A 57,671-nucleotide genomic window follows, 5' to 3' on the forward strand; every position below is an offset into this window, starting at 1 on the left:
CCTCCTAAGGCAATGCGCTGTTCTTGGAAAAATGAATCCAGTGCCATTTCTGCGGCTTGGCTTTGAGTCCAAAAATTGAGAGGGGCGTTAGAAATCGCTTTTCGGACTTGGACTGCACCAATTTGATCGCTGTCAAACAGAGGAACGACTTGCTGCAATAAATTGGGGGACACTTGAGCATCGGCATCAAATACCCCAATAAATTCACCTTGAGTTAAGGGTAAAACTTGATTGAGCGCCCCCGATTTTCCACCGACTCCATTTTGACGATGTAAAACATTGAGTTGCTCAAACTTTTCCGCCAGTTGATCTAATAAAAGGGGTGTGTTATCAGTGCTGTGATCGTCAATGATCCAAACTTCATAGGAGTCAGATGGATAATCGAGGTTGCACAAGTTTTCGACTAAATTGTGAATCACAGATTCTTCATTTTTGGCAGCCACGAGCAAAGAGACAAAGGGCCAATAGTCGCGATCACCTGTTGCCGTCTGATCAGACGATGGGTGACGATATCGGGTGAACAGGATACGCAACGAATGAATCGAAATTAACCCTGTTAAGCCGAAAATGAACCACGAACCCCAAGAAACGAGATGTAGGGTGATTGTTCCTCCCCAAATCATACTGAGGACTACAGCCGCTTTTCGGCGGCGTCCTTGATAAATTGAGGGTGAATTGGTCATCGGTTCGACTTGATGTTGAAAAGGGGAGTGAGGATCAATCGGATCGGTTTCTACCGTTTGATTTTCGGGGCTTGAGTCCCGGTGATGATGATAATCTGGGTTAGGGTTAGATGAATTTTTTCGTGTAGATGTCAATCGTCTCATATCTGATTTAACTGATGACTTGATCATTTTTTTGGCCAAGACTTCTTGGGCCTGGGATAATCTAATTTAACTCTTAATACTTACCTAAAATCATATTGGAAGCTGGCAAAACAACAACATTGAGATTTTACACCGTTGTTTTCTGGGGTACGGATCAAGGGTCAACTCAGGAAGGAAGAAAATTTTTGTCTCTAGAGTCATAACAGGGGGTTAAATGTCGGCTAAATTGGAAAGAATCGGTCTTTGCAGGAAATCTGAGAATGTCAAACTCCGCCACAGTCATCGCTCAACTCAAACCCGCCGAAAAGCGAGAGGTGATCGTCTATCAACCGTACTACGATGATAAAAGTCGTAGATATTTACCCCTATCGATTAGCCTGTATAAAGAGAAAAGTTTGGAAGGCGCTCGTAAAATTGACAGTGCTGAGGATATTCCTTTCGTCGCCACCTGGAATGTTTCTTCTCTACCTGCTGATCTCACCCGTTGTCGAGTCCAGTTTGATGGTAACGCTGATCTCAGCTATGAAGTCACTATGGCCAACTATGAGTTTATTCGCTATCTCATCGATGTCCTACAAAACTTTGGTCGCACTCGTACTATTGATTTTTCTCAAGAGTTTTACAAGCGTTTACTCCATTATGTTGAGTGAAAGACTCTCGGTATAGCGCTGAAGATCTCAGTGATTTCCAGACCCTGAAGATTTTCAATCTCTTGTAGATAGTATAGAATACCAGCATTCGCCTAAGCGTCCAATACTGGAAGTTCTAAAAAATTTCCCCAGGTTTTACACTCGGGGAGTAGTCAAAATGAGCATGGAGGAGTCAGTGACGTGGCTAAACCCGCCAAGTATCTATTAATCGGGTCAACTCAGCCTTTTAGTGGTAAGTCGGCAATTGCACTGGGGCTAGCCCCAAGGTTGCGATCACATAATATTCAAGTTGCCTATGGTAAACCGCTGGGAACCGAAATTGGTAATGCCGCAGAACCCTTCGATGCTGATGTTCAGTTTATCGCGACTACGTTAGGACTGTCTGCCGATCAGATTGGTTCACCTGTGGTGATGCTCACCGACAACGCAATACACAGCAGATTACAGGGAGAAGATACAACTAACTTTTGTCAGGCTCTCGCTTCCTCTGTACAAAGGTTAAAAGGGGATTTAATTTTGTTAGAAGGGCCGGGAACGCTACAACAAGGCAGTTTGTTTGATCTGTCTTTGTCGCAAATCGCCCATGAACTTGATGCTTCGGTGATGCTCGTTGAACGTTTGGAGTCTTCGGCCGCTATTGATGGTTTTCTTGTGGCGAAAGCTCAATTAGGCGATCGTCTCATGGGTATTTTAGTCAATGATTTGCCGGCCGAACGTCAGGAAATAATGACAAATTTTATTCAGCCTTTTCTCGAACGTGAAGGTATTCCTCTACTGGGGGTTTTGCCTCGAAATGCTCTGTTGCGAAGTGTGACGGTTGAAGATCTCGTTAAACAACTTCAGGCTCAAGTGCTTTGCGGTGGCGATCATTTGAATATGATGGTTGAAAGTCTCAGTGTTGGGGCGATGAATGTCAGTGCAGCCATGAAATATTTTGATCGCACTCGCAATATGGCGGTGGTGACTGGAGGCGATCGCACTGATATTCAGCTTGCAGCCCTGGAAAAATCAACCCATTGCTTGATCTTAACTGGACAAATCACTCCCGATCCGATGGTGTTAACTCGTGCTGAAGATCTAGAGGTTCCTGTGTTGTGTGTCGATCTCGATACTCTGACGACAGTGGAAACGATTGATCGGGCTTTTGGTCAAGTGCGAGTCCATGAACCCAGTAAGGTTGAGTGTATTACCCAACTGATGGCCGAGCATTTCGATTTTGATAGCTTGATGAAACACTTGGGTTTAGAAGCCCCTGTCCCTTCTAATCTCTAAGTCCAACGGTAAAAATTCAAATTCAATCTGCCCCCTGATAACTTGGCAGCGCCGTTTCCTGATCCCCCTAAAACTTGATTTGTGGGGAGGTAGGGAGGTAGTGAGTCCACCCCCGTGCGCGGGAACAAGCGCGTTGAGGGGAGTGGCGAACCCGTGCGCGGGAGGTAGGGAGGTAGGGAGGTAGGGAGGTAGGGAGGTAGGGAGGTAGGGAGGATTTTTATTCATAAAAAGTTATTTTTCATCGGAAAAAAGTCCTCTCCCGACCCCCCCATCACCCCATCACCCCATCCCCCCCGGCAATTTTTAACTCGGGAATCGAGTCAACTGCAAGCCCCGGCTTTTCAAGCAGGGGAACGGTTTACTGAGAATGAAACAGCCCCCTGACAACTTGGGGGCTTTTTTTATAACAAACTATATCTAAAAGCTGTATCTTAAGTTACAAAGTTTGAAGTTTTTGATCGACAGTCCTCCCATCATTCAGAAGAAAGGCTATACTAAAAGTAATGAATTACCACAACAAAAAAAGAAAAACTGTCCACCATGAACAAAAACTCCAACAAAAACTCCAACTCACTGGCTCAAACTCACCGAGCCAATATTCAGAAGCGTTTAGAACACCGTCTCGAAGTTGCCAGAGCCAAAGGCGATCAGAACTTAGTCCAGCTTTTAGAAGCCGAGAAACAACAGCTTCTTTGATAAAAATAGGCGGGTTCACTCACGCACCCGCTTCAAACTGCTGTTTGAAATGACGATTATCGACCACCAACCACAACATCTTTCATCCGAACGTGCGGCCCTCCTACACTGACCGGGAGAGGCATTTGACCGCTTTTTCCACAACCGCCATTAGAATAGCTTAAATCATTACCGATCGCTTCAATATCCTTAAGCGTTTGAAACACATTCCCTGTCAAGGTCACATCGCTTACAGGTTCAGCTAACTGACCATTACGAATCATATAGCCTTCAGCCGCAGCAAAGGTAAACATTTCGCCGTTCGTTTGGCCGCCTAACATTCGCACGGCATAAACCCCTTCATCGATATCAGCGATCATCTCCTCAAATGAGCGATCACCTGCTTCAATTGCAGTATTAGTCATTCTGACAATCGGCGGATAAGTCGCATTCAAAGCGCGAGCATTTCCCGTCGGAGATTCTTTTAGTTTACCTGCGGTTTCACGGTTATGTAACCGTTGAGTTAAAACCCCATTTTGAATCAAATATTTACGTTGGGCCCGAACTCCTTCGTCATCATAAAGAATCGAACCGGGTAAGTCAGGAATTGTGGCATCATCAATCACATTAAGCTGTTCAATTGCCATCGGTTTACCCAATTGCAGTAACTCCTGCATTCGAGGATTTTCATAAACAAAATCTGCTTCTGACAGATGACCAAAAGCTTCGTGAATAAAGACACCCGCCAAATAAGGATCAAGAACAACTGTATATTGACCGCCTTTTACAGACTGGGCTTCTAACTGACGAATAGCGCGTTCAGCAGCACTTTTAACTTGATCTTCGATGCCAATTAAAGCGTTATAATCAGAGCGAGAATTAATCGATTCAAAGCCTTGTCTGACCGTACCATTATTTGTGGCGATCGCACCAAATCGACCTGTGACATCCAGCCGTTCTTGGGTGATGCAACTGCCTTGAGAATTGACAAAATAGGTAATGCTAAAACGGTCACTATAACTAACCGCAGTGGTTTGAATGCGAGAGTCAAAATCTAAAAGAAGTTTATTATAATTTTCGATCAGTTGACGTTTTTCTTGTAGAGAAATTCCTCTAGGATCACGTCCCAATTTGACAGAAACTTGATCCTCAATCGGTTCAATCTCCGCAAGTTGAGTTGTTTCTTGACCGACTAAATAGGCTTGAGAAATCGCTTCAGTAATGCGAGTATCAAGTTCAGATAAACCATTAAAAGTGACAAAACTCCAACCCCCTTTGTGACAAGCGCGAACTCCACCCGCCAGGGAAAAGCTACGATTGACTGAATCTAGCTGAGAACCCCGAAAGGAAATTGATGTGGTTTCGCTTTGTTGGAGTCGAATTTCGAGATAATCTACGCGATCGCGATGGGTTTTGATCTGATCTCGCAATTGTTCTTCGATAGCCGTATTCACCTGTTCCAGTCCTTACGCGAAAGTGTTACATCCTTTACGATAACGTGTTGGGTTCACCGAAAGCTAGGGAAACAGAAACAGGCGATCGCATCGGGTTCAATGATTACAAAATTAGAACGGAGAGGGGGGGATTCGAACCCCCGGAGACTTTCGCCTCACTCGATTTCAAGTCGAGCGCATTCGACCACTCTGCCACCTCTCCAATTGATATTTTGTTTTGAGCTAGAGATCAGGAATTTGAGATTTCGTTTTCAATTTCAAAAGATTTCAAAAACGTTCTCAACCCTTGTCTCTAATTTCAAAGCTAATTTAAGATTATACCATAGGTGCAGCTTCGACAACAGGCTGAGGTTGACGATACAAAATTTCGGCTTCGGCGATCTGGGAATCGGGGTCAACCCATACTAATTTCGCTTCAGACACCTGACCTTTTTCCAATGTAACTAGAGAAAAGTTGCGTTGCTTCTGGTTATCTCTGTCTTTAATCCGGTTGACTCTGGCGGCATTTAGATATACAGTCCCCTCGGAACTCACATCAACACTTTTCCGCAGACGAGTTTTAGTATGGCGCAGATTATGGTGCATATGACCAAAGGTAACTAACGGAATTTGTTTTCCTAAAGCCCGTGTTTGAGCGATCGCGGAGGCAAAATCCGGATCACCGTAGTCTCCTCCAATGGGCTTCCAATCTCGGCCACAGGGGTCTTCTGGTGCGTCTCCGAGTCCGGTTGGGCCTGTATGACCTAAGAAAATCACGGTATTCTGAGTTGAACTTTGGGCGGCTTCGACTATGCGACGGGTTGAGTCTGCAAAACTATCGACTCCAAACCATTCTTGATAAAATTTTGCATATCTCCACTCTGGCCCTCCCCAAGTAAAGGGACGACTGCCGACGACTGTTAATTCAAGTTCGGGAAAATCTCGCTTTCCATAACCGACATGGGCTTCTCCAAACAGATCCATTTGCTGCTGTACCCAATTTTCTTGTTCGGGGTCATAGGGACAATGTTTGCGTCCCCAGTCGGTCATCGTATACCAAGCGTCATGGTTGCCAAAAACGGCTGCTTTCGGTAGGTCTAAGTCCGCGATCGCTCGGACGACTTCGACGGCCTCGTTACCATAATCCCCCACAAACAGCACTAAATCAACGCCTAATTGTTGGAGGGCGATTCCGTCTTCTTCCTCCCATTGGTTGTGTACATCACCAACGACAGCAATCTTAATCGCTTTTTTACAATTTTGATTCATCTCTTACTCTCTTGCCTCTCTTGATCTAGGATAGGCAATTCCAGACCTTTTTTGAACTGTATTTTTGAATTGTGGTGTCGATCGCAACAGACAAGTCACCTCGATCTACGGCATATTTTGGTGAAATCAACTATAATTAGTAGTTACGTTTTGTTAACTCATTGAACAAAGAGGACGCATTCATGTTTACAACCACAGTCTATCGGCAAGCAAAACCCCAAACAACCCCGGATGACTTGTTTACCGCCATCAATGATCTCAAGCGAAAGTTAAATGCGGTTGTCCTAGCCCACTACTACCAAGATCCAGATATTCAGGATGCGGCTGATTATATCGGAGATTCTCTGGGTTTGTCTCGCCAAGCGGCTGAAACAAGCGCTGATGTGATTGTATTTGCGGGGGTTCATTTTATGGCAGAAACGGCTAAAATTATTAACCCCGAAAAATTAGTATTATTACCGGATTTAGAAGCAGGATGTTCACTGGCCGATACTTGTCCACCGGAAGAATTTGCCCAGTTTAAAGCGGCACACCCTGATCACATTGTTGTGTCTTATATCAACTGTAGTGCAGCCATTAAAGCGATGAGTGATATTATCTGCACCAGTTCAAATGCGGTTGATATTGTGCGACAAATTCCTAAAGATCAACCGATTATTTTTGCCCCAGATCGCAATTTAGGTCGTTATGTAATGACTGAAACAGGTCGAGATTTAGTGTTGTGGCAAGGGGCTTGTATGGTGCATGAAAACTTCTCAGAAAAGAAAATTGTTCAGCTAAAAATCGAATACCCGCAAGCGGAAGTGATTGCCCATCCTGAATGTGAAGAACCTGTTCTGCGTCATGCGGATTATATTGGTTCAACGACAGCATTATTGAAATATGCCAAGCAAAGCGATAGTTCAGAATTTATTGTGGCAACTGAACCGGGAATTATTCACCAAATGCAAAAAGAAGCCCGTGATAAACAGTTTATTCCTGCCCCACCGATGAACAGTTGTGCTTGCAATGAATGTCCGCATATGCGTTTGAATACCCTAGAAAAACTTTATCTAGCGATGGAAAATAGAACGCCAGAGATTACCCTTCCTGAAAATATAAGGGTTGCTGCTTTAAAGCCGATTCAGCGAATGTTAGCAATGAGTCATTAAAGTAATCGAAAAGTGATCGAAAAGTTATAGGGTGGGCAATGCCCACTCTAAATCTAATCTAAATGTAAAATTCACTTCAGTAATTGCTTCTCATTGAAGACTAAGATGAGAACAGTGATAGCCAAGAGTTTGTCACTGAAACAGTTACAGGAATTTTAAATGACTTATCAGCAGTCGAACCCCAACTCAAAAGGCACCCGTTGCTTTTTTCAGTGGACAGTTATCCGCCCATTTTTTCAACAGCAAACAAAAGGCGAGGAAACTGAAAATTCTGTAGCTGTTCAAATCTTCCCGACTCTAGAAAATACAACGGGTATACCTGATGATCTTAAAGCAGGTATTGAACATCTCTGCGGCTTTTCGATTGATGATGTCAAAGTTCATTATAATTCTGCTAAACCTGCGGAATTGCAAGCATTAGCCTATACTCAAGATCAAGATATCTACATCGGGCCTGGTCAAGAAGAACATTTACCCCATGAAGTTTGGCACGTTGTTCAACAAATGCAGGGTCGAGTTCAGTCTACTTTGGAAGTTGAAAATATATCTGTAAATGATAATGAACTTCTGGAAAAAGAAGCAGATATCATGGGGAAAAAAGCAGATCAATTTATTGTTGATCTAGAGAATAGCTTAAGTTTTCCGAAGCCTGTTCAAGAATTCGGAAATATTGTTCAAAGAAAGATCGGTCTAGAAATAGAAGTTCCGATGGATTTGCAGAAGGGAAATCTCAAAACAGAACAGGAAAGAAAAGAAGTCTCTCCCTTTAAAACAAAAAGTCGAGAATTACCTTTTATTCCAGCTAATGATCGGCGTATTCACAAGGGTGAATCTGCTATTATGAATGGTAACTCTTGGAAACTAACGTCGGATGGTTACGAGGATAGTTGGTATTGTGAATATATTACTGATGCGGTTAATGAGACGCAAAACCCACAAGAATTAACTCATATTGTTAAAGATCTAGAAAACTGGGTCAGCGAGAATTTAGTGAATTTGGAAACCGGAGAATATATTCAACTCCCTGAAGATTATGTTGTCGGATGGCATCCTTTTCAAAAGGGTAATGAGATCTTAGGATCATTTCATGTAACGGCAGGTTTGAGGATTGATCGTATTTTTGAGATGTTACAAAAACTTGCCGAAATGATTGAAATTACGGATGTAAAAAATGAGGAAGATTATCAGGGATTAGCCATTGGAAAGGCTGATCAAATTGTGATTAGTCAGGCTGTTCATCAAACTCAAACTCTGAATGAATCTTTAGAATATAAAGGTCTTGTTGCTTTGATGGGATGTTATGTTGGGGGTCAATATCGATTTATCAATCACCAGCATCCAGAAATGAGTTTACACCCTAAAATTAGAACAGGTAAAATGTTAGTACCTGTGTTAAGTCGAACAAATTTGGGAAAGATTCGACAAGAGGTGAATATTGACAAGCAAGAAGATTTTTTAAATCATATTTTAATCGCAGCAGGAATGACTGCAAAACAAGCCAATATACCTCTTTTTCCTCATAGTTTGACGGCTGGAAAAGAAACAGGTCGAAGTATAGATGCTAATCCAGAAATCAGTATTTCTGAGTGGGTGAATGGAGTGTTTAATGGTGAAGATCAACAATGGTCTGATCAAGATTTTGCGATGGAATCTGTTGGCCCCGAATGGGAAACGACTTCTCCTGAAAGGGTTTCTGTCACTCACCGCAAGCAAGGTGCCGTTTTAGAAATCCGTAGTTTTGACTCTAATAGCCTTCCTATTGATCAATGGGGAGACTTTACAACTGAGGTCGTTTTGTTGTTTACTAAGTTGAATGAATTTCGTCAATAGGTGATTTTGATTTGACCTGGAATTAATGCAACATCTGATTATTTTTACTCGCTATCCGGAACCGGGAACAACAAAAACCCGATTAATTCCGGCTTTGGGGGCAGAAGGTGCGGCTAAATTTCATCGCCAAATGACTGAAAAAACAGTTAAAATGGTGAGAGAATTTGCTGCATCTTATCCGGTTTCTACTGAAATTCGTTATACAGGCGGAAATCTGGCATTGATGCAAGCGTGGTTAGGTGTAGATTTACGGTACAGTTTGCAGGGAAGTGGAGATTTAGGTGATCGCCTACGAGAGTCATTTCGAGAAGCTTTTGAGTTAAAAAAAACGGCGGTAATGGCGATTGGAACTGACTGTCTGGATTTGAGTCTTGAGATTTTGTCTGAGGCATTTGATCAGCTAAAACAACAAGATATTATTTTAGGGCCTGCGGATGATGGCGGTTATTATTTAATTGGATTGAGTCGGTTATTTCCAGAAGTATTTTCCGGGATTAGTTGGGGAAGTTCTGAGGTTTTTCAGCAAACTTTAACGGTTTGTCAACAGTTAGATTTATTAGTTGGATTTCTACCGCAGTTAGCGGATATTGATCGTCCTGAAGATTTAAAATAATCTCTTATCTATCTCTCATCTAAGTTGAGGGTATTTCTCAGTCAAAACAATTAAAACAACAAACATAAGCGTTATGGGTGTTACACTTTGAACCCTCAAAAGACCTAATGAATGAAGCAAAAATTTCTATCATTATTCCTGTTTTAAATGAGGAAAAAACCATCACATCTGTGCTAGCAAAATTGATAAATTCTCCTCATATTCAAATCATTATTGTAGATGGCGGCAGTGTAGATAATACAATAAAAGTCGCCGAGATATTCAGGCAAAATACAGATGTCGAAGTGCAAATTTTAGAAACAGTTCGAGGACGCGCCCATCAGATGAATATGGGGGCAAAATCAGCAACAGGGGAAATTTTACTATTTTTACACGCCGACACACAATTGCCCGATAGGTTTGAGAAGTGGGTGCGTCAGGTACTTGATGAACCGAATGTGATTGCGGGGGCGTTTGAACTGAAAATAACGGCATCTGTGAGGGGGTTGCGTTGGGTAGAACAAGGTGTAAAATGGCGATCGCACTTTCTCCAAATGCCTTACGGAGATCAGGCGATTTTTTTGAAAGCTAGCACTTTTTGGGACGTGGGTGGCTTTCGGGAACTCCCTCTGATGGAAGATTTTGAACTGGTTAATCAGTTACGGCGACGGGGAAAAATTGCCCTTGTCCCTGTGGCGGTGACGACTTCGGGGCGACGTTGGCAAAAGTTAGGGGTCTTGCGGACAACGTTAATCAATCAAATAATCATTATCGCCTATTTGTTGGGCGTTTCTCCGAGCAGACTCGCAAATTGGTACCGAAGTAAACATTAATGAACAAAGATGTGAACTTTTTTAACGCTCCTGTTGATTTGTGCGACTAGATGACTCATGGATGCGTAAAATATGAGCTTAAGTTTACTACAAATTGTCAAGCATACAGGAGAAAATCAATATGAGTGCGGCTAGTGACGCCAGAGATTCTGGATTTGCTCAACCCTATAAAGGTGATCCCTTCACTGGACACCTGTCTACACCTATCAGTGATTCTGATTTTACACGGGCATTTATCGGTAATTTACCTGCCTATCGCAAAGGCCTTTCTCCCCTACTTCGGGGCTTAGAAATTGGCATGGCTCATGGCTATTTTCTGATTGGCCCCTGGGTCAAACTTGGGCCATTACGCGATAGTGCGACTGCCAACTTAGGTGGATTAATTTCCGGAATTGCTCTGATTTTAATTGCAACCGCTTGTTTATCGGCTTATGGGTTAGTTTCCTTCCAGAAAAAATCTGAAGGTGCTGATTTCTTGCAGACTTCTGAAGGCTGGAGTCAATTTGCAGGTGGCTTCTTTATTGGTGGAATGGGTAGTGCTTTTGTTGCCTTTTTCCTCTTGGAAAATTTCTCGGTTGTTGATGATATTTTCCGAGGAATTGTTAACAACTAATTCCCCCTCTGAGTTGAATTTTTGAACTTGACTAACCTTTAACACGGGTTAAAGCAACTTAGTCTAGTTTCGGTTACAATCTTGCTACTGTGAAATAGGAGAATTTAAGATGACAGGTTCATACGCTGCTGCATATTTGCCCTGGATTTTGATTCCAGTTGTTACCTGGTTACTGCCCGTTGTAATTATGGGTTTGCTGTTCATTCACATTGAAAGCGAAGCCTAAAACTATCGCTTAAGTAAACAAAAATCCTCCACTAAACAAACAGTTGGGGGATTTTTTTATGTATACCATCAAGAGAAACAATCAAAACCACTATAAAAAGAGACTAAGATTAACTCTGACTTATAGAAAAGATAGCAGTAGGGACATCAAAGACTAGATATCTTTACTTTTTGTTTAATAAAGAATAACCGTTTGATGCGCCCTATTTTTAACTCAACAATTTAATGGGAGAACGTGTTATGACGCCATTTTCCTAGATGAGATTCTGCAATACTGGCTAGACGTCTTAAGTCGATGATTTCTTGTCGTAAATTGTTGATTGTTTTTTCTTGTTCTTCTACTTTTTGTTTTAATGCTCCATAACTTTCTCCTGAGTCATTGAACCCTATGTTTGTTTTTAAGTGATGAGAAATAGTCTGAGGTTGGTGATTGTTTTGAGTCTGACTTGAAGAATGTTCTACAGAAACGACCGCATGAGATTTTGTCGTTGCTGAAGCGAGACTCTGAGCGAGTTGGGTTTCAAGTTCAGGGATGCGAGTGAGTTGATGTTCTAAGTGAGTGATTGAAACATTTTGATGTTCTAATTGATGTCTCAACTCCAAAACTTTAGATTGCTGTTGTTTTAATTGTTGTTCGAGTTGTTGTTGTAACTGTTGATAATCTTGAGTCGGAACAGTTTCAGCCAATTGCAGTTCTAACTGTTGAACAGTTTCGAGTTGGGTTTCTAACTGTTGTTGTAACTGTTGATAATCTTGAGTCGGAACAGTTTCAGCCAATTGCAGTTCTAACTGTTGAACAGTTTCGAGTTGGGTTTCTAACTGTTGTTGTAACTGTTGATAATCTTGAGTCGGAACAGTTTCAGCCAATTGCAGTTCTAACTGTTGAACAGTTTCGAGTTGGGTTTCTAACTGTTGTTGTAACTGTTGATAATCTTGAGTCGGAACAGTTTCAGCCAATTGCAGTTCTAACTGTTGAACAGTTTCGAGTTGGGTTTCTAACTGTTGTTGTAACTGTTGATAATCTTTAGTGGGAACAGTTTCAGCCAGTTGTGTTTCTAACTGTTGCTCTAAATTTTGAACAGTTTCGAGTTGTTGTTCTAACTGTTGTTGTAACTGTTGATAATCTTGAGTCGGAACAGTTTCAGCCAGTTGTGTTTCTAACTGTTGCTCTAAATTTTGAACAGTTTCGAGTTGGGTTTCTAACTGTTGTTGTAACTGTTGATAATCTTGAGTCGGAACAGTTTCAGCCAGTTGTGTTTCTAACTGAGACAGTTTAGTGAGTTGTTGTTCTAAATGGTTAATGGTGTTTGCTTGTTCCTCTGATTGATGTTGAAGCGTTTGATAGCGTTCTTGGAGTTTAACCAAATCATTATTATCTTGATTGGGAGAGGGTTGACTTGCTTCACTTTCGACTTGGGGATCAACAGATTCTTGCTCTGAATTGGTGACTGAGTTGATGACTTTTGCGTCTGCTTTTGTCGCTAGTGTAATAGTTGTTTCGCTACCACTTTCCGAAACATCAAACTGACCTCTAGCAATGCGTTCAACGAACTCAGATCTTGATAAACCAAGCTGTTTAGCAATGTCACCCAACCGCTTCGCCCCAGTAGGAGTCAAAGATACCCCGACTTTTACCTTGCTTTCTGAATACAAGGTTGGAACCCCACGTTTTTTCTTTCTTGACATTGCTTTCTCCTCAGCATTTTAACGTTAATACTGTATTAAAAGTATAGTTGCTGAGTGGGAGCAAAGATTTCTAAGATTTGTAACGTTATCCTCCTTGTCGATGAAGAACTGATTTTGATGCGATTTTCACCTCTTGACGCGAACAAAAGGTTTCCAATTAGATTGAGTTGACTTTGACTTCGCAGGAAACACTTGCACCGCATCGTTGGCAACAGAGACATTAACTCGCATTCCAATCGATAAAGCTGCGCCTGATCTCGTTCTAGCGACTAATTCTTGTCCAGAGGGAACTTGTAAACTATAATGAAGTTCTCGCCCTAAAAATTGACGATCACGAATGATTACAGGTGCATCTTCATCGGGTTTAAGAATAAAATCTTCCTGACGCACCATCAGTTCCACTTGCTCTAAATTTTTGCTATTGCCGTTCAATGCCTGTTCAATTATATTACCATCAATGGCAAAACATCCGACTTCTGTTTCCCAAACATCCCCCCGACGTTGAGCCGGAATAAAGTTAGCCTGCGTCACAAATTCAGCCACAAACCGAGAAGCAGGTTGTTGATAAATTTCTTCAGGGGTGCCACATTGTTCGAGACATCCAGAACGCATGACCGCCACCCAGTCGGAAATAGACAGCGCTTCTTCTTGGTCGTGAGTCACAAATATTGCAGAAGTTCCTGCTGCTTTGATAATATCTCGTAACTCTTGGCGAAGTCGGTGACGAACCTGAACATCAAGGTTACTCAAGGGTTCATCGAGAAGGACTAAAGCGGGACGAGGCGCCAAGGCGCGAGCTAATGCGACCCGTTGCTGTTGACCCCCAGAGAGTTCGTGAGGGTAACGGTTTCCCAACCCCGACAACCCGACCAACCCTAAAGCGTCACTGACTCGCTGTTTAACGTCTTCTTTTGACCGCAGCACGCGGTCATCGGCAAGCCCCGCCTTTTGAAGGCGGGGAACCGATGACTTTTTCTTGATATTTTGCAAGCCAAACGCCACATTTTTCTCAACACTCAAATGCGGAAACAGGGCGTAGTCCTGAAATACCATTCCCACATCCCGTTGCTCTGGAGGAAGCCAACAGTCTGGACTCGCAACGACCTGTTCGGCTATTGTAATAATTCCAGATTGAGGTTGCTCAAATCCAGCAATCATTCTCAATAGTGTTGTTTTCCCACAACCCGAGGGTCCTAATAACCCTAAGATGTCCCCTTGAGCTAAGTTCAGCGAGACTTTTTGAACCGCAGGGATCTCTTGACGCGAGAACTGCTTGCTAACTTGCTCTAAATGTAAAATCACAGACTGGCCCATGTTCAACTTGACTAACCCAACTCCTATATTTAGACTAGCTTATTGCAATTTTAAATCAAAAAGCTGCGATTAATACTACTCTGTTCTTAAGATACCTTCGCATTAATATTCTGTAAAATTTTGTAGAGTGTGCTACAACGGGTCATCATTGTTAACCCCATTGAGGAAAAGAATGTTTCGGGTTTTTCGCTTTAACGCTTGGACAGCTTTTGTGACGGTTATCGCCCTGCTGATTGCCAGTCCGGTTTTATTTGTTCTCAGTAGTATTTTCACCAACTCTAGCCAAATTTGGGGTCATCTGGCGGCGACTGTCCTACCCGGTTATCTCAAAAACTCATTCATTCTCATGTTGGGTGTGGGTTTTGGCGTTTTTATCGTGGGGGTGGGAACCGCTTGGCTGGTGACAATGTGTCGTTTTCCGGGGAGTCGTTGGTTTGAATTTCTGTTGTTGCTACCTCTGGCGGCGCCGGCATATATATTAGCCTACGTCTACACCGAATGGTTAGAATTTTATGGCCCGGTTCAAAGCAGTTTAAGAGCGATTTTTGGTTGGACAGCGGTAGGAGATTATTGGTTTCCCAGTATTCGTTCTATGGTCGGAGCGATCGCCCTACTCATTTTAACCCTTTATCCTTACGTTTATCTATTAGTACGAGTCTCATTTTTAGAACAAGCAACCTGTATGTTAGAGGCGAGTCGATGTCTCGGTTGTAACCCGTGGCGAAGTTTTCTCACCATTGCTTTACCTCTCGCTAGACCTGCGATTATGGCGGGTTTGGCTTTGGCTTTAATGGAAACGTTAAATGACTTTGGTACTGTTCAATATTTCGGAGTTAATACATTTACAACTGGAATTTATCGCACCTGGTTCGGCATGGGAGAACGGGTCGCAGCGGCTCAACTTGCGGCTGTTTTAATGTTGTTTATTTTAGGTTTAATTTTACTTGAACTTTGGTCACGCCGTCAAGCTAAATATTATCAAAGTAACAGCCGATTTAAACAGTTAAATCCGTTTAAACTTCAGGGAATCAGAGCGGGACTTGCTTTTTTAACTTGTTTTATTCCGGTATTTTTAGGATTGTTGCTTCCGGGAATATTGCTGTTTAAAATGACCCTGGAAAATCTAGAAACTGTTTTTGATAGACGCTTTTTTGAGTTTGCCGGAAATAGCTTACTGGTTGCGACCCTAACCGGATGTTTGGCGATAGTAATTGCTCTAATTATGGCTTATGGTGTCCGGCTACAACCCAGTTTAGGAATGCGGTTCTCGGTACAAATTGCGGCGATGGGTTATGCGATACCGGGTTCTGTAATTGCGGTGGGCATTTTAATTCCTTTGGGTCGATTTGATAATGCGATTGATAGCTTTATGCGGGCAACATTTGGCATTTCTACGGGGTTATTATTCAGTGGAACTATTACCGCTTTAATCTTTGCTTATTTAGTACGATTTTTAGCCGTTTCTTTTGGGGCGGTGAACTCTAGTTTGAGTAAAATTAAACCGAGTTTAGATGATGCTGCCCGCAGTTTAGGTCATAACCCAAGCAGTACCTTAATTAAGGTTCATGCACCGATTATGGGGAGCGGTTTATTAACTGCTGGAATGCTAACCTTTGTTGATGTAATGAAAGAGTTACCTGCAACTTTAGTCGTGCGACCTTTTAATTTTGATACCTTAGCCGTGCGAGTTTATAATTTAGCCGCAGATGAACGCCTCGCAGAAGCCGCAGGGCCAGCATTAGCCTTAGTTGCTGTCGGAATGATTCCGGTTCTTTTTATGAGTTTGAAAATTGCTCAATCTCGTCAGAATTCGGTTGATTTGTAACCGGAAAATGATATAATTTTTCTAAATTAAGTTGCAGGAATTTGAGTGATGCTCTCTCCTTTTCCTGGAATAAACCCTTATTTAGAGCAATTTTTGTCTGGTGTTCATCATCGACTGATTACTGCGATCGCTAATTCTGTTGCACCTCAAATTCGACCTAAATATATTGTTGCAGTCGAAGAACGAATCTATAAAACTGTTGCAGATAGTTCAGTATTAGTGGGAATCAGTTATGTTTCTGTAGCCCGTTTAACACCAGAAGATGCAGCCTGGGTTGATCGTCAACTTCGCGATCGCCAATTGAGGTAAACTTATATATTGGTGTTCGGTGTGGGAATATGCTACTGATTTTTACAGATTTGGATGGAACGTTACTCAACTCCGACGATTATCGCTATGACGCGGCTTTACCTGTGCTTAAACAACTCCAAGATCTGAAAATCCCGGTGATTCCTGTTACCAGTAAAACCCGATCTGAAGTTGAAGTTATCCGCGAACAAATTGGATTAACGGATGCGTTTATTGTAGAAAATGGGAGTGCAGTTTTTATCCCGATTTCCGAACAAAATTTAGCTTTTCCCCAAACTCAAAACTGGGGTGATTATGATTTAATGCAGTTTGGTTTTAACTATACAGAAGCCCGTCAGGGACTTCAAAAATTAGCAGAGGCTTTAAATCAACCGTTAAAAGGGTTTGCAGACTTGAGTGAAGCCGACGTTCATCAGTTAACAGGTTTACCGCCAGAAGATGTAAAACGGGCGAAAAGTCGGGAGTTTAGCGAACCTTTTGTTACCCCGAAAAACTTCACCAGTCTAGAAATCGAACAAACGGTAAATAAGTTAGGATTTCAAGTGGTTGTGGGCGATCGCTTTTCTCATTTAATTGGTCAAGAAGCAGGAAAAGGAAAAGCAGTGCAATGGTTAATTCAACACTATCAAAATCATCAACCTCATGCTAAAATAATTACAGTGGGTTTGGGAAATAGCCCCAACGATTTGGCAATGTTAGAAGTTGTCGAAATTCCTATTATTATCCCCGGTCACAAAGGCCCTCATCCTGGTTTAGAAAATCGGGGATGGAAAGTGGCGACTGCATCCGGTTGTCAAGGGTGGGCAAATGCAGTCAGAGAAATTTGCAACTCGTTCAAGATTAACCTCAGCTAGCGATTAAAACGGCTTGGCTAAACGACTCTCGACATCAAACTGAAACCGCTTAGAAGCATTGGTTTCGCCGTACAAATTAAAGGTTAAAGAGGGTTCTTCCCCAACCGCTTCGATGTGATGAATGGCGTCAGAGGTAAAACTAATAATTTCCCCCTCGGTGAGAATTTGTTCTCCGACTTTTTCAATATTACCCGGAAAATCCGCAGAGGGTTGACGTTGCCAAAAGACATTTTTTTGTTGTCCTTTTAACACCGCCACAATTCCCCAAGTGCCATGATTGTGAATAGGAGAACCTCGACCGGGTAAGACCGTTTCTGTCTGGACAGTTAGGGGAAATCCCAACTCATCATACAACATAATAATCGAAGTTCCAGTTTTGGTGCAGGGTTCAGGAACTTGGGTTCTCAACCAATAGGAATTTGTAATTAATTGACGGACTAAGCGGCGTAAATCTGGTAAAAAATCAACTTCAGTTAGACCTTTTTCAAACCCTTCATTCAGCACATCTTCTATTTCTGTGAGAAAGCGATGTAAGCGATACTCACTTTTGAGTAAATCCCATTCTCTGGCTGATTTACAACGGTTACAGTTGCCATCTTCCCCAACTAGCCAATCCCGATTATTCATAGATTTCCTTTCGATAAAGACTTCAGGTGGCTGTTAACAGCGAACAATTTTCAATAATTAGTTTAAGTTAACATTTCCTCACTCACACATCTTAATACTTCTAACTTCAAATCCCTAATTTTTTTACAATCATTTTATGAATGGTTTGCGCCGTTGCCGGGGCTAATAAAACACCGTTGCGATAATGTCCGGTTGCCAATAAAATATTTTCAAATCCTGACAAATAATCAATCACGGGTGCAGGTCTTCCATCAGGACGAGGACGTAACCCCGACCATTGACGAATAATTTTCGCTTGAGATAACGCCGGACAAAGCCGAATTGCTCCTTCCATCACTTGATTCATTAGGGTTGTATCTGCTACAATTTCATCACTATCGTCTGGAAACTCAACCGTTGCACCGACCCAATATTCAGCATTTCCGAGGGGAACAATATGCACATCATCCCCAGAAATTACAGGTTCAATATTACTCAAAGGTTGAGATAATTTTAACTGTATTGCTTGTCCGAGAACCGGACGAATTTTAACGGATTTTTGATGATTTTCTGTCGGAAGCAAAGGTGTTGTTCCGAGTCCGGCAGAGACAATAATCCAATCAACATTTAATTCTCCACCTGTTGTTAAAAGTTGTGAACAAATTGATTGAGTTTGCTGACCATTAACGGTTTTAAAAGCTTCGACTTTCACCCCAAACTGAAAGTTAACCCCATTTCGTTGGGCGGCATCTACTAATGCTAAAGTTAAAGCAGTCGGATCAACTTGTCGATCTTGAGACGAATGTATCGCCCCGATCACATTTTCACAGTTAATTTGAGGATAGTTGGATTGAATTTGAGCGACATCTAACTGTTGTAAATCCCAGCCTTGAGTTTGACGAGTGGCGATTAATTCTTGCCATTTTTGTACATTTTCTCCGGCGAAACATAACATTAAAATCCCTTGACGATTAAACAAAATCGAACGACCTGTAATGTTTTCCAGTTCAGGAATTAACGTTTCATAACGCTGTAAACTGCTTGATCGCATTTGCCACGCCCGTCCTTTTGTTTTGTGGCTAATGGCTCCCATTAATACCCCTAATGCCGCCCCTGTAGAGGCTTGAGCGGGTTGTTGTTGATCGAGAACGGTGACGGTGAATTGAGGAATTTGGCTCAGTTCATAAGCAATTGTTGCCCCAACAACTCCACATCCAATTACAACAATATGAGTCATAATTTTTTAAATTTATTTTAAATTTATTTTAAATTTAATTATTAGCTTTAATTGACTTGAGTTTTGAACTGAATTAATACAAAATTTGCCGCAGACTAATATTGATCAATACAAAAAATCAATAGAACTCGTATTCACCAATACTCATCTGCGGCTAACCGTTTAATTACACTTTAGGCTTGAGGAACTTGAGGAACTAAATCCAAGAAAGCATTCAGATCTTCTAATGCAGCTTGATAGCTAGAAGCAGCTAAAGGTTTATTTGCTTTTTCTGCGGCTTCACCCACCTGAAGCAAATCTTCAAACACTTCTCGGGCTAATTTCCGAGCGGGAGGTTGATCATTGGGTAGGAGATTTTTAGTTAAATAGTTCATCTCCTGAAGCAGAGATCCTAACGGCCCATGAACAAAATTATCGACCTCAACCCATTTACGGTTATTAATGTAGGCTGGTAATTCACTGGTCATGCGATCGCGTAACTCTAGGATATCAGATTGATAGCCCTGAATTTGTTGAAGTTGAGCATTGCTGTAAGTGGGAGGTTCTTTCACTTCTGGAGAACCACAACTGACGATAAATGCCATGACAAACGCCAATAGGCAAGCGAGAATAGAACGATAACGTTTCATAGCTCGAATTCTGATTAATGTGACATCCTCTACCCGATCTATTGTTACAGAAATTGCGATCATAGTGAACACCCGAGACTTGATCAGGCAATAGTAACCGAGAGGGAAATTCATCAACTGTCTCCACTCGTGAACTAACTATTTTGGGGTTTTAAACTGTTTCCCCACTAAACTGACCACCATCTCTCTAGGAATAAAGCGTGAGATATTGGCGATAATATGATTTCCAAAGCCGCCTGTCACGAGGGTAGACTGATTTTTCTCTAACGCCTGGAGTGCATCTTTAACCACCGACTCCGCCGGAACGAGGTCTTTTTTATTACCACTTCCCAACGTCGAAGGAAATTCAGCCGTTTCAAAAAAGTTAGATTCTGTAGGCCCCGGACAAAGTGCTAAAATATGAAGGCCTGCATCTTTATTTTCTGCCCATAATGCCTCACTAAAATGCAGAACAAAAGCTTTTGTGGCTGAGTAGATCGACATATAGGGAATGGGTTGATAGGCTGCAATTGAAGCAACATTGATGATTGATCCTGAACGTCGTTGTCTCATCGGAGTTAAAAACAAATGGCTGAGTTCAACTAACGCGGTAATATTGAGTTGGATCATTTTTACCTGTTTTTGAAGATCCCGTTCCGCAAAAGGGCCATAATCTCCAAAACCTGCATTATTGATCAACAGGTCAATTGTGATTCCTTTTTGAGTCACCTCGTCAAAAACGGCTTGGGTTGCTCCGGGTTCAGTCAGATCTTTGGCAATGACTTCGGCTTGGATTTGGTATTTTTCTTGGAGTTGTTGGGCGAGTCCGTCGAGTTTATCTTTTGAACGCGCCACTAAAACGACGTTGGTTTGACGGGAAGCCAACTCTTGAGCAAACTTTTCACCAATTCCAAAGGAAGCACCTGTAATTAATGCAGTTTTCATTTTTCTTTTATCGTTAGGAGGTTAGCTATTACAAATTTTTACACTTTAGATATTAACACTCTGAGAATTAAACGGATTTATCCAAAGAAAGAATTTAAACAAATAAGAGAAAAATACAATGACAGAAACATTCTTAAGAAACAAACAATGGTTTTTTGATCGTTGGGCACCGAGTTACGACTGTTTGCTGACAACGGTCTTTTATCAAGCCGTTCACAAGCGGTTGTTAGAATACGCCTCCCTTCCAAATCAGGCGAATATTCTCGATCTCGGTTGTGGAACAGGTCGGTTATTGGATCGCCTCGCCAAACAATTTCCAACAGTGACAGCAACCGGACTCGATCTTTCCGATGAGATGATTTTGCAAGCCCAATCCCGGAATATTTACCCCCAACGTCTGACATTTATAACCGGAAATGTGGAGTCATTACCTTTTGTAGAACATCAGTTTGATGCAGTATTCTGTACGATTAGTTTTTTACATTATCCTCATCCTCAATTGGTTTTTGAACAAATTAACCGGGTTTTGCATCCAGGTGGATACTTTTTTTTAGCAGACTATAGCGCAAATGATTCAACTCGCCAAGCCCAAGTTCCCATTTCTCCAGGAGGGTTAAGGTTTTACAGTCGATCGCAACGGGCAGAATTTGGTCAAAATGTTGGATGGTCTTGTGTCGGTCATTATCATTTGTTGGGGCCAATTTTGCTGACTAAATTTCAGAAGTGTAAGGTCGAAAATCACTAAGTATTAAGACTTTGAGAAAAACGGATAAAACTGTGGTAAAACAAAAAGAATAGTTTAAACTAGATATTCTATATTCCTTACCTTTTCACTTAAACAATAGGAGAGTCTTCAATGACCAGTCCAGCTCGTGTTGTTCAAATCGCAGCAAATGAAGTTGGATATACTGAATATCCCTCCGGTAGCAATACCACTAAGTATGGTCAATGGTACGGAATGAATCATGTTCCTTGGTGTGCAATTTTTGTCTCCTATTGCTTTGATCAAGCCGGGATTTATTTACCGATTCGGACTCCGAAAGGGTTTGCATATTGTCCCGATGGGGTGCGATGGTTTCAAAACCAAAGTCAGTGGTATTCTCAACCTCAAGTGGGGGATTTGGTGTTTTATTGTTGGCGAGGGGATGGGGTTGCCGATCATATTGGTATTGTCGAGTCGGTGAATTCTGATGGTAGTATTATTAGTATTGAAGGAAATACAGCGATCGGTAATGATTCTAATGGCGGAGAAGTGATGCGACGACGGCGTGATCCTTGGTCGTTTTTAGGGTTTGGTCGTCCTTATGCAATTGTGCAACCTGTTCCTCAACTCAAGAAGGAAAAAGAAACAACAAATTCACCCCAAAAACCCGATGAAGGAACAAAAACCGCACCTGATTATCATACTCGCTTAGTTAATCAATTGTTAGGGAAAGAAAAAGTAAATTAACGTTGAATTATTAACTCAGAATCAATGTTGAGAGAGGCAGAAATTTTAGCGTTCTGGTTTGGAAGTCCTGAACATTCAAATTATGGAAAACCTCGTAAAGTTTGGTTTCAAAAAAATCCCGAGTTTGATGCACAAATCAGAAGCCATTTTTTAGCAGATTACGAGTTAGCCGCACAAGGTAAACTTGAGCATTGGAAAGCATCACCCGAGAGTTGTTTAGCGTTGATTTTGCTTTTAGATCAATTTCCCCGGAACTTATTTCGAGGTCAGCCTGAAGCATTTGCGACAGATACTCAAGCTTTAGAAGTTGCTAAATACGCAGTAAGTCAAGGGTTTGATCTGCAACTTTTACCTGTACAACGGTGGTTTATTTATTTACCTTTTGAACATAGTGAAAATTTAGCAGATCAAGAAAAAGCGGTCGAGTTAACCCATAAATTAAGTGATGATCCTGATAGCAAATCATCGATAGATTATGCCATTCGTCACCGGGAAGTGATCAAAAAATTTGGGCGTTTTCCCCATCGCAACTCGATTTTAGGACGGGAAAGCACATCGGAAGAAAAAGAGTTTTTAGAACAGCCCGGATCTTCTTTTTGATCTCTAGAATTAATCGACTTGAGAGGGTGAGAGTTGTGAGATTTGTTGATCCATTTCTTCTGCCATCGCTAAAGTTTTGATTTCCTCTCGTTCGAGATGGGGTAACTTCAATAATACCCCCGCAAAAAACCAATAATAAACCGCAACCGGATCGGTATCAAGAGGATACCAATAGGAATTATAACTAATCAGAAAAATCAACACCCAGAAAATTACACCATAACCCCGTAAACTGTGATCTTGAACTTGATGATAAGCCCTAAACCCTTGAAAAGTTAGAGTTGTGACCACCGCAAAAAAGGCAATTACTCCCAACGGCCCAATTTCATAAAGTAACTTTGGATAGTAGGTTTCAACCAGTTTGGTATCCCCCAACGCACGCGCCGAATTTGTCGCCCGTCCTAAACCATTTCCCAAAGCGCCTTGATGTTTTCTTACCGTCCATTCAGCTTGTTCGGTGACAAATTCTGTAGGTGGAGAAGCATTCCAACGAGACACCAGACTCTCTAAGCGTTGGGCAATAATACTGGGAAAAAATAAATGAGTTCCCCCCATAAATAAAACAATTCCTAATAAAATAATCACTAAGCGTTTGAGTTGAGGAATGTGACTGGTAGCAATAACCAAGACAATAATAATAACTGGAACCCCTAATAAAGCGGTACGTTGACCACAAAGAATAGCATTGAGTACCACCAGAGATAAAGACAACCAGCCTGCTATCCGCCAGTAGAGTTTTGGATCACTAAATGCGGTGGCAAAGCAGAAAAAACTACTTGAAATTAAAAACCAAGCCCAATGCCAAGGAGCTACAAATGTACCGGGCAAACGAATAAAGTTATTTGCGGGATAATAGCCTAATGCTCCCCCAACTAAACATTTTCGTTGAAGGTTAGCTCGCAGTAGTAAATGATCTGGAAGTCCTGTATTATCAGGGCATTTACCTGTGACCACTAACCAATACTGAATGATTCCCAAAACACAGCAAATAATCGCCAAAACTACCTGCAAACGAGTTAGAAAATGAAGTTCTTCTCGATTTCTAATCAGGACATAAGCACAGAGAATCAGGGGAATATATCCCATCAAGACTTTCAAACCAAAAATCCCCATTAATAAAGGCTGTCCACCCGGATTAGAACTCAATTGTTGTCCGCCATTGACGTAGAAGAATGTCAACAAAGCAATTGCCAATAAGCTCAACAACGGTATTTTTAATGACTTGGGAATAATCAGGGGTAAATGTTGTTTTCTTGCGGTTTGAATCAGGGCAATCAAGGCGGGAAAATACAAGCCATCTTTTGCTAAGTGAAAAATCGGATGATCGTTACCAATCCAGTAAGCAATGGTTCCGGCAAAGGGGATATAAATGAGGAAAATCCACAGGGCTTGGCGAGGATATCGGTAAGAAAACGTAATACAAAAAATGGCAGCGATCGCCACAAAAATTTGACCGATAGAGTTCCCATTTCCAAACATAAAACAAGCCACGAGAAAAGAGAATCCAATTACCCAGAAAATTAAAGGAATTTTATGCAGTATTTCGGGGTTTTGATCCTCAAAATCATTCTCAAAATCATTCTCATCATGATGACTTACAGAGTCTAAAAAATTCTGTGACTGAGAGGGTGGGGGTTGGTTTTGGGGAGTTGACATGGAAGCACTCTGGTTATCAGTAAAATAACTAAAACTCAACCATTCACCGCATTTGAAATTCGGTGTGTGCGGTTGAGTCAATTCCCGACTCAAGTTCTCCTTGCCAAATTTTCTGAACTTTTATCTGCTGCTCTAGGGAAAGCCGATCATAAGCTTGCAGAATTTCTTGATGAGTATGATCAACAATTAATGCCTTTAGTTGAGCGGGGGTTTGAGCCTTTAAGAGGGCAATTTTCAGAACATCAAGCTTAGTGGTCATTTTGATTGGTTTGGGTTCGGAGCGGGTTGGGATTTTCTGTTGAGTCACAGTCTGGGGAAGCTTGATTTTCCGGTTGAGATTGTTCGAGCTTTTGTTGCCATTTTAGCAACTGTTGATACATTTTTTCGTTGACTTGAAAGAGGGGATCTTCTGTGGAATTTTGCTCAGACATTTTCATGCTTGATCTCCACTCAAAATTGACGGGTACAGTAATTGAATCTTAACTTTTGATTTTGACTACACTAAAGGTTGAACGAGAGGTAAAAGAATTCCAACTAACGAGCCTCCGAGTAAAGTAAAAAGAGTCAGACTGCCGATCGCAAAACCCAGAATTCGTTTTTCAGCCGCTTGATAGTAACCCCAAGCATAGACAATGCGCCCAACCACCCAAACTGCGCCAAGACCTGCGCCCCAAACTGGGCTAATAAACTCTGAAAATAGCCATAAGGCGGGTAAGAAAAGAACAAGTTGTTCTAAAGTATTTTGTTGAACTCGGACAACCCGCTCAAAATTGGGATCTCCACTCATTTGCGGTGGCATGATCTTATATTTAGCTCGGGATCGACCGACATTAATAGTTAAAACCAAATAGACCAGTAGAGCGATCGCAGTGACGAGACTCGGCCAAGGTGACATCAGAACCCCCTTGTTGAATTACTGTTTTCTCTCCCTATGCTAACCCCTCACAGTCGTCTTGGAGAAAGAATTTTAACAAGGAGGTTGCTGATTTTAACCGCGAGTTTGAGTCAGTTGCTTTTCGGGGAGAGTTGTATATTCAGAAACAAGGCGGCGGAATTCATCCCCTTCGATGGTTTCTCGTTCGAGAAGTAAATCAACGAGTTGATCAATTAACCCCCGATTTTCCTGGATGATTTGACAAGCTCTGTTGTAACAGTCAAAAGCAATTTCACGAACTTTTTGATCGATTTGAGTTGCCACTTTTTCAGAATATTCTGACTGAGCCGGCCATCCCCGTCCGAGAAACACTTCTCCGTTGGGACTTTCTAACGAAAGTGGCCCCAAGTCAGACATTCCATACCGAGTCACCATTTCCCGAGCTAAATTAGTCACTCGTTGGATATCGTTACTCGCCCCGACAGTAATTTCTGAATCCCCAAAGATCACGTCTTCTGAGGCTCGTCCCCCCAAAGCAATCGTGATTTGATCAATCAACCAAGCCCGGGTATACAAACCGCTATCAACCATCTCTTCATTAAACATTTGTTGGGCAAAGCCTCCGACCCCACCCGAACGAGGAATAATCGTGACTTTGTTGAGCGGATCGGAGTTTTCCAACACCGTCATCAATAGAGCGTGTCCGATTTCATGGTAAGCAATCAGCCGTTTTTTCTTACTATCGAGTAAGGGGGCTAAAGATAAACCAATGGTAATCCGATCAACTGCATCATCAATTTCCCCCAGAGAAATCGCCTCTTTCCGACGACGAGCGGTGAGAATTGCCGCTTCATTTAATAAGTTTGCCAGATCCGCCCCCGAGAAGCCCGGAGTCCGACGAGCGATCGCTTCTAAGGAAACATCTTCATCAAGTTTTTTATTGCGAGCGTGAACTTGTAAAATACCTAAACGACCGTTATAGCTAGGTAAATCAACGATCACCTGTCGGTCAAAACGACCCGGACGCAATAAAGCAGTATCTAGAACATCAGGACGGTTTGTGGCGGCAATGATAATAATCCCTGTATTGCCTTCAAAACCATCCATTTCGGTGAGTAACTGGTTGAGGGTTTGTTCGCGTTCGTCGTTGCCTCCGCCAATTCCTGCCCCTCGCTGACGGCCTACCGCATCAATTTCATCGATGAAGACAATACAAGGAGAGTTTTCTTTGGCTTTTCTAAATAGATCTCGAACTCGCGAAGCGCCCACCCCGACAAACATTTCCACAAATTCCGAACCCGAAATACTGAAGAACGGAACCCCCGCTTCTCCGGCGATCGCTTTAGCGAGCAGGGTTTTTCCGGTTCCAGGCGGGCCGACGAGCAGAACGCCTTTGGGAATTTTGGCGCCGATGGCGGTAAAGCGTTCGGGTTGTTTCAAGAAGGTGACCACTTCCTGCAATTCTTCCTTGGCTTCTTGAATTCCAGCCACATCATCAAACAAAATCCCCGTCTTGGCTTCCATTTGAAATTTTGCTCGGGATTTGCCAAAATTCATCGCCTGTCCAGAGGCTTGAGTGGAACGACGGAGAATCATCAGCAAAAATGCCAAGACGACAAAAATCACCAATAAGTTGACAATTAACCCCATTGCCGCACTATTATCAGCGGTGGGTGTCACTTCGTAACCAACGTTTTGCGTGCGGACTGCCTGCAACAGTTCGGGGTTGCGGTCAAACAACCGGACAACGTAGGGAGAATCACCGTCTTCACCCCCTTTGAGTGTAACTTTAGCAATTTGTCGAGCGGGATCTTCTTCGATACGTTCGACTTCCCCCGCCTCAATTTTTTGCAAGAGTTCACTGTATTCTAGGGATTTTGGTGTGTTATCGGCGAGGGCAGGGGTTCCCAAGAGTATCCCTTGAGCAATCATCCAACTGCCCAAAATTCGCCATAGGTGTCGGTTTGTCATGGATCGAACTGTGAAAGCACCAGTCGCAAGCTGTTCTTTCCATACTTGTCTCCAGCGGCTTTTCATATTTGGTGTGCCTTTTTTCGGTGTTGCTATTACGTCATCAATTATGGGGGTGTAAATATCAGTGTAGCGTTCTCTGGCGGTCAGGGTTTTGTAAAGTCTCAATTTCGGTTAGGATCTTTGAGTTGAGTCAATGGGCAACTTGGGATCTAAGTTAAAGTGAGAAAGCAAACAAAATCTGATGTTCATCACTCACTCGATCTTAACTTTCCGGCGATTTCTTGATTTTCCCTTAAGTCAGCCTTTGGATTAACATTATAGGCGGAGACGAAAACAGATTGGTTCTGCTCAATTGTTCTTGAAGTTAGTCGATGATCACTTATTTAAAGCTTATGTCAGATCAAACTACTATTGCCATTTGTTTTATTATTTTTCTGTTGTTATTTGCTGGAGTCGGCATTTATTCGGCTACTCAAAAACAAGATAATACTCGTGATTATCTACTCGCGGGTCGTCATGTTAACCCCTGGCTTACCGGACTTTCAGCCTTTGCAACGGCTCACAGTGGCGGGATGTTCATTAGTATGATTGGCTTTACCTATCAAGCGGGTATTTCCTCTATGTGGCTACTCATCGGATGGTTTCTCGGAGATTATCTGGCTTGGTTTATTGTTCACAAACAATTGCGAGAAGTGTCTGAAGAAAATGACTCAGAAACCATTGGTTCTTTTTTAAATAATAACCCTAAAGGAAATCAATCTATTGCGGTTATTTCTGCTGTTATTACTATCCTGTTTCTCGGTGCCTATGCAGCCGCTCAACTGATCGCGGGAGGGAAAGCCCTTCATGCTGTTTTCGGTTGGGACTATTCCCTCGGAATTATTGTCGGAGCCATTATAGTTGTTTTATACTGTTTTTCGGGCGGAATTCGAGCCTCGATTTGGACGGATGCGGTGCAGTCTGTGGTGATGATGTTTTCCATGTTAGGGTTGTTAGTTATTTCGATAGCAGCTTGTGGAGGAATGGGAGAACTTTGGTCAAAACTTGAACAGATTGATCCCTCTTTAATTAGTCTTGTTCCTCCTAATCTTCAGTTTGGATTTGGGCTATTTTTACTTAGTTGGTTATGTGCAGGTTTTGGAGTGGTGGGTCAACCCCATATTATGGTACGAGCGATGGCACTAGACTCCTCCAAGAATATGGCATTAACCCGCAATATTTATGCCGTTTTGTATTTTATTTTTTCCACCGCTACTATTGGCGTTGCACTCGCCGCTAGAATTCTAATTCCTGATTTAATGACGAATGGAGATCCAGAATTAGCCCTTCCTCAAATGGCAATTAAACTGTTACCTGCGGTTTGGGTCGGCGTGATTTTAGCGGGATTATTTTCGGCGGTTGTTTCGACTGCTGATTCTCAAATTTTATCCTGTTCGGCGGCTTTAAGTCAAGATATTTTTCCCCAAACGGCTCACTCCTATAAATTTGCAAAACTCGCAACTTTAGTTGTTACTTTCATTATCCTTACCATTGCTTTAGGAAGTAATAAAAATATGTTTGCTTTGGGTGTTTTTGCTTGGTCTGCACTGGCTGCTGGTTTAGGGCCATTACTGGTTTTAAGAGCTTGGAAACGTCCGGTGAGTTCAGGTGTAGGAGTGGCGATGATGATTACTGGAATTACCGTTGCAGCAGTTTGGAATGGAGTCTTAGGACTCTCTAATTCGATTTATGAAGTGTTACCCGGAATGGTCGCAGGTTTCTTGGTTTATGGAGGTTCTTTACTATTTATACAAAAACCAGAAAGCTCTGTCTAAACCTCCTCTAAAGTTGATTAACAATTCCCTGAAAAATGTTATCGGGGATAGCGTGTTCACTCTCATATACTCGGTTATACTTGTCTTCTAATGTTTGCCAATCAATCGTTAAATCCGACAAAACCTCCCGAACAAATACATCCATTGCTAGACCAGACAACCCTTTTTCTAGACATTTTTTCATCGCCAACCGACTCTCATTAATTTCACCAATACATTCAAAAGGGGTATGTTCTGCAAGTCCTAGCATTTGTCTAAAAATGGGAAGTAAATCAGGATCATCAAATAGATTATTCTGAAACACAGCATCAACAACATTCGGTTCAAAGTTCGCCATCAAACCCAACCAAACATAAGCACATTTTGGACATTTTTTGCACCAAGGTTTCTGAATATTACAAGAATGAAGACTGGGTAAAACTTCGGGATAGCGACTCAAATTTTTAAAAATGCGGTAATCATAAAGCGGTTGTAAAATGCTAAAATAAGTAAAATTATCCAGTAAATTGTCTCTAATAAATTGATTAATTATTCTTTCGGCTTCGTATCCTTTCCCCCATTGGTGGTTAACTTCTTGACCAAGTTCTGCTGAAAATAAATTTCCAGTATTTGCACTTTTTTCGTGAGCTAGACTTAAATATTGATAGTCAAAATTCAACATCAAAATCAAAGACTCAAAAATAGAAACAGGGGTTTCAGGAACCGTAATTCCCGACAGATGAGGACAATAAAGCTGTACAAAAGGATAGTCAACAAAATCATCAAAAATCGAGATTTTATGAGCATTTATCGGCTGAACGTGTTGCAGAACATTATCAATCAATTTATGTTGTAAATCAGCTTTTCCATAAACACTGTGAGAATACTGCATTGATGCAAAGGTCAGGTTAGAGTCTTCTAACAGTTTCATTGCTAAAAAGCTATCTTTCCCCCCACCACAACCTGCTAATACTGTCGGGTTTTCACCCCGAATTTTTAGGGGTTTTTTTTCTGTTAAGTCTTGATTATAAACTAAAACCGCTCCCGAATAATTCGTCATTTGGTTTTCATATAAATTTTGAGCAAATACCCCGCGATAAATTTGATTAAACAGTTTTGGTGTTTGAGGTGAAAGCCACTCAGCAATTACAGAAATATCAAATTTTTTAGGATACAGAGAACAAAATTTCATTCCCTCAAACAAGGCAATATAAGCAACAAATCGATGAATTGTTTCGGCTGAATATCGTTGAATTAAAAAATCCAAAGAGACATCGTGATAAAAAATTTTCGTTGAGAACTGAAATTCATCAATACCATACAATATTTCTAAATGATGGTCTTGAATCTTGACGGTGAGAATTTTAACAGTTTCGATTTGCATTATTTTTTTAGTTTAAAGTTTAACTGATTGTCTGAAAATCATAGAATATGACTCTCAAGTTTAAAAGCATAAAAATAGAACTTAAGTTATAATTCTAAGACGATAACAGTTTAGAAAACCTAAAGTCAAGCATCTGTTCAAATGAGACCACAACGAATTCCTCCGCAACCCGGTCAAGAGTCTGTTTGGGACTATCCCCGTCCCGCAATTTGCGAAGATGTCAGTCAACCCATTAAAATCATCTTTAATGGTGAAGTTATCGCAGACACTAAAAACGCAAAACGAGTTTTAGAAACCAGTCATCCTCCCACCTACTATATCCCCGCAGACGATATTAAACTAGAGTATTTGATTGAAACATCTCGAATAACAATGTGTGAATGGAAAGGACGCTGTGTTTATTCTGATATTAAGGTAGGCGATAAACACGTCCGTCAAGCGGCTTGGCGTTACTTTGAACCGACACCTAATTTTGTTTCCATTAAAGACTGTTATAGCTTCTATGCAAGTCTGATGGATGCTTGTTATGTCGGTGATGAACTCGTTCAACCCCAAGCGGGTGACTTCTATGGCGGTTGGGTAACTAAAAATATTGTTGGCCCGTTTAAAGGTGGCCCCGGAACAATGGGTTGGTAAGTTGATTTTACCCTAATATTTTACCCGAATTTTCATCCCTTTTAACCTCTCCCCCAACCCCTCTCAACCCCCACCAACCTCCCCCTACAGGGGGAGGCTATTTTTTACTAATTTTATAGGTTTAATTAAAGTTCCGTAAATCTACGGATGCTTAATGAGAATCTAACGAGTATCTTAGAGTTATCGGTTAATTTATCTAACTTTATAAATTTTGCTTCCAGGAGTTTAACTCATGCTTGGATGGATATTTGGCGGCTTGGTTAGAAAGCTAGAACGTTCGACGAAAAAAGTAGAACGAGATTTTGTTGATCGTTCGGCTAAGAAGTTAAATAAACTCGCCAATAATATTGATTACATCGTCGCCAAACGAACCGATAAAGTAACGGAAAAAATAGAAAAACTTGAAACGAGAACCGTTAATGATATTGACAATATTATAAATAAAGCCGATGAAAAAGTCAAGGAAAACCTGCGAGAAATTGATCGCATTCGTCGGGAAACTATCGAAGAAGTCAACCAGACCATTAAAAAAACCGATTATTATCTTGAAAACCGGATAAATCAAATCTCGTTAGTGGTGATGGAATCAATCGTTGAAGCGAAAGGTTTAATTCGAGATGTTGAATTATTGGAAACTCAAGTTTTCAATGATGCGAGTTATTTTATCGACCAAATCGAAGAAATAGTCGATAAAACCATCGAACAAGTTCGTGGAGAATTACGGCGACACAGTGCAGAATTAATTCCTAATCCTTTTGATCCCTGTCGTCAAAAATTAGGGTTGGGATTAAAACCAGGTTTTCAGTTATCAGATATTGAATATTATCGGTTGATAGAATGTTATGAACTAACGAAATTAACCCCAACTACTCCCGTACAAACCATTATTGAAACCTACGGTCAACTTCAACTGAATGCAGCCAGAATGGTTGCTTTAACACGGAAAGCACCGGAGTTAAGAAAATTCGCCGTTGAAGATTGGTTAAAGTATGGAGTGTTGTGTCAATTTTGGAGTAATACTATCAAAATTTATGATTCAACCGAGTTAGAAATTGAGTCTTCTCCCTCACAACAACAGTTAAATTATCAAGACATCAAAACACAAGTTTTTCAATCATTTTCAAACTTCCAGCAAATGTTTTCTAAACCAACTGAATAAGTTTAGTAATGTGTTGTTGTTCTTTAGCATTATCATAGCTGAATTTGTGCGCGTGCATCGCAACCCCGAACTTAATTATCAATAGAATTTGAATCAAGGATAAATCTAATGAACTCCAATGACAATAAAACACCTCTCGAATACTACGAAAGAGCAATTCAAGAGTTAACCAACACTCGCGAACAGTTTCAAACCGAGTTAGAAAGTCTCACCGAGATGAGGACTTCCTATAAAACGTTAAAAAAAGAACTTGAAGATACCAAAGCCGAACTTCATCAAACCCGCAAAGAATTCTCAGATACAAAAGAAGAACTTCAACAGAAAATAGAACCTTTACAAAAATCTAGTAATACAATTGCAGCACAGGTCAATTACTGTTATTCAGAAACTCAAAATGTCAAAAACCAGATGGATACTCAGTTAGAAAGTCTCAAAAAAATGCAGATTTTCTATGAAAGTTTAAAAGCCGAATTAAAATCTACAAAGGATGAACTCGCACAAACCAAAGCTAAACTTGATGACACTCAAAGAGAATTATCAAACACAAAACAAGAACTTCAACAGAAAACTGAACCTTTGAACAAATTGAGTAATACAATTGCAGCACAGGTCAATTATTGTTATTCAGAAACTCAAAATGTCAAAAACCAGATGGATACTCAGTTAGAAAGTCTCAGAAAAATGCAGACTTCTTATCAAACCTTGAAGGATGAACTTGCAACAACCCAAGCAAAACTTTACCACACCCAAAGAGAATTATCAAAAACCAAACAAGAACTTCAACACGAAAGCCAACTCTTGAAGGCTCAACTCAATCGCACTCAAGCAGAGTTATCAAAAACCAAACAAGAACTTCAACAGAAAACAGAACCGTTGAAAAATTTGAGTAATAAAATTGAAGCACAAGTTAACTACTGTTATTCAGAAACTCAAAATATCAAAAATCAGATCAATAGCTTAACTTCCGATATTTCCGCAGGTTGTTTATCCTTGAACTATCGAAAGCTGAAGTATTTTCTAGAAAATAAAATGTGGAAAGAAGCCGACGAGGAAACATTTAAAAAACTGCTTGAGTTAATCGGGAGAGAAAAAGAAGGAAAATTACTGGAAACCGATCTTAATTTACTGTTCTCTGAAGATTTGAGAACTATTGATCGACTCTGGATAAAATCTAGTGATGGACATTTTGGCTTGAGTATACAAACTAAAATTTATCACAGTTTGAGAAATACTCACCAAAAAGAAGATCGAGTCTGGAATGCTTTTGGAGAGAAAGTTGGATGGTGTGTAAACAATACCTGGCTTTGGTACAAATCTGTAAATTTTTCAACTTCCGCTCCTTCGGGACATTTACCTGCGAGAATATGGGATAACTGGGATAAAGGTGGTGTTGGTTCTTTTAAACCTCTTTTATCGAGACTGATTGATTGTGGAATTTGAAGTTTTTCGGGGAATGAATTCCCTGGTAGTAAAATTTTAATCAAGGGTAAATCTAATGAATTCCAACGACAACAAAACACCTCTCGAATACTACGAAAGAGCAATTCAAGAGTTAACAAATACTCGCGAACAGCTTCAAACTGAGTTAGAAAGTATCAAACAGTTGAAGGATGAATTCAAATCCACACAGAATGAACTCGCAAAAAGTAAAGCCGAATTTCAAGAAAAAATCCAAGCCACCAACGCCGAATTACAAAAGCAAAAAGAAAAGTTATATAGAATAGAAAGCGGTGTTTTTGCGGGAAGCATTAACAAAACTAAGGGATGGAAAGGAACTCTGACTAATGGAAAAGGAGATAATCGCTGTGTTCGACAATACATTGAGTTTGGGGAAGCCTTTAACAACCCTCCAAAAGTTGTAGTGGGAATCTCTTATGCTAACGTTTCTAGAGAAGCTACTCATCGATTAAAAGTTAAAGCTGTTGATATTGACTGCAAAGGATTCTTTTTAAAAATTCATACTTGGGGAAATACTGAAGTTTGGGGATGTGATGTTAACTGGTTGGCTTATGGTTTGTAGTTGTGCTTCAGCACTCTGATCATATCTTTAACCAAAAATTATAATAATTTAATATTCATAAGGATTTCTGGGTTCGGGAATTTTAGTTAATTTTGTGGCTTTTATCGTTAATCTTCGTTCCCCCTTAATGGTTTGCGTGGTCATTTCCCCACCGACTTCTAGCCAACTATCTTGAGGATAATCTTGGCGGCTAGTATCGGGTGGAAGTAATACCGGTATACCCACCGGATAAGCATCAGCCGCACAGCAAGTAATTACAAATCTAGATAACCACAAATACCCTTGAGGAAGGGAAGGCGGATAAATAATAAAACCGGTTACATTTGCCTTTTGACCTGTATAAGCGTCGGGTTCGGGGTTAACATTTAACATCCGTACCCATTCTATCAGCGATCGCTCCTCGGGTGTCGCCGCAGTCCGAAATTCCTGGGGTTGGGTGCGAGTCGTCGGTAAAGATTCTGTTAGCCCCCGTTGTAAAGCTGTGTGACTGCCGAAAGTTTGGGGTGTGACCCATAAGCCCAAAATAGCCGCAGCGAGGAACAAGACACTACTCCAGCCGGGAGGAAACAAACTAATATGTTGAAGATTTTGGGATGTTTTGGGTTTTTCCGACTCAACGGTATAGCTTTGAACGACTTGCCAAAATTTCACACTACCAATACCCAGTAAGCCAATTCCACCCAGAATGGTTAAAGCAAAATAATTCGGATGAATCAGAATATTGAGTTTACCTGTTATCCAATATTTTAATAATAAAATACCCCAAGCCAAAATTCCGATCGGATCAAGCCAGGGTTGAACGGTTTCCCAGATGGGAAGTATCCGGCGACGGATAGTCTTGAAGCGACGATTAACCATAAAGATCAAGGGAATAGGGAACAGGGAACAGGGAACAGCGCTTGCCTTGCGGCCCGGCGGTTTCCGGCGAGACTTAGTTTGCAATCTTAGGGAACAGGGAACAGATTTTAATTCTCTAATTTTTTGATTAGACTAATAATCATTCTACTTTCCTCTTTTAATAAATTCACAATCATTTCCAGATCTTTTTCTTCACATAATCTTACCCGTCTAGATAAAATGAGATGGGTTTCTAGTTCATTAACTGAACCTTGGGCTATGTTTAAAAATCTCACATACTCTGCCGTATATCTTCGTCCGTATCCTTCAGCTATGTTAGCAGGAATAGATGCGGCACTTCTTCTAATTTGTTGTACCATACCGTATAACTCATCTTTGGGAAAAAGTTTTGTAAGGAAATAACACTGTTCAGCGATATCCATACCTTTCTGCCAAATTCTTAAATCTTTAAAGTCATTAATATCTGACATTTTTGCATTTTTTTATTCTGAACTGTTGCCCGATCCTTCCTGTTCCCTCTTAGCTGATGTTTAAATTCACAATCAAGGTCAATAAAAAGGTCATTTGTGCCGCTAATACCATTAAGTAAACCACAGCTCGCGGCTTAAATACCGATAACATTAGACCCACTGTTTTAATATCAATCATCGGCCCAAATACCAAAAACGCTAACAGCGAACCACTGGTAAACGTTGCAGCAAAAGACAGGGCAAAAAACGCATCTACCGTTGAACAAATCGAAACCACACCCCCCAATAACAACATCGCGACAATGGAGGAAACGGGGCCATGTCCTAAACTGAGAATAATTTCACGGGGCATCGCCACCTGTATAATCGCGGCGATCAAACTCCCAATCACTAAGATTCCCCCCAACTCCCGCAATTCTTGTACCATATTCTCAACCATCAAACCCAGACGTTCTTTAGAAGGACGCAAGAATAGCGATCGCAAATGAATTTTTTGGCGTTTTTCGAGTTTTGCAGTCTTTTTGTCAGGTTTTCCGATGCCTTGTCCAGCTTGCCAAAACGGAATAGACTCTAATCGAACGGGTTGTTCTGCCGAACCCAACAAATAAGTTCCGGGTTGTAGTAAAGGAGAACTTTCACTCGCCTCCGCTGTTTTGTTGTCGTTCAAGCGAGGGGGCGGTAACAGACGGGCGATAGTGGGTTGAAGCATTGGGCGTAGGTCTTTTTGAAAGCTAAATACCCAACCGAGTAAAGTGGCAATAATCAGCGATAACAAGACACGTAGAAAAACAATTTCCGGTTGGTCGCGAAAAGCTATCCAGGTAGACCATATAACAATAGGATTGATCGTCGGGGCAGCAAATAAAAATCCAATAGCTGCTGAAGCGGGTATTCCCTGAATGATAAACCGACGGGCAACCGGAACGTTACCGCATTCACACACCGGAAAGAGAAATCCGACTAAACTCCCAAATAAAGCCCCTAATAGCGGATGAGAGGGAACTAATGACAGCAGTTTGCGTTCATCGACTAATTGATTGAGAACACTTGAGAATAAGACTCCTAATAGCAGGAATGGTAACGCCTCAACCAGTAAGCTGAGGAAAAGCGTAAATCCGCTATTAAGTTGATTAATTAAGGTTGATTCCATGCCTCATCAAGCTTGAACAGGGCGCACCCAGTTGGGAATTGGCGTGGCATTGTACAGAAGACGTGCCTCACCCCACGGGGAGATTGACGATTTTTGCAGAAAATATGACTCAAACGTTAGAGGGCGGGTCACATTATAAAAATGGGATCACAATTTTTGCTTAGAAACTCTTATTCTATCCGATAATACCATTGACGTGGTAATTGAGTTTTCAAACAAATCAAACCCTCAAGCAGATAATTGTCCCCTTTCCGGGCCAGAAAACTTAGCGCACCACCAGGGGTTCAGGGACAATAATCGGGCGATCGCCGGATAACCCAAACGCCTGATGAACGGCTTGTAATGCTTGTGTTCCCTGTTCTTCATCGACAACACAACTAATTTTGATTTCAGAGGTGGCAATCATCGAAATATTAATCTTTTCTGCGGCTAAAGCCTCAAACATTCGCGCCGCCACTCCGGGATGATCGATCATTCCCGCCCCAACAACACTGACTTTGGCGATCGCTTTATTAACCACAATTTCCCCACACCCTAACTCACCCATGGCTTGTTCTAACACCTTTTGGGCTTGATCGGCATCAACTTGTGTGACGGTAAAAGCAATATCGCGGCTTAAAGTCCCATTAACTTGATGACAACGTTGGGACTGAATAATCATATCCACACTAATACTATGTTCAGCCAACAATGCAAACACTTTAGCGGCCATTCCCGGACGATCTGGGATGTGACGAATAGCTAAACGGGCTTGATGGCGATCGAGGGCAACTCCGCGCACAGGCGGTAAAGGTGTGGTCGAAACAGGAGAAGCAGAAGCAGCTAAGGATGCAGAGGAAGCTAAATTGACTTCAAAGTGTTGACATAAAGCTTCAACGGCGCGATCGCAATCTTCGGCTGAGATCACACAACTGACTTTCACCTCGGAAGTCGAAATCATCTGAATATTAATCCCCGCTTCGGCTAAGGTAGTAAACATCCCCGATGCCACATTCGGACGCCCAATCATTCCCGCCCCGACAATACTGACTTTGGCAATGGGTGTTTGATCGCCTTTGACTTCTGGTTGTCCTAAATTCGCATCTTCGTTTTCGCCCAAAGTGGGTAATAAAGCCTCTGCTACGGCGATCGCTTGATTGTAGGAACCCTTGCCGACAGTAAAGGTGATATCGTTAATATTACCTTCGTGAATCGACTGAATAATCAAATCCACATTTAACTGTTGTACCGCAATTCCCCCAAACAATTTCGCCGCAATACCCGGACGATCAGGCACCCGCAACAGGGAAACCGCCGCTTGGTTGGTGTCAAATTCCACCGCATCAACGGGATGGGTTAATTCTAGCCCTTCTAAGGGTCGAGGTTGACGAGTCGGGGAAGTAACGCGAGTTCCCGGTTGATCACTCCAACTCGATCGCACCACCAACGGCATCCCGTAATTTCTGGCAATTTCCACCGCCCGAGGATGCAACACTTTCGCCCCCAAACTGGCTAACTCCAACATCTCATCACAGGTAATTTCCGTCATCAACTGTGCTTCGGGAACCAGACGCGGATCGGTGGTTAAAATTCCCGGTACATCGGTATAAATTTCACATTGATCGGCTTGCAGGGCTGCTGCCAATGCCACGGCGGAAGTATCTGAACCGCCCCGTCCTAGCGTGGTAATTTCTAATTCTTCCCGGCTTGTAATCCCCTGGAAGCCTGCAACAACGACAACTTTACCTTTTTTGAGGTGACGTTCAATTCGATCAGTTTGAATGTGGAGAATGCGGGCGCGAGTATGTTCGGCTTCAGTGACAATACCCACTTGGGCGCCAGTCATGGAAATAGCAGGTTGTCCGAGTTCTTGGATCGCCATACTCATCAGCGCAATGCTAACTTGCTCCCCAGTCGAGAGCAACATATCCATTTCCCGACGGTTAGGTGTTGTGGAAATTTCCGTCGCCAGCTTCACCAGTTGATCGGTTGTTTTTCCCATCGCCGAAACGACGACAACAACTGAATGTTCGCGGGCTGTTTTGATGATCCGTTGAGCAACAGCTTGAATGCGTTCAACTGATCCGACTGAGGTACCACCGTATTTTTGAACAATTAGCATAGCAACTTGAGAATATGGGGAATGGAATGCGATCAAGTGAGTCTGGGACATTGGACATCTATCAATACGGTTAAGTTCCGGTTGCAAAGGGTGTCCGTTAGGATGTATCCGCTGTCCTCAAAACTAACTTTATATAATTATGCGTCTCCACATTTTAGACGACAGGATACCACACTGAACGTTGAACTGAGTATTGAGGGTGTTGAAGTGAGGATATCGGATCAAATAGGGATTCATCTTGGCAGTGATAAACCGGAACAAGTCAAAGTCTTTTGCAAGGGTCAAGTCTATACTCATGTTCGCACTTATACGGTGATTAATAAGTTACAGCAGGAACTTGTAGCTAATGGTTGGTATTTTGATGTTGTGATGCGAGGTGCGATCACTTGTGGTTTGACAGAAGAATATTGTTGGAGATTATTTGAACATATGTATAGATTGCAGAAATATCAATTTCAACCGAATCTTCAATTAGAATCTAAGTATTACTAGACTCAAAAGCTTACGGTTTTAAAACAAACTCATCAAATTTTACGACTTCTGAATCCGGTTTTCGAGTATCAAAATAATAACTACTCACCGTTCCAGTGGCGGTATCAAAAATACTAAAAGCGGTAACGTCATTACTAGCAATATAGGGTAAAGGTTGACCGTTTTCTGATAAGATAGGTCTAAGATTGGGGATAACAGGTTCGAGGTTATTTGGATCACCAACGGCACTATAATTTTTAATTTGAAAACCGGGCGGAATAAACCGTCGTTTGTCTTCTAAATAAGCCCCATAAGTATTCCCGACATTAGATGACTCTAAAAAGTGTATTCCGCTTTCACTGACAAAACGGTTCCATAAATGAGAATGTCCGTAATAGACAAACTGCACATTTGCTTGTTCTAATAAAGGCATCACATCTCGAATAATATAATCATCTGACTTGGGATATTCATAACGAATCATTTGAATATTTCCGGCTTCATCTCGATCAATAATTTGTACCGGATCGGTATAAGCAGGAAGAATATTGTCACCCAGAGAATGAGGCGGATGATGAAACATGACGATTTTATATTTTGCTTGTTTAAACTCAGCACTATTTAATTCTTGCTGTAACCATTGATATTGTTCGCTACCTTTTTTAATCGGTTCAAATATATGTTGTCCATAACCCCAATTTTCGGGTTGATTAAAATCTTGATCTCGTTCTCGATATTTGCCTCGAATATTTTGATTTAATCCCGGATTTCGCCAAATATTGGTAATGTATAAACTGACTAAACGAATATCCCCAAATGTAACAGAATAATAGTTTTTATTCTCGTTTGGCAAGGTAAAAATTTCAGTGTAGGTATCACTGTTAAAAGTATTATTTTTGATCCATTCCGTCTGGAATTCAGGTTTGTTTTCAGGGTTGATAGTTTGCTGATTTTGTTGATAAATCTTCTCAGCCGCTTGACGAGGATAAGGATTGTTAAACTGTTCATTTAGTCCAACTTCAGTTGAGAACTTTCCCATCACTTCATGGTTGCCAATTGCCGGAAACAAAGGTACATTTTGAATCAGCGAACCTCCTTTGTATGTCGTGACTACACCATTTTTTTCGAGTTGATAATTTCCTCGCCCCTGCAAGAGTGGAAAGAATGCACCGCCTCGGTTATCGTCAAACCATTCGGAAGCCCGATCAGGAATATTTATTAAATCTCCAGCCAAGAAAACTGCATCAATATTATCAATCGTTTCTACAACTTTTTGTAAGTTTGCCGCCGTCAGTGGTTTTAATTGATGATCGGAAGTTAATAATATTTTTAAAGGCGTTCCTGCTTGGGGTTTAGCCGCCAAAGAAAAGACCTCACTTTTGACTGTTCCCCCTTGATTTGTTATACTACTAACTTGATAGGGAACTCGCACACCCGGCGTTAAATTTGTAACTTCGGCTTCGTGTCGCCAAATCTCACGTTGAGTTGGTTTTTGATAAACAGTTCCGTCTGAGGTTTGTTCTCCAACTCGGGAGTTTTTATCTTCACGAGTACGACTCAGTTTAGTGGTTTTAGCAGCGACTTTTTGTTGAATATTTTCACCATAACTCACGAAATGACGAGAACCGGGAAATTCTGTAAACCAAACGACTCGAACTGAGTTTTCTGTCGGAAGTTGTAAAAATGGATCAGTTAAAAGTTTGGGTTGCGGAAAAAGAACAATCATGGTTAAAATAAGAATGAACAGTGTAAGAATTAGAACCCCTATAATCCAAAGATTACGCGGCGAGTCCGGGGTGATAGAAGTTGTAGATGACATAATGATCTTCTAGTCGTATTTTAATCTCATAAAATCATCTGAATACATCAAAAAAAATCCCCTCACTTTTTTGAAATTAGCAAGAGGAAATTCAAGATTAACCAGTATTTAAACTAAAGGAACTGTCAGGTAGGCGGCGAGAACGAAGAATGAAAATACACACAAGGGAAAGAACATGAAAATACCTCCTGAAGTTATAGGGTTATGATTAGGTTTACTTCTTCTAAGTATAAATATCCCCTAAACTTGGATTTTCGTCAAGGTGAAATCACCAAAATTTTCCATCGGGAAACGTCTCAGCCTCTTACCTGCGGGATGAACCGATAACCCGGAGTTGAGGGTGACTCAAAATTCCCCTTTCTGAAATTCTCAAATTTTCTTCGTTCAAAAGTTCTCGAATCGTATAAGAATATAAAGTTGGAACACATGACGCAACTTCCTGATACTCAACTCTTATGGCCAGTTCAGACCAACAAAAGCAGAAAGTTAAAGAACACCTAGCCCGGAGTCTAGGGAAGTTCACTCAAGCTTCATCCACCTCGTACAACCCTTTGAGTTCATCAGATGAACGCAAACGTCGAGTCATGGAGCATATTCGCCTGACTAAAGGCTAGACTTTAAACTGGGGTGCAGTTTTCTGATCAGTGGTGTTGAGTTGTGAGGTGAGAAAATATTCCGATTCAACATTAGTGTTAATCAGGACTGTACCCAATTTATTGTATCTTAGAATTAATATAATAATAAAATTTTGTCTATGTCTTTTCATAATCAAAACCTCGAAGCTTTTCTGAAATTGTTGAAAGAAAAACCTCAACTTTTTCCGCAGTCAAAACGTCAAGAACTAATTGAGTTGATAGAACCTTTGGAAGATGAGCTTGAAACCTTATCCGTGGCGATCGCGAAGTGGTATGAAAAATATGATGAAATTGTTGATGCTCAGTTAGAAGTTTTAAATCGTTTTATTTTGATTAGTAATTCTGGACAAAACTCGACATCACCAGCCGCACTTGCTCGTTTTTCTAAAACTGAAGTGGATTCTGTTTCCCCAACTCAACCCCAGTCTAAAAAAGAGGCTTTATTATTATATTTAAGTTAAATTTTTGCTCGACGATTAAAAAATAAACTCAACATTTAATTTCCAGTTTTTTTCTTGTCTAATAATCTCAATTTTACGGATAAATTCTCGAAAATAAAAGCGTCGTTCAGTTTCCGATAAGTCTAACCAAAATTGCTGAATAGACACAGCTTGGGCGGTTTCTTTTAAACTCACGGGGGGAAATTGAGCGAATTTTCCTTGTAGTTGGGCAATTTCTGTTTTTAGCTTATAGATTCGCAGTTGGGTGGTTTCTTCATCTAATATTCCCGTTGCGGTTAACTGGGGTAACTGAGAGATAATTTCTTGTTTTGTGGCAATAGCCTGTTTAATTTCTATTTTAATGTTATCTAGATTGGGCATTTTTAACTCAGAAACAGCACGGGGTAAATTCTCACAAATTTGTTGAATTGTTGCATCTAAAATGTTATTATAAGATAGGGCTTTACATTTGGATTGACGGGGACAAGCGGTGGGACGTAGATAAAGATATTCACGTTTTTTTCGATAGGTTGTGACTCGGCTAACTGTCATCAAACAGCTACATTCACCACAGAATACTAAACCCGCTAAAGAACGAGGCGCACTTGCAGTTTTCGGTGGCATTCGTTGGTTGCGGCGCAACAGTCGATCAATTTGGGCGGCTTCTTCCCGAGACAAAATCGCCACATGAGTATTGAGAATAGTTTCACCATTTTTGTATTCTAAATCTCCTCGATAAACGGGATTTGTTAACCATCTTCTCCCGGTTGTCACCGAAATTTTCTTGCTATATCGCTTTTCTAAATATCGCACCGCACCCCGCAACGAACCGTATATTAAAAACCGTTCAAAAAATTCTTTAACGACTGGGGCGGTTGTTCGATCTACGGTATAGCGATCTTTTCCCCGACGATAACCGTAGGGGGCTTTTCCAGGAGGTGGTGTGGCTTTGATGCGGTTGCGGGCGTGTCCCTGACGGATGCGGCGACTGCGTTGACTGGTTTGAACTTCGGCGATTAGTTTAATTAAATCAACTTGAGTTGCATCAGAAATTGAGTTTTTTAGGTTAGATTCTATGGCAATAATTTTAACATTTAATGCTTCTAATTGCAAGAGGCGATCGCTAACTTGTTGTAAAGAATCTCCCAATTCTTCAAACCGTCGAATTAACAGATATTCTGTGGGTTCTGCTTGGCAGTCTGCTAACAGTTGATCCAGTTGTTGACGTTCTCCCAAATCTTGATAAACTTGATCGATTTCCCAACCCCAAATCATTCGGTTCGGGGGCGTTTCTAATAACGGATCGCTGTAGGAATAAGCAATAATTTTCATAAATGCTTTAAACTTGACTCAGTTCGATAATATTGCCGTCAGGATCTTGAACAAATAACGCCGCTCTCCCGGATGAACTCATTTGAAAGGTGCAGTTATTTTCGGTGAGTTTTTGTTTGAATTCTTCTAACTGATCAACAGAAAATGCCAGGTGTCGATTTCGTCCCCATTTTTCATTATTAACCACATCAGGAATTACCGCAGGTGCCTGAATTAAATGTATTTGAAAGTCTCCCACTTGATACCAACTTCCCGCAAATTTGAGAGAACGTTCAACTTGAGGAAGTTCGAGAATTGTTCCATAGAAATAATCAGCTTTTTCTAAATCGGAAACTGAAATCGCTGCATGGAGAGATTGAATAATTTTCATAATTGATTACACCTAAGTAACATCAACACCCAAGTAACAAACAATAACTATATTTCCGTGATATTACGGATTTTAATCTAAAATGACCTGTCATACAATATTAGATAGAAGGAGAATCTAGGCTGATGCAAGTTTGAACAGCTTCAGTTAGTACCATAAAACTCATGCCCAATTCTGTAGATTCAAAAATCAAAACTCGTCTATTGCTGATGCTGTGGGACTTAGGCGGCGCAACCGATGAAATAAAAAAAAGTGATTTGATCAATTCGGTTAAACAAGGTAAAGATAAAGTCGCCACTTATCAACCCGTACTAGACGAATTAAACGAAAAAGGTGCGATCGCGATCACAACGAAAAACCGATCTGTTAAAGTTTCTCTAACCGATATCGGTTTGAAGATTTTAGAGGCTTGTCTCAAAAGTCCTGACTTTGAATATAACGCCAGACAACGGGTGAGAACGAAGGATTTTAACGCTATTTTGCGGTGGTTGCGACAAACAGATAATAACACAAAACAGGTCAATTCTCAACCGTCTACCCCTGAAAATAAGATTACATCTTATGATGAGTTTAAGTCCGTCGCCTTGGAGGTTTACGATCGCCTCAACCGTGATTTCAATTATGACAATCTGGTGCCAATTTATCGCATTCGCCGGGAAATTGGGGAAAAAGTCACGCGATCGCAGTTTAGCGATTGGATGTTGGAAATGCAAGCCGAAGATATTTTTCAGCTTCAGGGAGGTAGTGTAGAAGATAGTGCGCCCGACAAAATTCAGGATTCTATTACTACCGAATTGGCAGGGCTGCGATGCTATGCCAAGCTTTTGAAATTTTAGCTTTGTTTTCTTTTACTTAATTCATTTTATCATCAAAATTCCATGAATACTAACTCATCTGCTATTGACAATATCATCCGAGAACACAATCCTTTTGAAGGCAATACTGTTGTCAGATCGTCTCAAATTTGGGGTAAGAGTTTTCCCGATGTTCCGTCTATTAATGCCCATGCTTCTAATGCCATACTCGAAGCAGTTTCTAAAGTTCGTCAAGGTAAACTAGAAACGGTTGGAATTACAATAACTGGAGAAAAAGGATTAGGTAAAACTCAAGTTATCAGCCGGATCAGACATCAATTGCAAAGCGATGAAAAAACTTTATTTATCTACCTGGGTAAATACGGTTCTTTAAATAAGATTAAATGTGAGTTTCTGCAAGCGGTCGCCTCTAGTTTAAGAGCGTATGGCAAATATCAGGGGGTGATGCAGTGGCAAGAAATAGCAGCATATTTAATCAATAAAGCCAAAAATTTGAAGTGTTCACCAAATCAGTATATTGCCAAGTTTCAGAAACCCTCAAGCAAACTTGTTGAAAGTCTAGTTAATCAGATTCTACAAACAAAACCAGAAATTAATAATCCCTATCTCGTCAGAGCGATTTTATGGACACTGGCTCCTCAATCGTTGTCTATTTATGCAAATCATTGGCTTGCAGGCCATGAATTGGCGGAAAAGCAAGCTAATGCTCTAGGTTTACCTAATCCGAAGCAGGAGGATAAAGAAGCTGAAGCATTTACTACTGCTTGTCAAATTCTTGACTTGGTTAGTGATTATAAACTCCCCGTCATTTGTTTTGATGAATTGGATCGAACAGATGTTGATGATAATGGTTTTACCACTGCTCAAATTATTGCGAGTTTATCCAAAGACTTTTACAACAATTTAAAACGGGGAATTTTCTTACTATCAATGTATGAAGAAACCTGGAGAGATCAAGTTAAGGTTCTACCCCAAGCGGAAGCAATTATAGAGCGAATTGCAAATTATCCCACTCCCAAAGAAACTATCAAGTTGAGTTATCTAAACTCGGAGAGTGTAGTCACGGTTGTTAGTTACTGGTTGAAAGAGTTTTATGATTCTCATCAAGCTACACCCCCTTCTCATCTTTATCCTTTTGATGAAAATAAGCTTCGAGAATTTGGAAAGCAAAAACCTTCTGTCAGAGATATTTTAAACTGGTGTTCTCATCACTGGGTTGTTCCGAGAGATGAAAAAGAAGAAAAAATCACTGTTGAGCAAAATCCTAATACTTCTTCCGTATCGGTTAAACCGCCTCATAAATCTCCTGTTGAAGCTGCTTTTCGTCGAGAATTAAAAGAAGTTGAGGAATCAATTGATGATGCAATGGAAGATAATGATGCGATTGCTTCTGCTTTACTCATGGGTTTCGAGAATTTAATTGAAAAAACTGTAAATGGGGTTGAAGTTGAAAGCATTGATAAGTTTACCGGAAATAACTGCTATGTGCAGTTTAAAATTAATGGCAAAGACAACGGAAAAGATGTCAAAATAGGAGTCGCAGTTATTCAACAGCCAAACGGTATCGGAGTACAAGCCCGATTAAATCAACTCACCGACTACGAACGATTTAATCTAACCCGAGGTTGTCTCGTTCGTTCTAAGAAAATTAGTCCGAATGCAAGATCGGCACGACAGTATTTAAACCAACTCTTGCATAAAAAAGGTGGTGAATGGGTGGCATTAAAACCCGAACATATTAAACCCCTTTTGGCGATTTTCCAAGTTGATAAAGAACGAGAAAGTTACGAACTGACTTCAGAAGATATTCAGAGCTATATCGATGAGAAGGGATTGGCAATAAACAATCCATTAATTCAAGAAATTCTCAGCGATCCTTCGGGACAGGAACCTGATATAATCACCGATGATAATATTTCCATCAGCGTTCCTAAAACTGTCCTTGCATCTGCTCAATTGTTAGAATTAGATCTTTCTTAAACTCGCAAGATTAATCATGGTTTCATTATCAACAGCTTTGCGTCTACCCGCTCCCGAAATAGAAGCCTTAAACCAAGGGCGAACTATCTTAATTATCGCCGGAATTTTTATCAATCCTGGCAGACAGTTTGCTCTTTATCCCGCAGATACATCTTCCAACCCTCTCCCAAACGAACAATATTATCGCCCGAATTTTTTACCAACGGTTCATCAGAGTTTAGCCGAATTGGGTTCGGAAAGAGTCAGAATTAAAAGTTGGGCAAAATGTGAACTTTGTCAAATCGTTAACGAAGCCGAACGGTTTGATTTGTTATCTGCGTTAACGGTTTGGACAGAGGAAGCTTTACACGCAAGTTTAGCCAAGCGAGGACATTTTTTTCTAACCTATTTGCGGGTTTATCAACTGAGTAAACCGTTGGAAGTTGCGGTTAATTCTAGTCCTCGTTTTCTTCCGCTTTCCCCCACTTTAACGGTTAGTGAAGATAACCCGATTTTAAGTAATGAGGCTTTTGATCAACGCTATCGTCAAATTCTCGACCGCCAGCCCCCATTACATCCCGAATTAGAAGAACTACAAACCGCAATTTCTCAGTTAGCCATAACTGATTCTGCGGCGAAACAACTCGATGAGAATATTCAACAATTTATCGGTTGGAGAATGCCAAAAACAACTAAACATTTACCCGATTGGATTTCTACAATTAACGAGTTGGGAACAGCAACAATAGGCGGAAAATATGAAAAAGGAACCGCTTTTGAAAATATCGTTCGTCAAAGTTTGGTATTTTTGGGTTTTGAGGTTGATAGCGATGCAAAAGGGGGTGCAGGTGGAATGGATTTGTATTGTACTAAACCCTATCCAATGGTGGGGGAATGCAAAGCCGGAAAGAGTCTTCCTGACTCTACAGCAGAACAACTTTATCGAATTGGTACGAGACATCTGGGTAGAGAAAGCTATGAAACTGCTGTAAAATTAATTATTGGCCCTGGTAAACCTACCAGTTATCTTGAGAAATCTGCACAACAATCAATTATCAGTATTATTAATCCCATGACTTTACAAAACTTGGTTGAACTTGAAGCAAAATATCCCGGTTCGGTTAATCTATTTGAACTGAAAGATTATCTAACAGCCGGACAAATTGATGGTAAAATTGATGAATATATTGAGAAAGTAAAACAAAACCTTCAACTGCGAAGTCAAGTCATTGAAGCTGTTAAAAAACTAGGAGAACTTGGAAGTCATCAACCCACAGTTACAGAAACCAGAACCCAATATAATTCGATGTTTGCAACAGACATAAATTCTACACTGTCGGAAGAAAAAGTTCGAGAGTTGCTGATAGAATTGTCATCACCGTTAACGGGTTATTTGGGTCGTGTTGACGAAAGCGATCAATTTTACTTCCTACGAGAACTTGAAATTGATGAAAGATAGAAGTTCTAATTTTCCTTATTCTTCAGTTTGTTCAAAATCAACTCGTTCGTAGATTTCCCCTAACGACATCTGTAACTCAACGGAATCTAAAGTTAACACCGAATCTTCGCCCTCATACTCTTTAAATAACCATTGATTTTCGGTTTGTTTTGAATATTGTTCGAGATAATAACTAGATTGATCAATTAAAATATATTCTTTAAAACTCGGAATTGAACGATAGGAACGGAACTTATCCCCTTGATCATAACTTTGAGTAGATTTTGATAACACTTCCACAATTAACAGAGGATTTGTGATAATATCTCGGCGATTTTCTTGATAAATGGGTTCTCCTTCGATTACCATAATATCAGGATAAGTGTAAGTTTGATCAGAAGGAATCCATAATTTTACATCACCAATATAAACCTCATAATCTTGTTCTTGAATGGTTAAGGGAAATCTTTTGTAGAAATTTCCAGCAATTTTGTTATGATTTGTGGTTCCACCAGCCATAGGTAAAATTTCTCCATTCCGATATTCGTTTTTAAATTCCGCTTGTTCTTCAAGTTCTAGGTATTCTTCTGGGGTATAAGTTTGTTTTTGAGTTTGTGTCACCATCAAACGAACCTCAGTGTTAGTTTCTTTTATTATATACAGGTCTTGCCACAATTTGAACTTTTTGTCAAGCCGAAAAATGCGATCGCAATGTCGAGAAAACCTCACCCGATTTTAAACAAATATCGCGTTATCTTAAACAAAAGAAGTCAATATAATCAACCCATGAAAGGTAAACAAGTCTTACTGACTGGAGGAACTGGGGGTCTCGGCATGGGCGTTACTCCTCTCGTTATTTCCCAAGGTGCAAAAGTCACAATACCTTATCGTAGCGAAGCGGAAGTTGAACGTTTAAAAAGCATTCTCTCACCTAATGACTTTGAAACGATTCGATTTGTTTCTGTTGATCTCACCGAAGAATCTGCCGTCAAACAACTGGTAGAAGATATGGGACGAGTCGATGTTTTAATTCATTTAGTCGGAGGATTTGCGATGGGAAAAGTTCACGAATACAGTTATGAAAACTGGAAAAAAGACTTTGATTTAAACCTCCATACAACATTCCTCGTTTGTAAACATAGCCTCGCCAAAATGTTACAAAATGGCTATGGACGGATTGTGACAGTGGGTTCACGAGGTGCCGTCCAACCGGGGGCGCAACTGGCATCCTACTGTGCCTCAAAAGCTGCTGTGGTGGCGTTAACACAGTCTATTGCCGAAGAAACCAAAGGCACGAATATCACCGCCAATACTGTGCTTCCGAGTGTGATTGATACACCGAGTAACCGAGAAGCGATGGGTGATGCTGATGCTGACCAATGGGTCAAACCTGAATCTATCGGAGAAGTGATTTGCTTCCTGGCTTCCGTTGCCGCCCAAGATATTCGAGGTGCAACGATTCCCGTTTATGGCAATATTTAAAATAGAGAAAACATCGCTAAGATGCAAGGTGTTAAAGAATTGATGTCATTCAATTTCTCAGATTATTGAAAACATATCTTTGTGTATTCAATCCCCGATAATCAAACCCTTTAAACATATCTTGTTAAAATTCTGCGATTTCTTCTCTATCTAAAGATAGACGGGTAGAATGTATCCAACCCATTAATCTTATAGAAGTCACCCAAATGTTGACGATTTGACGCACCCAATAAGACAGACCACAGAAAAACAAAAATTATGCCAGTAAAAGACGACAAACCCAAATTTCCGAACAATATCCCCCTGGGGAGTATCTTGTTATGGTTAGCAGGTCTAGTCTTGCTTGCCAATACCTTTTTACCCGGTTTATTCGGAGAGAATATTCCGCGTGTTCCCTACAGCTTATTCATTGACCAAGTTGAAGACGGAAAAGTTACTCAAGCTTACATTGACCAAGATAAAATTCGGTATCAACTCCAACCCGAAGGCGACCAAGAAGAAGGACAAGTGCTGTCCACAACACCGATTTTTGACCTCGAACTTCCTAAACGTTTAGAAGAAAAAGGCATACAATTTGCAGCAGCCCCACCCCCTACAAATAACTGGTTTACGACCTTGCTGAGTTGGGTAATTCCGCCATTAATCTTCGTGGGAATTTGGATTGGAATTGGCCGCTTTTTACAAAGTCGAGGCGGCGGCGGTTTTGGGGGGCCGCAAGGCGCACTTTCCATTAGCAAAAGTAAGGCAAAAGTTTACGTCGAAAACGAATCAACCCGAGTCACCTTTAAAGATGTTGCAGGCGTCGAAGAAGCCAAAGCCGAATTAGAAGAAGTCGTTGAATTCTTAAAATCTCCCCAACGGTTTACCCAAATTGGGGCGCGAATTCCCAAAGGCGTGTTACTCGTCGGCCCTCCCGGAACAGGTAAAACCCTGATGGCAAAAGCCGTAGCCGGAGAAGCCGGAGTTGCCTTTTTTAGCATTTCCGGTTCAGAATTTGTGGAATTATTCGTCGGGGCAGGTGCGGCGCGAGTTCGAGACTTGTTTGAACAGGCGAAAAAGAAGGCCCCTTGTATCATCTTTATTGACGAATTAGACGCCATTGGTCGTTCTCGAAATTCCGGGGGTATGTACGGGGGAAACGATGAACGAGAACAAACCCTCAACCAACTGTTAGCCGAAATGGATGGGTTTTCCGTCGGAGACGCCACAGTAATTGTACTGGCCGCAACCAACCGCCCCGAAGTTCTCGACCCCGCTTTGTTACGTCCCGGACGCTTTGACCGTCAAGTTTTGGTTGACCGCCCTGACTTGAGTGGACGCTTACAAATTCTGGAAATTTACGCCCAGAAAGTGAAACTCGATGTCGATGTGAACCTGAAAACCATTGCCGCGAGAACTCCCGGTTTTTCCGGGGCTGACTTGTCCAACTTAGTCAACGAAGCCGCCCTGTTAGCCGCCCGTCGTCGTCAGGAAAAAGTTGCCCAAGAAGACTTCTCAGAAGCCATTGAACGAGTTGTCGCCGGGTTAGAGAAGAAAAGCCGAGTTCTCAATGAAAAAGAGAAGAAAATTGTCGCTTACCATGAAGTCGGTCATGCGATGGTAGCCGCTGCTGTGGGTGACTCGAAAAAAATTGCTAAAATTTCGATTGTCCCGCGTGGAATGGCTGCTTTGGGCTATACCCTGCAACTGCCCACCGAAGACAAGTTCTTGATGAGTTCCGAAGAAATAAAAGCCGAAATTGCCACACTGTTGGGCGGACGTTCGGCCGAGGAGGTCGTTTTTGGCAGTATTACCACTGGGGCAGCCAATGACCTGCAACGGGCAACAGACATGGCTGAACGCATGGTGACGATGTACGGGATGAGTAAGGTGTTGGGGCCGCTTGCCTACGAAAAAGGACAACAAAACAGTTTTCTGGGCGATAATATGATGGGAAACCCCCGTCGTAACGTCAGCGATGATACGGCAAAAGCCATCGATGCAGAAGTCAAGGATATTGTTGAATCTGCCCACAATAAAGCCCTGAATATTCTCAAAAGTAATCGGGATTTATTGGAAACCATTGCCCAAAAAATCCTTGATATTGAGGTAATTGAAGGCCCTGAGTTGCAAAATCTCTTAAACCAGATTCAATTTGAACACAAAGAATCTGCAACGGTTGCTTAGAGTGACATCCTCCCACACTGAATCGAAAATTACAGTGTGGGCTTCCAAACTTCACAGCTTGGTTTTCCTGGTTTTCCCCTTGCGGGATTTCGACACTTGCCTAGACTGATTTTTAACAGCCCCCGGTAGAACGTCTGCACAGGCAGTTTCCTTTCCCGCAAGCCCTGCGGTACTAATTAACTTAATTCCTCGGTTTCTAATATTTTGACCGGCGGCTACATCGCGGTCTGTTTTGTATCCACAATCAGGACAATTATGGATTCTTACACTTAGATTTTTTTTAACTTCACCACCACATTCAGGACACTCTTGGGAAGTTCCCCTTGCATCAACTTGGGCAAAGAACTTTCCACGTTTCCAACAAACATATTTGACGATAGTTCTAAACTGTCCAAATGCAGCATCAAGAGTATGTTTCTTGAACAGACCTTTCGCCATTATTCGGTAATCCAAGTCTTCCATGAAGACCATATCACCCGCGTCACAAAGCGCATGAGCTTGTTTGTAATGAAAGTCTTTCCTCGTGTTCTCAATTTGGTGGTGAAGTCGAGCAACTTTAAGTCGTTGTTTCTCGTAATTTTTAGACCTTTTTTGTTTTCTAGAAAGTCTGCGTTGCAGTAATTTCAACTCGCTTTGCAGCTTCTTGAAAAACTTAGGAGGTTTGACGAGAACACCGTCACTCGTTGCCAAAAACTTTTCCAGTCCAACATCCACTCCGATGGGATGACCGTGCGGAACTGGGTCAGGAACGCTGACTTCACATTGCAAAGATATAGACGCATACCATCGGTCAGCTTTCCTTAAAATTCTCACCTGCTTAACCACAAATCCTGTTGGGATAGGACGATGCAGGTTGACTGGGATTGCTCCAATCTTGGGCAGCTTAATGTGCAAGTTCGTTACTGGATTCTCCTTGAATTGAGGAAAAAGTAACGACTTGAATTGCCCGTACTTCTTGAAGCGTGGAAAACCAAATCCTCTGTTCTGGAAATATTCCCAACCTCTATGCAATTGCTTAATAGTTTGTTGAAGAACTTGAGAAGGAACTTTACCCAGGTTAGGGAATTCTTTCTTGGCTTTTGGCAAGTTATTAAGCTGTTGAATTTCGCTAGGAAACTTCATCTCAGCAGAGAGGATATACTCCTTTTCAAGAGAGCATCTATCGACCAAGCACAGAAGACTGTTACACCAATCTTTGATCTCTCGCAACGCATAGTTAAATGCACCACGACAAATTTCCATCCACGATTGGGAGTTGTTGCTCGTGGGTGGTGTTTGGATAGATTCGGTAACGGTGAGTAAGTGTCAGCATCCCAGTATTCTAGTAGCTTTACTGGACAATAGTACAGCACTAAATGTTAAGTTTAGGGACATTGAATCCCGTAAACTTAACTGGGGGAGTCCATGGATGAGGGGCTGTCTGCGTGGGTTTCCCGCGCAGTTTATACGCCCCGTCCCAACACCGACCTGAGTACAGGTACGATGTGGGTCTTAGAGCTGCCCCAAACCCCCTCAAAAAGATAAACTATAAGTAGGGGAATTATCACCCCTACTGATTCTCTGCTACCCCTAAACTTGCGATGAGTATTAAGAAAAAGAAATCTCGATTCCCCGACTCCCAACAAATTGGTAAAATTTTATTAATTATTTCGGGGATATTATTTGCGGCTTATCTGGTTCTACCCCGTCAACAACGGGTGCCGCGCGTTCCCTACAGTATTTTTATTCAACAACTCGAAAATGGGCAAGTTGCCGGGGTGCAGGTGGGGGATAATGAAATTCGCTATCGCATCAAAGGAGAAAATAAAGATGAGTTAGGGCCGTTACTCTCAACCACTCCGATTTTTGACCCCGATTTAGCCAAACGTTTAGAACAGAATCAAGTTGTTTTTCAAGCGGCACCCCCTCCGAAAAATAGTGGGTTGTATGTGCTTTTGAGTTGGGTAATTCCACCCTTGATTTTAGTAGCGGCGTTTCAGTTTTTAGGAAAACGTGATTCAGAAGGTTCCCTGTCAATTCGTAAAAGTAAAGCTAAAGTTTATGTAGAGGGAGAATCCGATAAAATTACCTTTGCTGATATTGCCGGAGTAGAAGAAGCAAAAACAGAATTGGCGGAAATTGTTGATTTCTTGAAAAATCCCCAACGTTACACCGAAATTGGGGCGAGAATTCCCAAAGGAGTGCTGTTAGTTGGGCCGCCTGGAACCGGGAAAACCTTAATGGCAAAAGCAGTAGCCGGAGAAGCGGGAGTTCCCTTTTTTAGTATCTCGGCTTCGGAGTTTGTAGAATTGTTTGTCGGGACGGGTGCGGCGCGAGTTCGAGATTTATTTGAACAGGCAAAAAAGAAGGCGCCTTGTATTATTTTTATTGATGAATTAGACGCAATTGGCAAGTCTAGAAGTAGTGGCGGGATGCAAAGTGGTAGCAGTGATGAACGGGAACAAACCCTGAATCAATTGTTAACAGAAATGGATGGGTTTAGTGTTGGAGAAGCAACCGTGATTGTACTCGCTGCAACCAACCGCCCGGAAGCTTTAGATGCAGCATTACTCAGACCTGGACGTTTTGACCGACAGGTGTTAGTTGACCGTCCAGATTTGGCAGGACGGAAAGCGGTTTTAGAGATTTATGCTAAAAAAGTTAAGCTAGGAGAAGATGTTGATTTACATCAAATTGCCACACAAACTCCCGGTTTTGGCGGCGCAGATTTAGCGAATTTAGTCAATGAAGCGGCGTTACTCGCAGCCAGAAATCAACGTCTTAAGGTTGCCCAAAAAGACTTTAAAGAAGCGATAGAACGAGTCGTAGCCGGGTTGGAAAAAAGAAGTCGGGTTCTCAATGAAAAAGAGAAGAAAATTGTCGCCTATCACGAAGTGGGTCATGCTATTGTCGGGGCGTTAATGCCGGGAGGCGGAAAGGTTGCTAAAATCTCTATTGTTCCTCGTGGAATGGGGGCGTTAGGCTATACTTTGAGACTGCCAACTGAAGACCGATTTTTGATGGATGAAACCGAATTTCGCGAACAAATTGCGATGTTATTAGGAGGTCGCGCGGCGGAAGAAATTGTCTTTCAATGTGTCACGAACGGGGCTTCTGATGACCTCCAACGGGCGACAGACCTCGCAGAAAAAATGGTGACAACCTACGGGATGAGCCAGGTTTTAGGGCCGTTAGCCTATGGGAAAGGGGGCAAAGCGAGTTTCTTAGGAAATGAGTTTAATAGTCGTCGAAACCTGAGTGAAAAAACCGCCGAAGCTATTGATCAAGAAGTGAAGGACATTGTTGAGAAGGCTCATCAGTTGGCGTTGGATATTTTAACCCAAAATCGGGCTTTATTAAATGAAATAGCCAATCAGTTATTAGCAACAGAAGTGGTTGAAGGGGAAGAATTGCAAGCTTGGCTTGATCGGGTTCAGCCGATTGATTAATCAAATTTGATTGGGGTGAAGTTTACATCTCTGGCGATCAATCTTCTGCTTTTTTATTAATTTGTTTTCAGAGAAATTAACAGGCTGTAAAATAGCAGTAGATACTTATTAAATCTGATGTCATGGGTAAAATCACATCGGCATTAATTGGGTTATGTGCGGGAGATGCGTTAGGCGTTCCGGTAGAGTTTAATGTCCGATCCGAACGACGCCTTCATCCCGTCACAACGATGATTGGCTACGGAACCTATAATCAACCGCCGGGAACTTGGTCTGATGATAGTTCTCTGACGCTTTGTTTAGCGGATGTTTTATGTCATCAGGGGTATGATTTAGATGCGATCGCCGACTCCTTTTGTCGCTGGTATAAACAACGGTTTTGGACAGCCAGAGGCGGTGTTTTTGATATTGGGGTAACGACTCAAATTGCCATTAATCGTCTACGAAAAGGCGTTCCCCCCACAGAAGCCGGAGAAACAAGCGATCGCTGTAATGGAAATGGGTCTTTAATGCGAATTTTACCCCTCGCATTTTTGTACAAACAAGAGTCATTTCCTGATTTAATTGCCAAAGTTCACGACTGTTCTAAAATTACTCATGCTCATGCGCGATCGCAAATGGCTTGCGGAATTTATATTAGCATCGCCATTTCTTTATTACAAGGAATGACACTCAAAGAAGCTTATCTAACCGGAGTTGAACGGATTAAACCCTTCTACGAAACAGAGGAATTTGCCGATCAATTAAGATATTTTAAACGAGTTTTACCCGGAGAGATTGAGACAGTAGACAGCAAAAAAATAGAATCAAGTGGTTATGTTTTGCATACTTTAGAAGCGTCCTTGTGGTGTTTACTAACCACATCTTCCTATTCCGAAGCTGTCCTCAAAGCCGTTAACTTAGGCGATGATAGCGACACCACCGCAGCAGTAACAGGAGGATTAGCCGGGCTTTATTATGGATTAGAAAATATTCCCTCAGAATGGGTCGAGGTACTCGCCAGAAAAGATGATATTCTGAATTTAGCTCAACAGTTAGAAGAACGTTATCCATTGTGATGAAGTCGATCAAGTTACTCGTCATCAAAGCGAGGGGAGAATCAAAATGGGTATGCCCTGTGAAGTCAATAGTATTGTCAAACTGAAGCCATCCCAAGGTTATCCAGAACAATTGCATCTCGGAGTGCAACATCAAGCCTCTAAGCAGGGCTATAGAATTATCCCGATAGATGTTCCTATTCCCTTAGTGGATGAAAATTGGCTTGCTCACGCTGATATTGTGATTCGTAAACTCACCTGGGAAAGCAATCAAACCGCTATAGTCTTTGAAATTGATAGAATATACAGTCAATCCTTTTCACTCAAGTAGCTCAGGATCAAAAAAATCTCGATTATTTTGTTGCTGCTCAAAAGAAGGTTAGAAATCCTTACAGAATTAGAGTCTGCGGATGTTTTTTCTTCCCTAAATTGACCGGAATTTTGTCACTCAAATGAGTTAATTCCCTTGATTTTAAGCCACTAACCCCTTTAAAGTAACACAAAAAAGTGACTGTTTGCACTCCTATCTCCTCGGTTAGATTAGATTCATCAATCGAACAAGGAAAAACAACTTTCACCCTTGTTTATCAATCTAGGAGTTCAACCATGAGTGCAATGACCAACATCGAAACCAACGGTAAATCAACAGTTCATACTGCGACTACTCCCGCTTCTACATCTGTTCAATCTGGTCAATCTGGGGCGATTTTATCTCAAGGAATTGACCTTCCTGTTTTAAGTTTAGGTGTTGCAGGTGAAGCAGTTCGGTTCGCCCAACAACGTTTAATGGCTTACGGATATCGGATTGGTTTCAACGGACAATACGGCCCTCAAATGAAAGCAGCGATTGAACATTTTCAAGCTTATTATGGGGGCTTAGTTGTCGATGGAGTCCTCGGAGAAAATACCTGGCGTCTACTCTGTGATGAAGACCTTCCTCGCTTAGGTTGGACGTTCTATTCTCCATTGAAAAACACAAAATATCCCTACAATGTTAATATGCCTGAACTCAATCAAGGTCATATAGGTGATGCGGTTGAATGTCTACAGTTACGCCTGTATACACAAGGTTTTTCACTGTTTATTGATGGCGATTTTGGCTTGAGAACTCAAGAAGCTGTGGAAATCTTCCAACGCCGTGAAGGTTTAAAAGTTGACGGTATTGTTGGGGAGAAAACTTGGCGTAAACTGGGTGAATAATTCTCGGTTAATTGGGGAATATTCCCCGATTCATCGCCAAATTCCAAATCTAACCTCAGAGAAATATCTAGTTATTGTAGGGATTACCGTTCGCTTCACTTTTAATTAAGAGTGAGGCGATTTATTTTTGCATTTAAAAAATTGTAATTTAGCACTGAATGAGCGTGTAAATCCTATAACACGACAAATAAAGTCAAACT

General features: G+C 41.3%; 56 protein-coding genes and 1 tRNA gene. 32 read left to right on the forward strand and 25 right to left on the reverse strand.

Annotation, left to right across the window (positions count from 1 at the left end):
* The coding region (locus tag M595_RS16165) for a glycosyltransferase family 2 protein (RefSeq protein ID WP_040484210.1) at positions 1 to 827 on the reverse strand (827 nt) is incomplete at its 3' end.
* Positions 828 to 1,087: 260 nt separating this feature from the next.
* Between M595_RS16165 and ebsA the strand changes: the two genes are divergently transcribed.
* The 3 genes from ebsA to pirA all read left to right on the forward strand — a co-directional run bounded on the left by ebsA (position 1,088) and on the right by pirA (position 3,445).
* Positions 1,088 to 1,477: a type IV pilus biogenesis protein EbsA gene (gene ebsA, locus M595_RS16170; RefSeq protein ID WP_009787932.1), complete on the forward strand. Its 390-nt coding sequence runs from the start codon at positions 1,088 to 1,090 to the stop codon at positions 1,475 to 1,477.
* Between the two features lie 180 nt (positions 1,478 to 1,657).
* Positions 1,658 to 2,749: a phosphotransacetylase family protein gene (locus tag M595_RS16175; RefSeq protein ID WP_023067458.1), complete on the forward strand. Its 1,092-nt coding sequence runs from the start codon at positions 1,658 to 1,660 to the stop codon at positions 2,747 to 2,749.
* Between the two features lie 540 nt (positions 2,750 to 3,289).
* Positions 3,290 to 3,445, forward strand: a complete 156-nt coding sequence (gene pirA, locus M595_RS31860; RefSeq protein ID WP_023067420.1) for an arginine synthesis PII-interacting regulator PirA — start codon at positions 3,290 to 3,292, stop codon at positions 3,443 to 3,445.
* 56 nt (positions 3,446 to 3,501) lie between these two features.
* Here the strand turns inward: pirA and M595_RS16180 are convergent, their stop codons facing one another.
* From M595_RS16180 to M595_RS16190, 3 genes are all read right to left on the reverse strand, one after another.
* Positions 3,502 to 4,878: a TldD/PmbA family protein gene (locus M595_RS16180; protein WP_023067457.1), complete on the reverse strand. Its 1,377-nt coding sequence runs from the start codon at positions 4,876 to 4,878 to the stop codon at positions 3,502 to 3,504.
* Between the two features lie 117 nt (positions 4,879 to 4,995).
* A tRNA-Ser gene (locus tag M595_RS16185) sits at positions 4,996 to 5,080 on the reverse strand.
* A 113-nt stretch (positions 5,081 to 5,193) separates the two neighbouring features.
* Positions 5,194 to 6,126: a TIGR04168 family protein gene (locus tag M595_RS16190; protein WP_023067460.1), complete on the reverse strand. Its 933-nt coding sequence runs from the start codon at positions 6,124 to 6,126 to the stop codon at positions 5,194 to 5,196.
* Between the two features lie 182 nt (positions 6,127 to 6,308).
* Between M595_RS16190 and nadA the strand changes: the two genes are divergently transcribed.
* From nadA to M595_RS16220, 6 genes are all read left to right on the forward strand, one after another.
* Positions 6,309 to 7,277: a quinolinate synthase NadA gene (nadA, locus tag M595_RS16195; RefSeq protein WP_023067429.1), complete on the forward strand. Its 969-nt coding sequence runs from the start codon at positions 6,309 to 6,311 to the stop codon at positions 7,275 to 7,277.
* A gap of 159 nt (positions 7,278 to 7,436) precedes the next feature.
* On the forward strand, positions 7,437 to 9,107 hold the full coding sequence (locus M595_RS16200) for an eCIS core domain-containing protein (protein ID WP_023067432.1): 1,671 nt from the start codon (positions 7,437 to 7,439) through the stop codon (positions 9,105 to 9,107).
* Between the two features lie 25 nt (positions 9,108 to 9,132).
* Positions 9,133 to 9,720: a TIGR04282 family arsenosugar biosynthesis glycosyltransferase gene (locus tag M595_RS16205; protein WP_023067430.1), complete on the forward strand. Its 588-nt coding sequence runs from the start codon at positions 9,133 to 9,135 to the stop codon at positions 9,718 to 9,720.
* A gap of 107 nt (positions 9,721 to 9,827) precedes the next feature.
* Entirely contained in the window at positions 9,828 to 10,532 is a 705-nt protein-coding gene (locus M595_RS16210) for a TIGR04283 family arsenosugar biosynthesis glycosyltransferase (protein WP_023067410.1), read from the forward strand.
* Positions 10,533 to 10,653: 121 nt separating this feature from the next.
* Complete coding sequence (locus tag M595_RS16215) at positions 10,654 to 11,145, forward strand: photosystem I reaction center protein subunit XI (RefSeq protein WP_023067428.1); 492 nt, start codon at positions 10,654 to 10,656, stop codon at positions 11,143 to 11,145.
* Positions 11,146 to 11,254: 109 nt separating this feature from the next.
* Entirely contained in the window at positions 11,255 to 11,371 is a 117-nt protein-coding gene (locus M595_RS16220; RefSeq protein ID WP_023067446.1) for a photosystem I reaction center subunit VIII, read from the forward strand.
* A 221-nt stretch (positions 11,372 to 11,592) separates the two neighbouring features.
* Here the strand turns inward: M595_RS16220 and M595_RS16225 are convergent, their stop codons facing one another.
* Both M595_RS16225 and M595_RS16230 read right to left on the reverse strand, forming a co-directional pair.
* Positions 11,593 to 13,056 (reverse strand): hypothetical protein, encoded by a 1,464-nt coding sequence (locus M595_RS16225; RefSeq protein ID WP_023067462.1) that lies wholly within the window; start codon positions 13,054 to 13,056, stop codon positions 11,593 to 11,595.
* 126 nt (positions 13,057 to 13,182) lie between these two features.
* Positions 13,183 to 14,370, reverse strand: coding sequence for an ABC transporter ATP-binding protein (locus tag M595_RS16230; protein ID WP_023067442.1), 1,188 nt, complete (start codon positions 14,368 to 14,370; stop codon positions 13,183 to 13,185).
* A gap of 172 nt (positions 14,371 to 14,542) precedes the next feature.
* On the opposite strand from M595_RS16230, the gene M595_RS16235 reads away from it, so the two are divergent.
* Genes M595_RS16235 through M595_RS16245 form a run of 3 tightly spaced genes read left to right on the forward strand, consistent with a single transcriptional unit; the run spans position 14,543 to position 17,358 of the window.
* Positions 14,543 to 16,195: an ABC transporter permease gene (locus M595_RS16235; protein WP_023067452.1), complete on the forward strand. Its 1,653-nt coding sequence runs from the start codon at positions 14,543 to 14,545 to the stop codon at positions 16,193 to 16,195.
* A 48-nt stretch (positions 16,196 to 16,243) separates the two neighbouring features.
* Positions 16,244 to 16,504, forward strand: coding sequence for a DUF4058 family protein (locus tag M595_RS16240; RefSeq protein ID WP_023067449.1), 261 nt, complete (start codon positions 16,244 to 16,246; stop codon positions 16,502 to 16,504).
* A 29-nt stretch (positions 16,505 to 16,533) separates the two neighbouring features.
* The gene (locus M595_RS16245; RefSeq protein ID WP_023067459.1) at positions 16,534 to 17,358 is read left to right on the forward strand and encodes an HAD-IIB family hydrolase; all 825 of its coding nucleotides are present in this window, start codon (positions 16,534 to 16,536) and stop codon (positions 17,356 to 17,358) included.
* Between the two features lie 3 nt (positions 17,359 to 17,361).
* Here the strand turns inward: M595_RS16245 and M595_RS16250 are convergent, their stop codons facing one another.
* The 4 genes from M595_RS16250 to M595_RS16265 form a co-directional block, all read right to left on the reverse strand.
* Positions 17,362 to 17,985, reverse strand: coding sequence for a cysteine dioxygenase family protein (locus M595_RS16250; protein ID WP_023067451.1), 624 nt, complete (start codon positions 17,983 to 17,985; stop codon positions 17,362 to 17,364).
* Positions 17,986 to 18,091: 106 nt separating this feature from the next.
* Entirely contained in the window at positions 18,092 to 19,201 is a 1,110-nt protein-coding gene (locus M595_RS16255; protein WP_023067447.1) for an NAD(P)/FAD-dependent oxidoreductase, read from the reverse strand.
* A gap of 173 nt (positions 19,202 to 19,374) precedes the next feature.
* Positions 19,375 to 19,893 (reverse strand): photosystem II protein PsbQ, encoded by a 519-nt coding sequence (gene psbQ, locus M595_RS16260; RefSeq protein ID WP_023067417.1) that lies wholly within the window; start codon positions 19,891 to 19,893, stop codon positions 19,375 to 19,377.
* 75 nt (positions 19,894 to 19,968) lie between these two features.
* Complete coding sequence (locus M595_RS16265) at positions 19,969 to 20,754, reverse strand: SDR family NAD(P)-dependent oxidoreductase (RefSeq protein WP_023067433.1); 786 nt, start codon at positions 20,752 to 20,754, stop codon at positions 19,969 to 19,971.
* A 118-nt stretch (positions 20,755 to 20,872) separates the two neighbouring features.
* Here M595_RS16265 and M595_RS16270 point away from each other — a divergent pair, with 118 nt between their 5' ends.
* The 3 genes from M595_RS16270 to M595_RS16280 all read left to right on the forward strand — a co-directional run bounded on the left by M595_RS16270 (position 20,873) and on the right by M595_RS16280 (position 22,804).
* Positions 20,873 to 21,499, forward strand: a complete 627-nt coding sequence (locus tag M595_RS16270) for a class I SAM-dependent methyltransferase (RefSeq protein ID WP_023067413.1) — start codon at positions 20,873 to 20,875, stop codon at positions 21,497 to 21,499.
* A 111-nt stretch (positions 21,500 to 21,610) separates the two neighbouring features.
* On the forward strand, positions 21,611 to 22,204 hold the full coding sequence (locus tag M595_RS16275) for a CHAP domain-containing protein (RefSeq protein ID WP_023067418.1): 594 nt from the start codon (positions 21,611 to 21,613) through the stop codon (positions 22,202 to 22,204).
* A gap of 24 nt (positions 22,205 to 22,228) precedes the next feature.
* Positions 22,229 to 22,804 (forward strand): DUF924 family protein, encoded by a 576-nt coding sequence (locus tag M595_RS16280; RefSeq protein ID WP_023067465.1) that lies wholly within the window; start codon positions 22,229 to 22,231, stop codon positions 22,802 to 22,804.
* A 9-nt stretch (positions 22,805 to 22,813) separates the two neighbouring features.
* On the opposite strand, the gene hpsL is transcribed toward M595_RS16280, so the two are convergent.
* The 5 genes from hpsL to ftsH (M595_RS16305) all read right to left on the reverse strand — a co-directional run bounded on the left by hpsL (position 22,814) and on the right by ftsH (M595_RS16305) (position 27,305).
* Positions 22,814 to 24,460 carry a hormogonium polysaccharide biosynthesis protein HpsL gene (gene hpsL, locus M595_RS16285; protein ID WP_023067423.1) on the reverse strand — a complete coding sequence of 549 codons (1,647 nt, stop codon included), beginning with the start codon at positions 24,458 to 24,460 and terminating at the stop codon, positions 22,814 to 22,816.
* Between the two features lie 43 nt (positions 24,461 to 24,503).
* Entirely contained in the window at positions 24,504 to 24,719 is a 216-nt protein-coding gene (locus M595_RS16290; RefSeq protein WP_023067467.1) for a hypothetical protein, read from the reverse strand.
* Positions 24,709 to 24,897: a hypothetical protein gene (locus M595_RS16295; protein WP_023067443.1), complete on the reverse strand. Its 189-nt coding sequence runs from the start codon at positions 24,895 to 24,897 to the stop codon at positions 24,709 to 24,711. Before M595_RS16295 ends, M595_RS16290 begins: the two co-directional genes overlap by 11 nt.
* A 59-nt stretch (positions 24,898 to 24,956) precedes the next feature.
* Positions 24,957 to 25,355 carry an MAPEG family protein gene (locus M595_RS16300; RefSeq protein ID WP_023067445.1) on the reverse strand — a complete coding sequence of 133 codons (399 nt, stop codon included), beginning with the start codon at positions 25,353 to 25,355 and terminating at the stop codon, positions 24,957 to 24,959.
* Positions 25,356 to 25,448: 93 nt separating this feature from the next.
* Entirely contained in the window at positions 25,449 to 27,305 is a 1,857-nt protein-coding gene (gene ftsH, locus M595_RS16305; RefSeq protein ID WP_152983587.1) for an ATP-dependent zinc metalloprotease FtsH, read from the reverse strand.
* A gap of 395 nt (positions 27,306 to 27,700) precedes the next feature.
* Here ftsH (M595_RS16305) and M595_RS16310 point away from each other — a divergent pair, with 395 nt between their 5' ends.
* Positions 27,701 to 29,122: a sodium/proline symporter gene (locus M595_RS16310; protein ID WP_023067448.1), complete on the forward strand. Its 1,422-nt coding sequence runs from the start codon at positions 27,701 to 27,703 to the stop codon at positions 29,120 to 29,122.
* Positions 29,123 to 29,129: 7 nt separating this feature from the next.
* Here M595_RS16310 and M595_RS16315 read toward each other — a convergent pair whose 3' ends face one another.
* Entirely contained in the window at positions 29,130 to 30,485 is a 1,356-nt protein-coding gene (locus M595_RS16315; protein ID WP_023067414.1) for a MurL C-terminal domain-containing protein, read from the reverse strand.
* A 141-nt stretch (positions 30,486 to 30,626) separates the two neighbouring features.
* Between M595_RS16315 and M595_RS16320 the strand changes: the two genes are divergently transcribed.
* The 4 genes from M595_RS16320 (at position 30,627) to M595_RS16335 (ending at position 34,300) form a co-directional block, all read left to right on the forward strand.
* Positions 30,627 to 31,121 carry a DUF427 domain-containing protein gene (locus M595_RS16320; protein WP_023067444.1) on the forward strand — a complete coding sequence of 165 codons (495 nt, stop codon included), beginning with the start codon at positions 30,627 to 30,629 and terminating at the stop codon, positions 31,119 to 31,121.
* Between the two features lie 232 nt (positions 31,122 to 31,353).
* Positions 31,354 to 32,280: a hypothetical protein gene (locus M595_RS16325; protein ID WP_023067441.1), complete on the forward strand. Its 927-nt coding sequence runs from the start codon at positions 31,354 to 31,356 to the stop codon at positions 32,278 to 32,280.
* A 108-nt stretch (positions 32,281 to 32,388) separates the two neighbouring features.
* Positions 32,389 to 33,720 (forward strand): GUN4 domain-containing protein, encoded by a 1,332-nt coding sequence (locus tag M595_RS16330; protein WP_023067419.1) that lies wholly within the window; start codon positions 32,389 to 32,391, stop codon positions 33,718 to 33,720.
* A gap of 55 nt (positions 33,721 to 33,775) precedes the next feature.
* Positions 33,776 to 34,300 carry an H-type lectin domain-containing protein gene (locus M595_RS16335; RefSeq protein WP_023067426.1) on the forward strand — a complete coding sequence of 175 codons (525 nt, stop codon included), beginning with the start codon at positions 33,776 to 33,778 and terminating at the stop codon, positions 34,298 to 34,300.
* A gap of 48 nt (positions 34,301 to 34,348) precedes the next feature.
* Here M595_RS16335 and M595_RS16340 read toward each other — a convergent pair whose 3' ends face one another.
* From M595_RS16340 to M595_RS16355, 4 genes are all read right to left on the reverse strand, one after another.
* On the reverse strand, positions 34,349 to 35,158 hold the full coding sequence (locus M595_RS16340; RefSeq protein ID WP_023067415.1) for a TIGR03943 family putative permease subunit: 810 nt from the start codon (positions 35,156 to 35,158) through the stop codon (positions 34,349 to 34,351).
* Between the two features lie 107 nt (positions 35,159 to 35,265).
* Positions 35,266 to 35,628 (reverse strand): four helix bundle protein, encoded by a 363-nt coding sequence (locus M595_RS16345; protein WP_009787356.1) that lies wholly within the window; start codon positions 35,626 to 35,628, stop codon positions 35,266 to 35,268.
* Positions 35,629 to 35,677: 49 nt separating this feature from the next.
* Positions 35,678 to 36,778: a permease gene (locus M595_RS16350; RefSeq protein ID WP_023067456.1), complete on the reverse strand. Its 1,101-nt coding sequence runs from the start codon at positions 36,776 to 36,778 to the stop codon at positions 35,678 to 35,680.
* 265 nt (positions 36,779 to 37,043) lie between these two features.
* On the reverse strand, positions 37,044 to 38,879 hold the full coding sequence (locus M595_RS16355; RefSeq protein ID WP_023067438.1) for an aspartate kinase: 1,836 nt from the start codon (positions 38,877 to 38,879) through the stop codon (positions 37,044 to 37,046).
* A gap of 21 nt (positions 38,880 to 38,900) precedes the next feature.
* On the opposite strand from M595_RS16355, the gene M595_RS16360 reads away from it, so the two are divergent.
* Positions 38,901 to 39,371, forward strand: a complete 471-nt coding sequence (locus tag M595_RS16360) for a gamma-glutamylcyclotransferase (RefSeq protein WP_052001795.1) — start codon at positions 38,901 to 38,903, stop codon at positions 39,369 to 39,371.
* A 10-nt stretch (positions 39,372 to 39,381) separates the two neighbouring features.
* Here the strand turns inward: M595_RS16360 and M595_RS16365 are convergent, their stop codons facing one another.
* On the reverse strand, positions 39,382 to 41,076 hold the full coding sequence (locus M595_RS16365; protein WP_023067440.1) for a purple acid phosphatase family protein: 1,695 nt from the start codon (positions 41,074 to 41,076) through the stop codon (positions 39,382 to 39,384).
* A gap of 548 nt (positions 41,077 to 41,624) precedes the next feature.
* Here M595_RS16365 and M595_RS31865 point away from each other — a divergent pair.
* Both M595_RS31865 and M595_RS16370 read left to right on the forward strand, forming a co-directional pair.
* The gene (locus M595_RS31865; protein ID WP_023067425.1) at positions 41,625 to 41,783 is read left to right on the forward strand and encodes a hypothetical protein; all 159 of its coding nucleotides are present in this window, start codon (positions 41,625 to 41,627) and stop codon (positions 41,781 to 41,783) included.
* Positions 41,784 to 41,923: 140 nt separating this feature from the next.
* Positions 41,924 to 42,265: a hypothetical protein gene (locus M595_RS16370; RefSeq protein WP_023067469.1), complete on the forward strand. Its 342-nt coding sequence runs from the start codon at positions 41,924 to 41,926 to the stop codon at positions 42,263 to 42,265.
* A gap of 15 nt (positions 42,266 to 42,280) precedes the next feature.
* Here the strand turns inward: M595_RS16370 and M595_RS16375 are convergent, their stop codons facing one another.
* Together M595_RS16375 and M595_RS16380 are read right to left on the reverse strand one after the other, a co-directional pair.
* Positions 42,281 to 43,576 carry a recombinase family protein gene (locus M595_RS16375; protein WP_023067468.1) on the reverse strand — a complete coding sequence of 432 codons (1,296 nt, stop codon included), beginning with the start codon at positions 43,574 to 43,576 and terminating at the stop codon, positions 42,281 to 42,283.
* Positions 43,577 to 43,583: 7 nt separating this feature from the next.
* Positions 43,584 to 43,946, reverse strand: coding sequence for a VOC family protein (locus M595_RS16380; protein ID WP_023067434.1), 363 nt, complete (start codon positions 43,944 to 43,946; stop codon positions 43,584 to 43,586).
* Positions 43,947 to 44,110: 164 nt separating this feature from the next.
* Here M595_RS16380 and M595_RS16385 point away from each other — a divergent pair, with 164 nt between their 5' ends.
* Genes M595_RS16385 through M595_RS16395 form a run of 3 tightly spaced genes read left to right on the forward strand, consistent with a single transcriptional unit; the run spans position 44,111 to position 48,179 of the window.
* Entirely contained in the window at positions 44,111 to 44,782 is a 672-nt protein-coding gene (locus tag M595_RS16385) for a hypothetical protein (protein ID WP_023067464.1), read from the forward strand.
* A gap of 42 nt (positions 44,783 to 44,824) precedes the next feature.
* Entirely contained in the window at positions 44,825 to 46,741 is a 1,917-nt protein-coding gene (locus M595_RS16390; RefSeq protein WP_023067411.1) for an ATPase AAA, read from the forward strand.
* Between the two features lie 16 nt (positions 46,742 to 46,757).
* Positions 46,758 to 48,179 carry a DUF1802 family protein gene (locus M595_RS16395; RefSeq protein ID WP_023067412.1) on the forward strand — a complete coding sequence of 474 codons (1,422 nt, stop codon included), beginning with the start codon at positions 46,758 to 46,760 and terminating at the stop codon, positions 48,177 to 48,179.
* Between the two features lie 15 nt (positions 48,180 to 48,194).
* On the opposite strand, the gene M595_RS16400 is transcribed toward M595_RS16395, so the two are convergent.
* Positions 48,195 to 48,782: a Uma2 family endonuclease gene (locus M595_RS16400; protein ID WP_023067450.1), complete on the reverse strand. Its 588-nt coding sequence runs from the start codon at positions 48,780 to 48,782 to the stop codon at positions 48,195 to 48,197.
* A 42-nt stretch (positions 48,783 to 48,824) separates the two neighbouring features.
* On the opposite strand from M595_RS16400, the gene fabG reads away from it, so the two are divergent.
* Positions 48,825 to 49,640 carry a 3-oxoacyl-ACP reductase FabG gene (fabG, locus tag M595_RS16405; RefSeq protein WP_338041651.1) on the forward strand — a complete coding sequence of 272 codons (816 nt, stop codon included), beginning with the start codon at positions 48,825 to 48,827 and terminating at the stop codon, positions 49,638 to 49,640.
* A gap of 258 nt (positions 49,641 to 49,898) precedes the next feature.
* On the forward strand, positions 49,899 to 51,806 hold the full coding sequence (gene ftsH4, locus M595_RS16410; RefSeq protein ID WP_023067427.1) for an ATP-dependent zinc metalloprotease FtsH: 1,908 nt from the start codon (positions 49,899 to 49,901) through the stop codon (positions 51,804 to 51,806).
* A gap of 51 nt (positions 51,807 to 51,857) precedes the next feature.
* Here the strand turns inward: ftsH4 and M595_RS16415 are convergent, their stop codons facing one another.
* Complete coding sequence (locus M595_RS16415) at positions 51,858 to 53,048, reverse strand: RNA-guided endonuclease InsQ/TnpB family protein (protein WP_023067436.1); 1,191 nt, start codon at positions 53,046 to 53,048, stop codon at positions 51,858 to 51,860.
* A gap of 338 nt (positions 53,049 to 53,386) precedes the next feature.
* On the opposite strand from M595_RS16415, the gene ftsH (M595_RS16420) reads away from it, so the two are divergent.
* The 4 genes from ftsH (M595_RS16420) to M595_RS16435 all read left to right on the forward strand — a co-directional run bounded on the left by ftsH (M595_RS16420) (position 53,387) and on the right by M595_RS16435 (position 57,471).
* Positions 53,387 to 55,234, forward strand: coding sequence for an ATP-dependent zinc metalloprotease FtsH (gene ftsH / locus M595_RS16420; protein WP_023067416.1), 1,848 nt, complete (start codon positions 53,387 to 53,389; stop codon positions 55,232 to 55,234).
* 122 nt (positions 55,235 to 55,356) lie between these two features.
* Entirely contained in the window at positions 55,357 to 56,292 is a 936-nt protein-coding gene (locus M595_RS16425; RefSeq protein WP_023067439.1) for an ADP-ribosylglycohydrolase family protein, read from the forward strand.
* A 46-nt stretch (positions 56,293 to 56,338) separates the two neighbouring features.
* Positions 56,339 to 56,602: a DUF2584 family protein gene (locus M595_RS16430; RefSeq protein ID WP_040484214.1), complete on the forward strand. Its 264-nt coding sequence runs from the start codon at positions 56,339 to 56,341 to the stop codon at positions 56,600 to 56,602.
* Between the two features lie 275 nt (positions 56,603 to 56,877).
* Positions 56,878 to 57,471: a peptidoglycan-binding domain-containing protein gene (locus M595_RS16435; protein ID WP_023067408.1), complete on the forward strand. Its 594-nt coding sequence runs from the start codon at positions 56,878 to 56,880 to the stop codon at positions 57,469 to 57,471.
* Positions 57,472 to 57,671: the final 200 nt, after the last annotated feature.

Origin of the sequence: Lyngbya aestuarii BL J (assembly GCF_000478195.2) — a bacterium.
Classification (GTDB): Bacteria; Cyanobacteriota; Cyanobacteriia; order Cyanobacteriales; family Microcoleaceae; genus Capilliphycus; species Capilliphycus aestuarii.

Bases quoted from the DNA above. Each gene is read 5' to 3' on its own strand.
- M595_RS16275 (WP_023067418.1), top strand. From the start codon at position 21,611: ATGACCAGTCCAGCTCGTGTTGTTCAAATCGCAGCAAATGAAGTTGGA.
- M595_RS16200 (WP_023067432.1), top strand. From the start codon at position 7,437: ATGACTTATCAGCAGTCGAACCCCAACTCAAAAGGCACCCGTTGCTTT.
- M595_RS16380 (WP_023067434.1), bottom strand. From the start codon at position 43,946: ATGAAAATTATTCAATCTCTCCATGCAGCGATTTCAGTTTCCGATTTA.
- M595_RS16435 (WP_023067408.1), top strand. From the start codon at position 56,878: ATGAGTGCAATGACCAACATCGAAACCAACGGTAAATCAACAGTTCAT.
- M595_RS16255 (WP_023067447.1), bottom strand. From the start codon at position 19,201: ATGACTCATATTGTTGTAATTGGATGTGGAGTTGTTGGGGCAACAATT.
- M595_RS16215 (WP_023067428.1), top strand. From the start codon at position 10,654: ATGAGTGCGGCTAGTGACGCCAGAGATTCTGGATTTGCTCAACCCTAT.
- M595_RS16235 (WP_023067452.1), top strand. From the start codon at position 14,543: ATGTTTCGGGTTTTTCGCTTTAACGCTTGGACAGCTTTTGTGACGGTT.
- M595_RS16280 (WP_023067465.1), top strand. From the start codon at position 22,229: ATGTTGAGAGAGGCAGAAATTTTAGCGTTCTGGTTTGGAAGTCCTGAA.
- M595_RS31865 (WP_023067425.1), top strand. From the start codon at position 41,625: ATGGCCAGTTCAGACCAACAAAAGCAGAAAGTTAAAGAACACCTAGCC.
- M595_RS16370 (WP_023067469.1), top strand. From the start codon at position 41,924: ATGTCTTTTCATAATCAAAACCTCGAAGCTTTTCTGAAATTGTTGAAA.
- M595_RS16425 (WP_023067439.1), top strand. From the start codon at position 55,357: ATGGGTAAAATCACATCGGCATTAATTGGGTTATGTGCGGGAGATGCG.
- M595_RS16250 (WP_023067451.1), bottom strand. From the start codon at position 17,985: ATGAATAATCGGGATTGGCTAGTTGGGGAAGATGGCAACTGTAACCGT.
- M595_RS16190 (WP_023067460.1), bottom strand. From the start codon at position 6,126: ATGAATCAAAATTGTAAAAAAGCGATTAAGATTGCTGTCGTTGGTGAT.
- M595_RS16295 (WP_023067443.1), bottom strand. From the start codon at position 24,897: ATGAAAATGTCTGAGCAAAATTCCACAGAAGATCCCCTCTTTCAAGTC.
- M595_RS16325 (WP_023067441.1), top strand. From the start codon at position 31,354: ATGCTTGGATGGATATTTGGCGGCTTGGTTAGAAAGCTAGAACGTTCG.
- M595_RS16400 (WP_023067450.1), bottom strand. From the start codon at position 48,782: ATGGTGACACAAACTCAAAAACAAACTTATACCCCAGAAGAATACCTA.
- psbQ (WP_023067417.1), bottom strand. From the start codon at position 19,893: ATGATCGCAATTTCTGTAACAATAGATCGGGTAGAGGATGTCACATTA.
- M595_RS16340 (WP_023067415.1), bottom strand. From the start codon at position 35,158: ATGGTTAATCGTCGCTTCAAGACTATCCGTCGCCGGATACTTCCCATC.
- M595_RS16310 (WP_023067448.1), top strand. From the start codon at position 27,701: ATGTCAGATCAAACTACTATTGCCATTTGTTTTATTATTTTTCTGTTG.
- M595_RS16390 (WP_023067411.1), top strand. From the start codon at position 44,825: ATGAATACTAACTCATCTGCTATTGACAATATCATCCGAGAACACAAT.
- M595_RS16335 (WP_023067426.1), top strand. From the start codon at position 33,776: ATGAATTCCAACGACAACAAAACACCTCTCGAATACTACGAAAGAGCA.
- ftsH4 (WP_023067427.1), top strand. From the start codon at position 49,899: ATGCCAGTAAAAGACGACAAACCCAAATTTCCGAACAATATCCCCCTG.
- M595_RS16300 (WP_023067445.1), bottom strand. From the start codon at position 25,355: ATGTCACCTTGGCCGAGTCTCGTCACTGCGATCGCTCTACTGGTCTAT.
- M595_RS16320 (WP_023067444.1), top strand. From the start codon at position 30,627: ATGAGACCACAACGAATTCCTCCGCAACCCGGTCAAGAGTCTGTTTGG.
- M595_RS16225 (WP_023067462.1), bottom strand. From the start codon at position 13,056: ATGTCAAGAAAGAAAAAACGTGGGGTTCCAACCTTGTATTCAGAAAGC.
- M595_RS16375 (WP_023067468.1), bottom strand. From the start codon at position 43,576: ATGAAAATTATTGCTTATTCCTACAGCGATCCGTTATTAGAAACGCCC.
- M595_RS16415 (WP_023067436.1), bottom strand. From the start codon at position 53,048: ATGGAAATTTGTCGTGGTGCATTTAACTATGCGTTGCGAGAGATCAAA.
- M595_RS16430 (WP_040484214.1), top strand. From the start codon at position 56,339: ATGGGTATGCCCTGTGAAGTCAATAGTATTGTCAAACTGAAGCCATCC.
- M595_RS16345 (WP_009787356.1), bottom strand. From the start codon at position 35,628: ATGTCAGATATTAATGACTTTAAAGATTTAAGAATTTGGCAGAAAGGT.
- M595_RS16315 (WP_023067414.1), bottom strand. From the start codon at position 30,485: ATGCAAATCGAAACTGTTAAAATTCTCACCGTCAAGATTCAAGACCAT.
- M595_RS16265 (WP_023067433.1), bottom strand. From the start codon at position 20,754: ATGAAAACTGCATTAATTACAGGTGCTTCCTTTGGAATTGGTGAAAAG.
- M595_RS16240 (WP_023067449.1), top strand. From the start codon at position 16,244: ATGCTCTCTCCTTTTCCTGGAATAAACCCTTATTTAGAGCAATTTTTG.
- M595_RS16220 (WP_023067446.1), top strand. From the start codon at position 11,255: ATGACAGGTTCATACGCTGCTGCATATTTGCCCTGGATTTTGATTCCA.
- ftsH (WP_152983587.1), bottom strand. From the start codon at position 27,305: ATGACAAACCGACACCTATGGCGAATTTTGGGCAGTTGGATGATTGCT.
- M595_RS16350 (WP_023067456.1), bottom strand. From the start codon at position 36,778: ATGGAATCAACCTTAATTAATCAACTTAATAGCGGATTTACGCTTTTC.
- M595_RS16290 (WP_023067467.1), bottom strand. From the start codon at position 24,719: ATGACCACTAAGCTTGATGTTCTGAAAATTGCCCTCTTAAAGGCTCAA.
- ftsH (WP_023067416.1), top strand. From the start codon at position 53,387: ATGAGTATTAAGAAAAAGAAATCTCGATTCCCCGACTCCCAACAAATT.
- M595_RS16205 (WP_023067430.1), top strand. From the start codon at position 9,133: ATGCAACATCTGATTATTTTTACTCGCTATCCGGAACCGGGAACAACA.
- M595_RS16245 (WP_023067459.1), top strand. From the start codon at position 16,534: ATGCTACTGATTTTTACAGATTTGGATGGAACGTTACTCAACTCCGAC.
- M595_RS16230 (WP_023067442.1), bottom strand. From the start codon at position 14,370: ATGGGCCAGTCTGTGATTTTACATTTAGAGCAAGTTAGCAAGCAGTTC.
- nadA (WP_023067429.1), top strand. From the start codon at position 6,309: ATGTTTACAACCACAGTCTATCGGCAAGCAAAACCCCAAACAACCCCG.
- M595_RS16210 (WP_023067410.1), top strand. From the start codon at position 9,828: ATGAATGAAGCAAAAATTTCTATCATTATTCCTGTTTTAAATGAGGAA.
- M595_RS16385 (WP_023067464.1), top strand. From the start codon at position 44,111: ATGCCCAATTCTGTAGATTCAAAAATCAAAACTCGTCTATTGCTGATG.
- pirA (WP_023067420.1), top strand. From the start codon at position 3,290: ATGAACAAAAACTCCAACAAAAACTCCAACTCACTGGCTCAAACTCAC.
- hpsL (WP_023067423.1), bottom strand. From the start codon at position 24,460: ATGTCAACTCCCCAAAACCAACCCCCACCCTCTCAGTCACAGAATTTT.
- M595_RS16270 (WP_023067413.1), top strand. From the start codon at position 20,873: ATGACAGAAACATTCTTAAGAAACAAACAATGGTTTTTTGATCGTTGG.
- M595_RS16395 (WP_023067412.1), top strand. From the start codon at position 46,758: ATGGTTTCATTATCAACAGCTTTGCGTCTACCCGCTCCCGAAATAGAA.
- ebsA (WP_009787932.1), top strand. From the start codon at position 1,088: ATGTCAAACTCCGCCACAGTCATCGCTCAACTCAAACCCGCCGAAAAG.
- M595_RS16355 (WP_023067438.1), bottom strand. From the start codon at position 38,879: ATGCTAATTGTTCAAAAATACGGTGGTACCTCAGTCGGATCAGTTGAA.
- M595_RS16365 (WP_023067440.1), bottom strand. From the start codon at position 41,076: ATGATTGTTCTTTTTCCGCAACCCAAACTTTTAACTGATCCATTTTTA.
- M595_RS16360 (WP_052001795.1), top strand. From the start codon at position 38,901: ATGGAATGCGATCAAGTGAGTCTGGGACATTGGACATCTATCAATACG.
- M595_RS16330 (WP_023067419.1), top strand. From the start codon at position 32,389: ATGAACTCCAATGACAATAAAACACCTCTCGAATACTACGAAAGAGCA.